The following is a 40,434-nucleotide window of genomic DNA, read 5'->3' on the forward strand; positions in this document are numbered from 1 at the left end:
AAGCGTGTGTAATAGACGAAACAAGCGTGTGTGATTCCCGAAAAAACGTGTGTAATAGCCGAAAAACGACTTAAAAGCGTGTGTGATAGCCGAAAAAGCTTGCAATTCGTGTTTAATTCCCGATAATTAACCCAAATTGTGTGTGATTCCCGACTTACTGTGTCTTTATTTTGGTGAGTCTGAGCCTCTCGCTGGAATGCTTAGGGCTGTTTTCGGGAATTACCCACGCCACTAACAAAACATGGAGTGTTGAAAATGGCATTGCCCCCTATGGCTAAAGATCAACTGAAAAGACTGAAGCACCCACAAAAGGATTTGTTTGTAATTGATGCTCTGGACGTAATCATCAAAGATGATATGCCCTCGATGGAATACCCTTTTTATTCATTATCAAAAAAGCCAGACAGGGAAGTAAGGCGATATGAATACAAAGACAGGTGGATAGAGTTTAGACCGAGTATAAAAGGGCTACCAACTATCTATGATAAAGACCTGATTATTTATGCCATAAGCAACATCATTGCTGCCCTCGATGAAGGGCAGGAACCACCTAAAGAGGTTGAGATTGATCCTTATGCGTTTTTTGTATTCACGCAACGCGGTACAGGTGGCCGTGATTATGATGCGCTAAGAGATAGCCTTGATCGTCTGGATGGAACACGCTTTAGAACCAACATCACAATGAATGGAACAATCATTGACCAGTGGCAGGGGTTGTTAGATAAATCAGCTCTTAAAACAAATGAGGCAACAGGAAAGCCCGAAGTTTTAAGAATCACACTGTCTGATATGGTTATAAATACAATCAAGTCGCGAGAAGTTCTAACTCTGAACCGCGATTACTTCAGGCTAAAAAAACCAATCGAAAGGCGTATCTATGAGTTAGCCAGAAAACACGTAGGCCAGCAAAACGGCTGGGGCGTGAGTCTGGAAACACTGCATATCAAGTCTGGCTCTCGCGCTGTCATCAGAGAGTTTCGCAGGGCAGTAAAACACCTATCTGAACACAATCACTTGCCCGATTATCACGTCTACTTTGAAAAAGAGACTGATAAGGTTTTTTTCTATCCGCGTGAAGAGTTTCAGAAAGCATACAAACCAAACGAACAGGAAGAGGCTGAAGGGGAAACATTACCGGCACTCGCATTCTGGGCTATTGAGAAAGGCAAAGCGGCTGCGCCTGATATGGATATATACGCATTAGAGGCCGACTGGCGCGCTCTCTGGAAAAAGACCGGCAAGAAGCCTTTTGAAAACCATAATGCCGCGTTTATTGGTTACTGCAAATCCGCATATAAGAAAGCGAACAGCTGAACAAGAGTCTATCCACAAATTCACAGGCAACGAGCAGCCCTACCTTGCAAGCGAACTGGCCTGTTCATCTGTGGCTAACTCAATTACTCATGTGAGTATATGAGTACACAAGCGGAAGCAAAAAACATATTGATATATTTTGCATATCAATTTATGATTTATTGCAAATCAATAAACAGGGTATGTTAAATGGATTTCAACGCATTAATGGATGAATGCGCGCCCAATGTTTCACCTGTCACAATGGCCGCGATTGTTAAACAAGAGTCGAACTTTAACCCGTTTGCGGTTGGCGTGAATGGTGATTATGTTTTGGAGCGACAACCCCAGACCAAAGAAGAAGCATTAGAAGTGGTCGCATGGTTGGAGCAGCAAGGGCAAACAAATTTAGACCTTGGGCTAGGCCAGATCAGTAGAGCGAACAGAGCGGCCTACCAGCTATCAAACGCTGACAGCTTTGATGCTTGTCTAAACATTCAAATCGCCGCCGACATTCTCACTCAAAACTATACCCGCGCTGTTAATTCTGGCCTCAATGGTCAGGAAGCTTTAACAGCGGCCATATCCAGTTATAACACCGGCTCTCAGACTGCCGGTTTTGAAAATGGTTATGTGCAGAAAGTCATTAATAATGTCTCGCCTGAGACAGTTACCGTCCCAGCTCTAAAGAACAGCGCGCAGGCCGTGAACGTACCGGCCAAGAAAAGCGAAAGCAAAGAGCTGGACGCGAAGAAATTCCCCCCTCAGTCGGTATATTCCTCGCTGGTATCAGCTGGCGAAGAATCCATATACAAATCGGATTTATCCGATGTCGGCGTATTTGTATATGGGGGAGCGGGGGATAACGGCCTAGTCAGGAATGACGAAGGGCAATATCACACAAATATTTTACGGGACTAAAATTATTTGCCATGCAATTTAATAAAATATGAATATACAAAAACTATTAAAAGGTGGTAGCATTTTAGAAAATATTGCAAAATGTGATCGATTGACTGAAACAGCGTTTATCGAATACGCAGAAAACAAGGCTATCGAGACTTTAACGATTTTACAGACCAATGAAGGGGGATATGTTTTAGCAGTAACGCTCACATGGAAAGACGGGCTTAGCGTGTTAGAAACCACGCGAAACACGGTCAGGGAATGGGTTGATTTTGACAGACTGGCTAAGCACATTTCAGAGAAGTACCCGCGCTTAACTGATATTCAAGTCATCTTGAATAAAGAGTTTGTCATCAATCAACACATGAAACTAAAGGGAGTTAAGGCGGTGTGTTTTGACTCTGAGTATTTACAACCAGAAAAGCAATAGGAGTTAGTTTTGAAAGGACTAAAAGGAATGTTAAAAATCAAAGAAACATGGAAATTAGGGATTATGGCTTTTGTGCTGTTGTTGCCTGAAGCGGCAATGGCTGAACCTTGGGATGATGCAGCCGATCAAGTGCTGGCTATCTTCACAGGGGGCTTAACCAGAACCCTAGCCGTTATCGCGATCATCGTGTCCGGTATCTTGGCAATGTTCGGCAAGATGCAGTGGTCGTGGGTTATTAATATCGTTATCGGTATTGTCTTGATCTTCGGTGGTGCTGCCATTGTTGATTACATTATCGCAGCTGCATCGTAATGGCTGAAGATAACGAAATCATTACAGTAGACCCGTTGTTTGTGGGGCTTACACGCCCCACAACGCTTTATGGTGTGCCTTATTTTGCTGCCATTTTTGAGTTCATGGTCACGGTGATTTTCTTTCTCATTCATGGCAACCCTTTAAGCCTGCTGATCATCATCCCTGTGCATGGGGTTTTGTATTTAATCAGTGCAGCCGATAGCAACATTTTTAGTGCTATCGCGTTATGGGCTAACACTAGCTCACGCTGTCAAAACCGTATGCACTGGTCTGGTGTGTCATTTTCACCCTTGAGGCTTAAAGGCAAAATTAAATAACGGAAAAGGATTAGCAGGATGCAATCAGCACTAAAAAAGGAAAGAGAACTATCCGAGTTCATACCGTACACGTCCCACGTTACGGAAAACATCATAAAGACTGAGAATGATGATTATATCCTGACGCTCAGACTTCAAGGCGCAGCCCATGAAAGCGCCGACATTAGCCAGCTCAATAGCTGGCATGAGCAGTTAAACGGTTTCCTGAGAAATATTGCATCTGAGAATATTGCGATTTGGTCGCATATTGTCAGGCGGCAATACGACCGTTACCCAGCGGGTAATTTTTCTAATGAGTTTGCAGACAAGCTCAATGAAAAATACAAGGAAGCCATGCTTTCTAAAAAGCTGTTTATCAATGAGCTATATATCTCACTTGTTTACAGACAGTCACCTAACAAAGCCTTTTCACTTGTTTCCAAGTTTGTACCCAAAACAAAAAAGACACTGATTGAAGAGCAAGAAGACGCGATACATGAGCTGGAAGAAGCTTGTGAAACAGCGATTACAGCCCTGAACAGATATGAACCTGAACGGCTGGGATTTTATTCCTACAATGACCGGCTGTTTTCAGAGCCGTTGCAGCTGTACGCATTCTTGATAGATGGTGAATGGCATAGATTCCCTGTACCAAAAACCAGCATCAAAGAGGTTTTAGCCACAAGTCGGCCTTTCTTTGGTAAGGCTGGCTCTATTGCTATTAAAACCCCGTCAAGCTCACACCATGCGGCTGTACTGGCGATTCAAGAATATTCCTCAATGACTTACGGCGGGATTCTGGATGATCTGCTTAACGTGCCTTTCCCGTTAGTAGTCAGCCAGTCTTTCACGTTTATTGGTAAGCAAGCGGCTGTCGGTCGCATGACCAGACAGAAAGACAGAATGATCGCGGCGGGTGATGTGGCCGTGTCTCAGATTGCAGACATCGAGCAGGCGCTTGATGACTTGGTATCTAATCGCTTTGTGATGGGTACGCACCATCTGACAATCACAATCCGGTCAGAAGACGCTAAAGAGCTGTCTAAGGCCATTTCTACAACCGGCGCAATCTTATCTGATGTCGGGATGAAATGGGCGCGTGAAGACGTGTCAGCGTTTGCAGCGTACTACGCTCAACTCCCAGCGAACTTTAAATATCGCCCTCGCTTGTCAGATATTTCAAGCCGCAACTTTGCGGCGTTCAGCTGCTTTCACAACTTCCCGACTGGCCGTATCACCGGCAACCAGTGGGGCAATGCTGTAATGATGTTCAGAACGACATCAAACAGCCCGTATTTTTTTAACTTCCATCAAACGGAAGTCATAGACAACAAGATTGATAAAAACCACCGTGACTTAGCGAATACGCTCATTATTGGTAAGTCTGGCGGCGGTAAAACTGTGCTTGAAATGATGATGCTGGCGCAGGCAACCAAGTTTGATGAGCCGGACGATCCGGCTACATTCATTTTGTTTGATAAAGACTTTGGCGCGTCTATTGGTATTCGTGCAATGGGCGGTAAATATTTTCCATTGAAAAGCAAAGTGCCAACGGGACTTGCGCCTTTGAAAATGGAAAACACGCCTGACAATGTGGCGTTTCTGGATCAGCTGATCAAGAAACTAACCTATCGTGATGACTCGCCATTTACACCCGTTCAAGAGAATGAAATACACGAAGCCTTAAACGGCGTGATGTCTCTCCCTAAAGAGCATCGTTCATTGTCTGCATTGCTTCAGTTTCTTGATCCGACCGACAGCAACGGCATCGGGGCAAGGCTCAAGAAATGGTGTAAAGGCGGGGCTAATGGCTGGGTATTTGATAACGACGAAGATACGTTTGAACTAACAGGATCAAATATCTTTGGGTTTGACGTTACCGGCTTTATTGAGAACAAAGAGATAAAAACACCTATCACGATGTATCTATTCCATAAGGTTGAAAAGCTGATTGACGGAAGACGCTTGATTGTCTTTTTAGACGAGTTCTGGAAGCTGCTTGCTGATCCGTATTTTGAGGATTTTGTTGAAAACAAACTAAAAACCATCCGTAAGCAGAACGGTTTTTTAGTTCCGATAACTCAAACGCCTGATGAAATGATCAAATCAAGAATTAGCGCATCCCTGATCCAGCAAACAGCAACTAAGATTTTTCTACCTAATCCTGAAGCTTCACGATCTGCCTATGTGGACGGAATGAAGCTGACGAATCGGGAATATGAGCTAATTAAAAACTTTAGCGAAAAATCGAGATTGTGCCTGATTAAACAGGGGCAAAACTCGGTTGTCGCTGAGCTGAACCTGAAAGGGTTCGATGATGAGCTTGCCGTACTTTCTGGCAATACGGCAACGTCGGCACTAGCTGAAAGGATCGTTGAAGAGCTAGGCCATGATCCGGCTGTCTGGTTGCCAGAATTTCATAAACAAAGGAAGGGTGAAAACCATGTTGACTAAAGGACGAAAATTCATTGCTGCATCTTTTGTGGCCGCAACTCTCTCATTACCACTGCCAAGCATGGCCGGTGGTATTCCTGTTATTGACGTGGCCGCGATTGCTGAAGCGGTCAAGACGCTTATTCAGCTGGAAAAGCAGTTTAGTGAATTACAGGAACAAACCGGACTGACTGAAGAGCAATTACGCTCAATGACTGGCTCAAGAAGTATGGCCGACCTCGTAAACGATCCTGAAAGTCGTTTTTATATTCCAGCGGAATATCAAGACGTTTTAAAACTGACCGCCGGTATCAATGGCGGTGACTATGACGGTCTTCAGAATCGCATTGAAGAGCTGTTAGAAGCCGCTACGCTGCTTGATATAGAAGACTCGCCTTATGACCCTGATTCAGTCGAAGGGCAAGCGTATGTGGCCGACCAGAACCAGATAGCTTTAAACAGTGCGTTAGCTGAAGCGGCCTATAACGAAGCTAACAGCAGGACAGAGAAAATCCAGATTTTACTTGATAAGGTCAATGACGCTGAAGACCCTAAAGACATTGCCGATCTGAATGCGCGCATTGCAGCTGAACAGCTCATGCTTACAAACGAGCAAAACAAACTGCTTGCCCTGCAACAAAACCAAGCCGCCTATTGGGAGCGCCAAAACCAGCGCAGAAAGGAAGGAAGCATCAAAGCAATAGGGCAGCAAGAATACACAACTATTGATTGGTAGTTTCAGTAAGAAGGAAAGATAAATGAAAATAAAAATTTTAATCCTACTTTCAGCCACCTTACTAGGCGGCTGCTTTGACGAAGACAAATCACCCACCATCGAACCTGAAACAATGGCTGACTGTATAGCTATTGAAAATCCTAATGATCGTGATATCTGCAAAATGAAGATGGATGAAAAAACCAAAAAGCAGGCAGAAGATGACGCTAAAAGCATGGAGTCTGTAGGCGATCAGGAATTTAAAACGATTGAATGGTAAGAGTCATTAAATAGGGATTTAAAATGGCACAGGGAATTTTCAAACCAACGTTCGACAAAATAGACACAACGTTAGCGACATATATCAATGACGTAGCTACCAATGTAATTGCTGCAATTACTCCGGTAGTCACTACGCTTTTATTGATTTATGTGACCCTGTGGGGGTGGTCTGTTATTACCGGCAAAACGGGTGAACTCGTTACGGACGGGTTCAACCGGATAATTAAGATCACCATCATTGTCGCGATAGCGATTAATCTGGGTTATTACAATAGCTTTGTTGTGAGTTTCTTATCTAACCTACCTGACAGACTTGCAGAACTAGCCTCTATTACAGTTACTACAGATAGCGGCAGTTACCTAGATGGTGTGTTTTCACAAATCTGGGATTTAGGGTGGAAAATCCTCACAAAAGCGAAAGCAGAGGGCAACTATGTTATGGCCGACATACCATTAACACTTGCCGCCTTAGCTGTCTGGCTTTTTGGTTTCGCTCTTACCGTAGTAGGCGCATTCCTACTTGTACTTTCAAAAATGGCACTATCAGTCCTACTTGGTGTAGGACCGATATTCGTTTTGATGTTGTTGTTTGAGCCTACAAAACGCTTCTTTGAATCGTGGCTAGGGCAGTGCTTTAACTTCATTCTTATTGTGATGCTGGTCGGGGGCATACTGCGCCTTATCGTCTCAATACTAACGGAGTACCTGACGAAGTATGAAGCGGCATCAGCAGGCGGCGCTACTGTTGATATAAGCGGCGCATTGCCAGCGGTTGTGTTATCCGCTATAGCAATACTAATTATGAGGCAGGTAATGCCTATTGCTTCAGCTCTTGGCGGCGGTATCGCGCTCAACACAATGAACTTTGGCCGTAGTATTCCCGACAAGTTTAATCAGTGGGATCAGGCGCGTATGCAGAAAAGAGCCTACAACGATAAAGCTGTTACCAGCGGCCAACAGATTAGAGAGTCTTGGAAAACAGCAAAAAAAGTCACAGCAAAAATGAGACGCGGTAACAACGTTTCAAAATCATAAATATTAATTAACAAAATCTAGCATTCTGCAAAACATTATGTATAATAATGAATAGCAGATAACAGGGAGTTTTTATGCGTAAATTATCCATTTTGGTTTTAATCTTGGCCGTGTCTGGCTGCTCATTAACCCCACCTAAACCGCCTATGTGTGAGGGTGAGTTTCATCCCGTAAACGTGCCTGAAGGTGCAAACCATGAGTGAGGCCAAGGATAAAAAGGCTGCTCAAGAGTATTTGAATCAGGCCAATTTCTGGGAGCTGGATAAAACCAGCTCTTTGAATCGCTCTAACAAAGTCGCATGGTCACTGGCTGTTTTTGGCCTCGGCCTTGCGGCTGTTTGTGCATGGTCTGTAGGCCAATTAGCCCCGCTTAAAACCGTCGAACCCTATGTTATTAGGGTGAACGAAACAAGCGGCTCTGTGGACATCGTTACCGCATTAAAGAACGGTAAAACGACTTATGAAATGGCATTAAATAAATATTTTATTGCCAAGTACATAAGAGCAAGGGAAGGGTACTCACGCCAGCTGGCCGAAGAGTTTTATTACACGGTTGGCCTGCTGTCTGGGAAGGATGAAAAGAAGCGGTATTTTAACTGGTTCAATCCGAAAAACTCTGACTCGCCTTTGAATATTTATGATGAATCTGAAAAGGTCATGATCGATATTCAAAGCATTTCACCGATAGGCGATAAAGACAACAATATCGCGCTGGTTCGGTATATCAAAAAAGTGGAACACGGCAACACACCACCGACCAAAACACATTGGGCGGCAACGGTGCGTTATAGCTATACCACTGCACCAACGAATGAACGGGATCGCGAAATTAACCCGCTTGGTTTTCAAGTTGTGGAGTACAGAAACGATCCTGATACGGTTGGTGAAATCTCAACCCCTACGATTACCTATAAAGCGGACAAGGAAAGCATGACGCCAGCCAGTAACGGCGGCATCTTCCCTCAAACAAGGACGAACACGGATGAATAAACTACTTTCAGCAATCACTTTATCAATGCTCATTTGTGGCACTGTTTCAGCAGAAACCACGCCTGAATATGGCAAATATGATCCCCGCGTCAGGGTGATTGAATACAACAAAGCGGACGTTACCAAGCTGACAACGTTCTTTGGTGTATCTACTCATATTGCCTTTGGTGCTGATGAAAAAATCATTGATATAGCCCTTGGTGATCCGACCGCATGGGAGATCATTCCAAGGGTTAGCAATCTGTATATTCGGCCACTGGCTGACAATCCAGAAACTAACCTGACAATCATCACTGATAAGCATAGCTATCAGTTTGCTTTGTTTACGGCCAACAGATCGGAAACAGACAAAACAGCTTGGCAAGACCCAAACCTGATCTATTCGCTGAGCTTTTCTTATGGTGATGAAGAAGCTGAAGCCCTGAGACTTCAGCGAGAAAAGGAAGCACTGCAAGCCAAGCTTGATGATGCTGAAACCATTCTAAAAACCCAAAGCGATGTTGAAGAAAATATTGATTATTGGGTGGCTGGTTCAGAGCAAATATCCCCGACACGCGCAAAGGATGACGGGCGCTTTATTTACCTGACTTTCAGTAATAACAGGGATATTCCGGCCATTTATGAGGTTGATGAGTTCGGCGAAGAGTCGTTAATCAATACCAGCGTGGACGGTAACACGGTCGTTATTCATCGAATGGTTAAACAACTGAGATTGCGTAAAGGCAATTATGTTGCCTGCCTTATCAATCGTTCATTTGATCTGGACGGTGGCAAGGACAATACAACCGGCACTATCTCAACGGACGTAGAAAGAACTATCAAGGGAGCTGAGTAAATGGCTACGGACAATCAAAACACACAAGACGCGCTGGAAAATGATATTCCAGAAATGCAAAAAACCCGCTCATCAAACAGCACTGCTTACATGATTGGAGCAATCGTTATTGTCACTATAGGCATCGTGTCCCTGCTGTTTATTATGCTGGGTAGTGGCAAGGCCAGTGATGACAAGGCTGAAGAGTCAGCAAAAACGGAAGTCGTTAAAAACGATCTTCCGGCTTTGGTCGTTGAACAGAGAAGACCTGAGCCACAAGCCGCACCAGCGAAACAAGAGCCGGTAAAAGTGGCTGAACCTGAGCCAATCAAAAAACCGACTTACGTTAAACCTGTTCCAGCTGTAAAGCCTCAACCTGAAGCCAAGAAAGAAAAAGTGATTACTTGGTATGACCGCAAAAGGGACGCAGGCAGTTTACAGGCTGAAGCAACCAACATTAAGGACGCTTACAAGCCAGAACAGAGTGCAGCTGATGAAACGGACGGGTTTTTACTTAACAGAGGTGAAAAAGCCCCTCAGACCGATTTAAGCAGACAATTAGTTGAGACTGGTACGCCTATGGCAATCGCTAAAATGCTGCCAGACCGAAACTATGTTATCGCCCAAGGCACTAGCCTTGATTGTGCGCTTGAAACGGCTTTAGATAGCTCTCTGAGTGGTTTAACAACCTGTATTTTGTCGCGGGACGTATATTCAGATAATGGCCGCGTTTTGTTGCTCGATAGAGGCACAAAGCTAACCGGCGAATATACAGGGGGAATGAAAAACGGCCAGAAACGGCTTTTTGTTCTCTGGACAAGAGCGAAAACACCAAACGGCGTGATTGTCTCGCTTAATTCTCCGTCAGCTGATCCACTTGGCCGCTCCGGTGCGTCTGGCTGGGTTGATACGCATTTTGCTGAACGTTTCGGCACTGCGATTTTTCTTAGCATCCTGAGTGATGCTGCACAGGTTTACAGTGCTAATCAAAACTCAGGTGATGGGGTCATTATTGGCAACAGCGCGGAAACTGGCTCTGATGTCGCTGAAGACATTCTGAAATATCAGGCCGACATTCCACCGACACTGATTAAAAACCAAGGTGAAACAATCAAAGTCATGGTAGCGCGTGATTTGAATTTTGCCGATGTTTACGGTCTGAAAATGAGTCAGCAGTAATCATGGCTGAACAACTGGAACACCACGCCTTAGACCATCAATTATTGATTCTGAAGCCCTTTCTTGAAAAAGAAGGGGTGACAGAAATCTTTATTAACAAACCTGAACAGCTCGTCTATCTCGATGCTGGATCAGACCTTGATCCTAAATATGTGGATATGCCAGAGCTAACGCTGGCATATCTCAAGCATTTAGCAAAATTAATTGCGGTCTATAACGGCAAAACTATCAGTGATGAAAAGCCGATTTTAACGGCCTCTTTGCCTACCGGCGAAAGGGTGCAAATTATTTACCCCCCAGCGGTTGAAAGCGGCACTATTTCATTCACTATTCGTATTCCTTGCCCTGTCAATAAATCACTGGATGAGCTGGACGCTGAAGGGGCGTTTAATGAGTGCAAAACCATTAACAACGACCTTCAGGACTTTGAACATGACTTGCTCAAGTACAAAGCAAACGGCCAGATTAAGCAGTTTTTGGAGTTGGCGATAACCTCACGCAGAAATATCGTTATTGCTGGTCAAACGGGAAGCGGTAAAACGACGATTGCTAAAAGCATGATCGAGTGCATTCCGCGCTATGAACGTTTGATAACTCTGGAAAGTGAAAGTGAAATTGATCTGAGCAACTTCCCTAATAAGGTGCATCTTTTTTACTCTCGCGCCCAGAACAGCAAAACCCATATTTCGCCAAAAGAATGTTTGGCCGCGTGTCTGCGTATGAATCCCTCACGCATTCTCATGGCTGAGATTTTGGGTGATGAGTCGTGGGATTACATTAAATCCATCAATACGGGTCATGCTGGCTCTATTACCACCATGCACGCAAACGGCGCTTATGAGGCGTTTGAGCAGTTTGTATCACTGGTTAAAGACAGTCCGAAGGGTGCGCACTTGGACGCGGAATATATCAAGCGCAGGCTCATCGGGACGATTGACATAGTGCTGTTTTATTCACATAGAAAGCTGCAATCCATTTACTACGACCCAGACAAAAAACATGAATATATGGACTAAAATTGCATTGGTTTTTTTGTGCCTGCTGCTGGGCGTTTTTGCGTGGGTATATTTAACGGGCGGTATCTTACTAGCCTTTCTCGGCCAAGACTTTAACCAAGCCTCACCATTAACCGCGTATGAGTATTGGTATCACTATAGCAACGAACCATACGTTACAGACCGGCTAGGCTGGTCTGCTTCTATTTCAGCACTCTTGCTGATCCTTCCAGCAATCGCACTAATGATACCGGCATCGAGAAGCCTTTACGGTGATGCGAGATTTGCAAAATCATCAGAAGTAAAAAAGTCAGGCTTGCTTGATGGTGAAGGTGTGATTGTCGGTAAGTTCAACGATAAATACTTGCAGTTAAAAGGACAGCTTCACGTCATTTTGTCTGCACCTACGCGATCCGGTAAAGGTGTCGGCGTGGTAATCCCTAACTTGTTGGCTTGGAAAAGCTCAGTTGTTGTTTTAGACATCAAACAAGAGAATTGGGACATTACCAGCGGCTTTAGACAGAAACACGGCCAAAAGTGTTTTTTGTTTAACCCATTAGCCACTGACTACCGGACGCACAAATATAACCCGCTAAGTTATATCAGCTCTAATCCTGATTTTCGTATCAATGATATTCAGAAAATCGGGAATATGTTGTTTCCTGACAAGCCTAATACTGATGTGATTTGGACTGCTACGCCTCGTAGTTTTTTTCTTGGTGTCGTGCTGTTTCTGATTGAAACAGGGGGCAAGCTAACACTTGGTCAGGTACTAAGAGAAACACTAAACGGCGGTGATGGATCGAAGTATTTCAAACAGGCCATTATTGACCGCGCTGAGAATGACCGGCCTTTGTCTGGTGAATGTGTCAGGGCGTTAAATACTTATATCAGTATCGCCTCAGAAAACACTCGTGCCGGTGTTATTACGGGCTTTCGTTCACAGCTTGAATTGTGGATGAATCCGATTGTTGATGCAGCCACAAACGGCAATGACTTTGATTTAACGCGCCTGCGTAAAGATAAGATTTCTATTTATGTTGGGGTAACGCCTGACAATCTGGAACGTGTAGCGCCGCTGCTCAATTTGTTTTTTCAGCAGTTGATTGATCTGAATACGCGAGAACTGCCCTCACAAGATAAAGAGATCAAGCATGACTGTTTATTGCTAATGGATGAATTTACGGCCATTGGTAAAGTCGGCGTTTTATCTAAGGGCATTAGTTATATCGCGGGTTATGGACTGCGAATGATGCCAATTATTCAAAGCCCGTCCCAGCTGGTAGACGTTTACGGGCGGGAAGCTGCTGACACATTCACGGTAAACCATGCGTTAAATATCGTATTCCCACCAAAAGCCACGGAAACGCAAGCGGCGCGTGATATTTCAGAATGGCTCGGTTATGAGACAGTCAAGGGCGTTTCGACTTCAAAAACGAAAAGCATTTTTGAAAGACGTAGCCCGTCTGAAAATATCAGTGACCAACGAAGAGCATTATTACTGCCTCAAGAGATCACCAGTCTTGGTGCTGATAAAGCGATTGTGGCATTGGAAAATACCCCGCCAATTATGGCGAAAAAGATACGTTACTTTAACGATCCCATTTTTGTGAACCGGCTTAAATCGGTTTCAAAAACACTAGGCGCGTTGTCATTTAGTCAGGCTAAGAAAGAGCTTATTAAAGTGATCCAGTCTGGCGAATTGGCCGCACCAGTGCCAACACTGAAACTCAGCGGTAACAGTGCTGATTCAGTGATTGATATTTCTCACTTCAAGGAAGATTTAACGGACACGGTAGAACGCGATATTACTGCCGAAGATATACCCGCTTTAGCCAGCAAGACGCTGGCTGACTTTTCAATCACATTTCCAACATTAGACATACCACAAGGATCAAATATGACGGAACAAGAAATATTGGAAATTGCCGACAGACTAAGTGAAGAAGTCGGCTTTTTAACAGGAAGTAAAAACACGGATAACAAGGATGTAGCACATGGCTGAAATGAATTTAAAACTGGTAAACGTGGTTGATACTTCAGGCCGTTCCGATACGTCTATTGGTGTGGCCGTTATGGATGAAAAAGGCCGTTTTGGTTTTGTTAATGGTCGAGATGAGCAACCTTACTTACCCTCTGGGGGGGAACGTGTACTTGAGCTTAAATCTGTCACTGACAGCTTAGAGTTTAAAGATCACGAATGGGGAAGCCATATCCGCATTAAAGAAACCGTCCGTTCAAGACAAGCTAGAGAATCGGCTGAAGCTGAAGAAGAAAACGGCATTGAACAGGTCAAGGAAGCCAGCAAAAGCACTGACAAGAGTGAGGCGTTTGTTACTAAGTCTGAAGGGATTGAAAAAGATCAAATCTTTGAACCGGCAGCGGGTGAGGCAAAAAGCCTAATCCCTGAAGCTGTTCAGAAAAAATTCATTCAAGACGGTAACAAGTTTTATTTCAAAGGCTCACCTGACAAACTGGCTTTTCGTGATACTGGCACGTCCTTAAAAACCAAAGTAGACGGTGAGGCAGTCGTAGACAGCATGATTACGATTGCCAAAAATCGCGGCTGGTCTGAAATTAAAGTGACCGGCACTGAGTCTTTCAAAAAAGACGTATGGCAAGAAGCAACGAAACAAGGCATTGCTGTAAGAGGCTACACGCCAACTAAAACCGAAGTGGCCGCAATGGAACGACAAGGGTTTGATATACCGAAGCAAGGCCAATCTCATGCGCCTGAAGCGGAAATTAAATCCGACAAAGAAAAAGCAGCTGACGCACTTAAAAACCTAAGTGCCAGTGAAGCAGTAAAGAAACACCCAGAGCTTGCGCCTTATGTTGCTGCCGTATCAGCGATTGAAAAGAAGCTGGCAACGGAAAAACTAAGCGAGAGCAACAAAAAAGCGATCATGGATCGTGTACGTCAAAACGCGGTCAACAGCTACAACGAAGGTATTACACCGAAGATGCAGCTGAAAGAGAGACAGCCGCGCAGAGAAGTTACGGCTCAAGCGGAGTTGTCACGATGAAAAAGACCGTTATTTTTTCAATCTGCTTGCTGGCTTCTGCCTGCTCTCACTCGCCGGTACCGGAATCTAAAACCGATACCGGCGCGGTGTCAAAAACGGTCAGAATAAGCCCTGACTATATTGCAACCGGCCATAGTGCCGGTTTGCGGGTTTTTAAATATGGCAAGCGCACACTGATTGAGGCGCAAGGCTCAACAGGTAAAGCGTGGGGCTTAACAGGCGATACAATTACTTTTGAAAAGGTGGGTAATTATCTGGTCAGTGAAAATTTACTGAATGATTTTTATATCAGACATAACGGCCAGACCGTACACATTGAGCTTGTCAGACCTGCGCCGGTTATCGCAGAACCTACGCCACTACCTGAACCCGTCAAGGTTGAGGTTGTAGAAGTCAAATCATTCCCAGAACTGGAAGCGTACAGCCGCGACCAGTTAAGCCAGTATCAAAAGATGCTGGATGATTTGGCCGCGATAAAAAGCACCACCGGCGCGGATTTGTTTCATGCTCAAGTCAAACAAAATGCAATCAGAGAAAAGCTTGAACAGCACAGCCCTGTTACGTTCATTTCCTTTGGATTTGCAAAGACCTTATTTGAGCCTGACACAGCCTTAGACAAGGTTTTATTTCCCGCCGCCCTCGATGCAAGCGAAATTCATTTAAGAGGCCGTACTGACTCTGTAAGAGCCAGTAAAGCCGATATTTGGATAGCTGAACAAAGAGCTAACAACGTGAAGGCATACCTTGTTAAAAACGGCGTTGATCCTAAAATCATCAAAGTCAGTCACCTGCCTGAAGGTGATTTTTTGTTACCGCCTCAAGCGGAAACAAGCAAGGCCGTAAATCGTCGGGTAGAAATCGAAGTAAAACCGTAACAAAATGTTATATTTTGCTGGTCAAAATACATAATAACGTGTTATAATTGAGCCACTTACACACTAACAAGGAGTGTTAGAAATGAAAATTTTACTCAACGTATTAAAATTCATTGTGTTTCATCTGGTCAGACTTGGCCGGAATGTGGCTCACTTCTTTTTCAGAGCCTTTGCGACCATTTCATTGATTTTGGCCGCATTAACCTTTTTTGATACGTTCTTGCCTTATGGCTTTGGTACGTGGACAGGCTGGGCGCTGGTTGCAACCAGTTTTGTGTTTAGCCTGTTGCCCGACCTCTACGACAAACTACTTATTAGCTTGATACCGGAAGGGGAAACCATCCGTATATAAAAAAGCCCGCTTATTGCGGGCTTTCTTTTATGGTTTGTAACCTACCTCACTAAGCATAGGTTGAAAAGTAATCAGGACGATATACGCGCTCACCATTTTCTAGCGTGTATTCCTTTTTCTTTGGCTGGATGCTTTGATTAACCTTAATTCTCACACCACCCGAAACACGACGGACAATAGACTCACCAATTTCAACGCTTGGTTCAGGCCAGCATTTGCCTGTCATGGCTTTTGAGTCGTAATCGCGTACAGAACCAATCTCGATAACTTTAACGCTCTGAGAGCCAACCAGCTCAAGCACCTTGTAATAAGTCACGTTGGTTTGTTCCCAGCCCCATGAGTCATAAAGCACGTCCCCAACTTCTAACGCTCTAGCCTGCACTTCTTTTTTCTGAGTATCCGGAACTGAGTGTGTAAATCCCTTTTCAGTCTAGCGTAACATAAAGCCTATAAAACGGAATTGCATGTGTAATGCATGGCATCGTACAATCCTTTCTATAAACCGGAACCGAGTGTGTAGCCTCCATGTGCTAGCTCACCCGGCACCCATCAGTATTGGATTTCAGGACGGATCTGGAGCGTAGCGTCAGGCTCTGTGATTGCCTAGAAGCACGATAAATAAGGAACGCACGATGCCATCAGTTTTATCCCAGATCCTTGCCAGCTTCCGCGAGAAAGCACTGTCCGAACGTGACAAGGGCACTGACTTCGAGCACCTGTCATTGGTGTACCTGCGCAACGAGCCCTACTACCGTGACCTGTACCGAGAGGTCATGACGTACGGCGACTGGGCAGAGCAGAACGGCCTGACCAAAAAAGACACTGGTATCGACCTGGTGGGTGTGACTCATCAGGATGAAATACACGCAATCCAATGCAAGAACTACGCAGCGGACTACAAAATCACTAAGGCTGACATTGACAGCTTTTTTACCGCTTCGGGTAAAACGATATTCTCGAACCGGATCATCATCACCACCGCTAAGAACTGGACACAGAATGCCAGCGATGCCTTAGAGGGCCAGCACCCACCTGTCAGCACAATCACGCTGGCCGATCTGGAAAACAGTCTGATCGACTGGTCGCAGTTCCAAGTCCAGAAAGTCCCTGTTTTGCGTCCAAAGAAAACATTACGCGAGCACCAAGAAAACGCTCTGAAAGCCACCAAAGCCGGTTTGCAGGCTGCGGATCGCGGCAAGCTCATCATGGCATGTGGAACAGGTAAAACTTTCACATCCCTGAAGATTGCAGAAACGATGGCTGGTAAGGGTAAAACCGTACTTTTTCTTGTGCCTAGCCTTTCCTTGTTGTCACAAACATTGACTGAATGGACGCAAGAGAGTGAAACACCGCTACACAGTTTTGCCGTGTGTTCAGACTCAGATGTGGGTAAGACGCGCAATCTTGATGATGACAGCATTCAAGCTACCGTCAGCGACTTACAGTATCCAGCAACAACGAATCCAAAGAGCTTGGCGGGTGCATTTGCGGCACGTCACGATGCCGAGCACATGAGTGTTATCTACGCCACCTATCACTCTATTGCCGTGATACATGATGCTCAAAAACTCTACGGGCTGCCTGAAATAGACCTAATTGTTTGCGATGAGGCCCACCGAACAACCGGAGCCACCTTTGATGGTGATGAAGAATCTGCTTTCGTGAGAGTTCACGATAACGATTACATTCGTGCTCAAAAACGGCTGTATATGACAGCAACACCGCGTATCTATGGCGAAAAAGCTAAAGAAGCATCAGGTGTTGAATTGTTCTCAATGGACAATCAGCAGCACTACGGCAAAGAACTGTACGTTATCAACTTTTCTGAAGCGGTGTCTCGTGGATTGCTAGTGGATTACAAAGTTGTTGTTCTTGCTGTTGAAGAAGGCCATATCAACCGTCGCATGCAAGAAATGCTTAAGAGTGATGACAACGAGCTGAAGGTGGACGATGCCGCCAAAATCATTGGTTGCTGGAAAGCGTTATCCAAGCAAGGGCTTACTATTGATGGTGATAGCCAACCCATGCAGCGTGCTGTTGCTTTCTGTCAGGTTATTGAAAAAGAGTACAAAGGAAAGAATCACAAGGTTAGCTCTAAGTTGATTTCTGAGATGTTTGGCGCTGTTGTTGATGAGTACCAGCGCCTAGAAATTGAAGAACTGAGAGCGGAAGATCCAGATGCTGAAATCGACACAGCTTTAACGCTCACCTGTGAAGCTGAGCATGTTGATGGCAGCATGAATGCTAGCGAAAAAGAAGCGAAGCTTGAGTGGCTCAAAGAAGACACGCCAGAAAACACTTGCCGCATTCTTTCTAACGTGCGCTGTTTATCCGAAGGGGTCGATGTTCCATCTCTCGATGCCGTACTGTTTCTGACACCGCGTAGCTCTCAGGTTGACGTTGTGCAGTCCGTTGGCCGTGTAATGCGTCTTTCACCAGGTAAAAAACAGGGTTACGTAATTCTCCCTGTGGTCATTCCTGCTGGTGTTGAGCCATCCCAAGCGCTTGATGACAATAAGACCTACAAGGTCGTTTGGCAGGTTTTGAACGCACTGCGCTCCCATGATGACCGCTTTGACGCAATGATTAATAAGCTTGAGTTCAACGGTAAAGACTCAAGAAAAATGGAAGTTATTTCTGTTGCAGACAAAGTGCAAAGGCGCTCAAAAGCAGCGACTGGTAAAGGCAAGTCTGCTGGTAAAGCCAAGGGTGGCTCTGCGATTGGTTCAGGATCGAATGCTCCAGTACCTGAACAGGCAAGCCTGCAATTTGAAGTCGGTGAGATCGAGCGCGCTCTGTACGCCCAGGTAGTCAAAAAGTGCGGCAACCGCCACCACTGGGAAGACTGGGCCAACGACATTGCCAAGATCGCCAATACGCACATTGACCGTATTCAAGCTATTTTAGAAAACAAAGACAACACCGCTGAGATTGCTGCTTTTGAAGCGTTTGCACAAGAGCTACGCGATGACTTAAATAATGCAGTTACTGATGTCGAAATAATTGAGATGCTGGCCCAGCACCTTATTACCAAACCAGTATTTGATGCTTTGTTCGAGGGATATAATTTCACAGAGCACAACCCAATGTCTGTTGCGATGCAGGCCGTTACCGAACAGCTTGAAGCGCACAATATCGACAAAGAAGCCGACACCCTTCGTTCGTTCTACGAGTCGGTGAAGATGCGAGCAGCCGGCATTGAAAGTGCCGAGGGCAAGCAGCGCATTATTGTTGAGCTGTACGACAAGTTCTTCAAAAACGCTTTCCCACGGATGACCGATCGCCTGGGTATTGTCTACACCCCCGTCGAGGTGGTGGATTTCATCATTCACAGCATTGAAGACGTGCTCAAGGCTGAGTTTGGCAAGAGCATGGCCGATGAGAACGTGCATCTACTCGACGGCTTTACTGGCACTGGGACGTTCCCGGTACGGCTGCTACAAAGCGGCATCATTCCCAAAAATAAGCTTGAGCACAAATACAAGCATGAGATTCACGCCAACGAGCTGGTGTTGCTGGCCTATTACATTGCAGCTATCAATATCGAGGCCACCTACCACGGCATCATGAATGACAACGTGACCGGCCTGGAAGAAAGCGATCAGATTTTTGAGGTTCCCTACGAGCCGTTCACCGGCATTTGCCTCACCGATACATTCCAGATGTACGAAAGTGAGGACATGGTTGATGCACTGCTAGTTGAAAACAGTTCACGCCGTAAGCGCCAGAAAGAATTGGATATTCGAGTCATTATGGGAAACCCGCCATACTCAATTGGCCAAGCTAGCGAGAATGATAACAACGCCAACGTCAGCTACCCCAAGCTGGATGAGCGCATTCGCAGTACCTATGCGGCTCGTTCAACAGCAACCTTGGCTAAGGGGCTGTACGACAGCTATATCCGGGCGATCCGCTGGGCATCAGACCGCATTGGTGATGCAGGCGTAATTGGCTTTGTGACCAATGGTGGCTTCTTGGAGGCAAACACGGCAGATGGCCTGCGTAAGTGTCTTGCCGAAGAGTTTTCCAGTATCCACGTGTTTCATTTGCGAGGTAACGCCCGCACCTCTGGGGAGCTTCGGCGCAAAGAAAAAGACAACGTTTTTGGAATGGGAACCCGAACACCAATTGTCGTTTCAATTCTAGTGAAAAATCCTGAAGCGACAGAGCATGGTCGCATCCTTTTTCACGATATTGGTGACTACCTGAACCGGACTGAAAAGCTGGAAATGATTGCTGACTATGCCAGCCTAAACGGTATCCCTTCATGGCAGTTGATCACCCCTGACCAGCATGGTGACTGGCTTAATCAGCGTGATGACAGTTTCAATGAGCATATTGTTTTGGGAGACAAGAAATCTGACGAGCCGAAGCTGTTTGAAAACTTTTCCTTGGGAGTGGTCTCAAATCGTGATGCGTGGGTTTACAACTTTTGTAAGCAGAGCATGACCGCAAATATGAGCGGGATGATTGAGTTTTACGGTAGCGAGCTGGACAGGTTTAACGCTGAGTACCAGAGTCTGAGCAACCAAGAGCGAAGCCGTTTGGTGGATGGCTTCATTAATACAGATCCGACAAAAATTAGCTGGACTCACAACATTAAGCAGGACTTTGCAAGAAATAAGTCGCTCGGCTATGAGCATTCATCGCTAACCACGTCTTTGTACCGTCCATTTACAAAGCAATGGATGTACTACAACCGCGCTTTTAACGAAAGGGTTTACCAGATGCCTCGAATCTTCCCGCTAGGCAGTGGGGTGGAAAACTTGGTTATTCAATTTAATGCTAATTATAGTGGAACAGGATTGCCTGTCTTAATTGCAAACTCGCTACCTGATCTGCACTGTAACGGAGATTCTCAATGCTTTCCGCTCTACCTTTACGACGAGCAAGCGCAAGAGAAAGCTGAGGATGCAAACGGTGACTTGTTTGGCGATAACAAGCAGCAAGAGCCTGGTCTGAAGCGTCGCGATGCCATCACGGATGAAGGGCTCGCTCATTTCCAAGAGGCATACCCTAGTGAACAGATCATCAAAGAGGACCTGTTCTACTACGTCTACGGCATCCTGCACAGCGAGGACTACCGCACGAGATTTGCCGACAACCTGAGTAAAGAGCTTCCGCGCATACCGAAGGTTAAAAAAGCAGCGGATTTCTGGGCTTTCTCAAAGGCTGGCCGTGACTTGGCCGAGCTGCACCTGAATTACGAAACTGTGGACAAATACCCAGTGACCATTCAAGCCAAGGGCAACCTTGTGGACGAGGACTATCGCGTCACCAAGATGAAGTTTGGCAAGAAGCGCTGTGAGGAAACCGGTAAGAACATCGACGACCGCAGCACCGTCATCTACAACGGCAAGATCACCATGACCGGCATCCCAGGTGAAGCATGGGATTACGTTGTGAACGGTAAAGCCGCCCTTGCTTGGGTAATGGAGCGTCAGGCTGTCACGACGCACAAGGCAAGCGGCATCGTCAATGACGCCAACGACTGGGCCATCGAGACCATGGGTAATGCCAAGTATCCCCTGGAGCTGTTTCAGCGGGTTGTCACGGTGAGCCTGGAGACCCAGAAGATCGTGAGTAGCCTCCCGGAACTGGACATGGTGTAGGGCTGATGAGCCAGCTCGACCTGCTAAATCTTGGCAGTCTCAAGGCTGCCCGCTTGATTGACGAGTGCGATCACTACGTTATCGAGGTGGACGGGCAAGGAATGCCCGGCTGCTGCCCTCATTGCCTGTCTGAGAGCCCTTACCGTCACGGCTCACAGCAACAGCACTACATCGACATACCCATGCACGGCAAGCCCGTCCTCCTGCGTGTAGAGAGGGCGCGCTTCCGCTGCAAAGTGTGCGGCAAGACGTTTTTTTCTCATCTGCCGGACATTGACGCGAAAAGGAAAACGTCTGTTCGCTTTATCAAATACATCGAACAGGAATCAATGAAGAAAACCTTTGCCTTGCTGTCACGCGAGGCAGGGATTGATGAAAAAACGATCAAGCACATTTTCGAGGATTATGTTGAGCGGCTGGGTAAAACAGTCCGGTTTGAAACGCCCGAGTTTTTAGGGATTGATGAGCTGAAAATCATTGGTGAGTACCGCTGTATGATCACCAACGTAGGTGAGCTTTCTATCTACGACTTATTGCCCAATCGACGCAAAGCCGACCTCACGACCTACTTCAAGACACTCCCTGATAAACACAAGGTCAAGGTGGTGACGATGGACATGTGGCGTACCTACAAGGATGTCGTTAATACGCAACTCCCTGGCCGGGATATTGTGGTAGACCGCTGGCACGTTGTACGCATGGGCAATGATGCCCTAGAGACGGTACGCAAGAAGATCAGGAAAGACCTGAATACCCGGCAGCGACTCAAGCTGAAAGATGATCGTTTTATTTTGCTAGAACGCGAGGGAAGGCTTAGCACTGATGAGCATGACAAGATGCTTGAGTGGTTTGAGCTGCACCCGGAGCTGGAGCTGGCCTACCGGATGAAGGAGAGCTTTCATGAGATATATAACTGTGGTGACAAAGAAGATGCTCAGGCATTTGCACGAGCCTGGCTAGACTCCCTACCACCGGAAATGGAGTATGCTTTTGGTGCGGCCAGAACGGCGCTGACGAACTGGTGGGGTGAGATCTTTAACTTCTATGACCACCGGGTCACCAACGCCTATACCGAATCTACCAACCGGCTAGCGAAGGACATGAATAGGATGGGACGAGGATACAGCTTTGAAGTGATGCGGGCCCGACTCATCTATGAGAAGCAAGCCCGTAAGCCGACAACGAAAGTGCGCGGCAGAAAGCCAAAGTCCTTCCTGCCAGAAAAAGTCATGTATCGCTTCAGCATGGCAGACGAGAACGTCAAGGCCATCGAGTACGGCCCACATATTCCAACCCTGTGCGACCTACTGGAAAAGGGCTGCTTTTCCTAACCGCTCAACAAAATCCTAGAGTCAGGCGGTGGGGGCTAAAACAAGGTTTCCACACCTGGTTCCGGATACCCTTTTTTCTTTGCCTCTGCTGATACTGAACGTTTTTGCATCCAATCAGATACAAACTGAGATCGCGCTTCTTCAGTTTTAAAGCTGTAATAAAATGCTGACTTTTTGGCGCGGCCTTTATAACCGCGAGCCAGAATAGAACCACGTAATTCAAACAAATAAACAACACTGCTCAAATCGTCTGCAATCCAACATTCAAAACCGTTGTTGATGTTGTCGCGGTGTTCTTGAACTCGGTCAAAGGCCGGTGTTCTTTTCTTCTTGGTTTCTGTTTTAAAGCTTTTCACAATCTGCTTTTGAGGAAGTTCCCTGCCAGCGGCATTGCTTGTAATCGTTTCTTGAGTGTTACGGCTAGGGTTGTTTGCTTGGTTGTTTGTCATGTCTTTATCTCCACTGATTAAAAGTTAAAACCTGCTTTCTCGTCGTTCCGGCATTCAAATCAGTGAAGGTTTTTTAGAAATACAACGGCCTCGCCGGAAGCCGCAGCTAAGGGAGCTATGCGAATCTGAACGGGTGAGGAAGGCCGAAGGTTTACCGTTGGATTTATCAAAAATTGGAACTTGAATGAGCCGGTAGCTAACGACGAAAAGTAGGGATTAACTCAGTGGTGATGGACAAACAGCTAAGGAACTGGCCGGAAGACTCACACAAAATAAACGCTACTGCAGGAGCATTAGCGGTGCAGTAGTGTGTGTTTTTCAGTCCCAAAAATAGACCAAGTTAGCCACTGCAAAACCTGGTCTTTTTTTGGAATTTATATTTAAGTAAATCAATCTGTTACGAAGCCGGTTTTTTGGAGTAGTTACAGTTTGATCTCATTTCAGAGAGCCAAAACAGTTTGTTGTTAGCGGTATCAACGGCAATCTGTTTTGGTAAAGCAATCAGGCGGATCGTGTTTATTGATCGGCCTTAGTGCGTTCAGATCATTTATCAATCTGTTACGAGTCCGGCTTTTTGGATTGGTAACAGTTTGATCTCGCTTCACTCAGTCAAAACAGTTTGTTATTAGCTGTATCAATGGCAATCTGTTTTGATTAAATCACTTAGGCTGATCGCGCCTTACTGATCGGCCTTAGTGATTTCGGATTTTGAGGGCTGACCATGACGGCCAGCCCCCCCCCGCTAATCAATACATTTCTTCTAATGCTTTCAGGCTTTCCAGCAGGTGACGCGCTGAATAAATCGCATTGCCGGTGACTTTGCGAACCCATGCACCCTGATAGCGTGACCATTTAAAAGCGGCTCTTTTCACTAACTGGCGGGTTTCATCGTTAGGCTTACCGCCTGCAAAATTAATAATGATTTGGCCGTTATTGATCGACATAGAAAAGTCGTCATTTTCAAAATCAATCGGCGCGCTGTTGTGTAGTCGCTCTAACTCTTCAAGGCGTTCACGGGTGCGGCGGATCTCTGCGTTATTGTTTGACAGTGAGTAAGAAGCAAAACCGATACGGCCTGCAAAATCTGGTTTGATGATTTCCCGCGCTTGCTTTTCAGTTAAAAGCCCGTCTTTTACGATCTGATCGGCTTTCTCATCATCACTTAGCTTTTTGCTTCTGATGATCTTATTAACGGCTTTCATGGTGTCCTGTGATTTCTCAAGGCTGCTTAATTTTTCTTTTAGTTTTGTGATTGCTTCGGGGTCGTTTGATGAAATGCCACCTGTGCCAACATTCGCGGCGCGGCTTTCTAACGAATCGGCATATTCTCCCAGCTTGAAAGATTTCCCCATTAAAGACCATGATTTATCTAGCGCGTTTCTGTGGGCGCGTTCTGAGTGATGACCAACTAAAATTGGCTGCCCCATTGGGATATGCTCCACAAGGGCATGACTGCGTTTATAGGCTGCGTCCGACTCTTTGCGTTTGTTTTCTGCACGTTCTTGTAATCTATCGCGCTTCGCCTCTAATCGGTCTTGATAATCAGCCATAACAAAAGGTGAGTTTTCTACGCTCTCAGCGTGGCTAGGCTCTACCGCTGGCGCTTCTTCTTGCTCTTCGGCTGGTGCTGGCTCGTTGTCAGCTTCTACGGCTTCAGCTGGCGCTTGATCTTCGTTGCTTGGCTCTTTGCTGTCGGCCTTTTCTACTTGGCTTTCATTGAACAGGTAGCACAGCGGCCAGAACTCTTGCGGGTCTGAGTGTAATTCTTCGCCTTCTTCAGTTTCTAACTTCTTGGTGATCTGCTTTGGTGTACCCCAGATCGGAAAACCAGAAACGCCTTTTTTGACTTTATAACCGGCTTCTTTCCAGTCTTTAAAGGTTTTAAATTCTTTGCATTCTGTCTCGGCCTGATACATACCCGTAATGATGAAATTTAAAGTTGTTGCAGCTGCCTTTAATTGATCCGCTACTGTTTCAGCGTTTGCGATCATGCCTTCACGGATCGCCTTTGCTTCTTGGCTTCTTGCTCTCAACTCTTGGCGCGCTTGTATTGATTTTTCTGATTTGCTGTAGGTTTTTTTGCTTTTAACCATCTGCTTTTGTGGAAGCTCCGCGCCGCAGGCTTTGTTTTTTTGTTGGCTGCTTTGGTTGGCTTTTTGTTGATTGGTATTCATAGCTGTTTTTCTCCACTTGTTTGTTTTAAAGACCTGCTTCCGCGGTCGCTCCGTGTTCAGTCAAGTGAAGGGTGAAAAGCGCATACAACAACAATCCCGCAAGCCGCAGCTAAAGGAGTGAAGCGAGTTTGAACGGGTGAGGAATTGGCCGAAGGCTTTATTGTTTTAGGCGATTGAGAACTGCACTCTGATACACGAACAGAGCGACGCAGCAGGGATTTAAGCAAGTGGTGAAAGGAAGACCAAAAGCAACAAGACCAAAGCGGCCAACTGTTTTAATGAAGCCATTAAAACTATCTAATTAAGGCAACATTCCTTAAAATATTGACATTGCAAAAATAAAAATATTGCAATACTATTGAAGCTCATAATTTATGTTTGATACGGAGATCAACTTATGAAAAAAGCCTCGTTCTTTTTGGCTTTGGCACTTTCTGCCATGTTTTTTATCCCCTCTATTTCTCATGCAGCATCACAAGACGAATGCGCTATTTGGATTTGTCTCCCCGGTGGGTTTCCCAGCGGTTGCGGTGCTGCAAAATCGGCCTTTGAAGACCGTATAGATGATGAGAAATCACCTTTACCACCTTTCAGCTCGTGCGCCGTGGACTATGACAGCAAAATGTCATACAAGCAGGGCGTTTCCGTTTATGAACCGGCTAAAAGCTGCACAGGCTGGCAAGCTTGGGTAACTAACTGCACACCTCAACCGGCTAGATGGGTGAAAGATGGTACTTGCAGCTCAATGATGTGCCAGCGACGAAACTACATTGATGTGTTTGTCGATGGGGAAGCTGCCGGTGAGACTTTCTATTATTGATTGCCACGGCTTCAGCTTCATTCAGGCTATAGGGGTTTCCCTGTAGCCTTTTTTTTCTAAAGGGATTTTCTATGTTGATTTTGACTAGGCGCGTTGGTGAAAGCCTCATTATTGGCAATGACACGGTTGTTGGCGTTTTAGGTGTAAAAGGCAATCAAGTCAGGGTGGGCGTACACGCCCCAAATGACGTGCGGATCGTTAGAGAAGAGCTGTTATCTGATGAAGAGAAGGAACAGCTCAAATACCTGCTAGATAAAGCCTCTGCAAGCATGGCCGGTTAAGGGTGATTTATGTTTACAACACGAACAGCGAAAATCACACATAAAACCGAAAAAGGCGTTTTGATAGATGGGCTGGGGACGATTGATAGCAACCCAGACCGGACGTGTATTGAGTTTGAAACACTCAACTGCACAAAGACAGAATTTCTTGATTGGTTTTTATTGCTGGATGAGTCAGAGGGGTTATGCTCTGACGGGGTTTGCCTCATTGATTTAGGCAATACCTCATTGAGCCTCAGCACTGGTAGCGTGATCTCTGTCAGCTACCCAGAAATGATAGAGGCATGGCTTGAAATGAAAACCGTTGCAGCAAAGCGAGAGATAGCAGAACTCGCTTTGTTTAATAAGCTGTTTTATTCAATGAACGATATTGCAGAACATGGCAATTTTGAACTGGATGCTGATGTTGTCGTTAATCCAGATCAGGACTGAAACAAAATACCCCATAGTGTTGCATTGTGGATAAATAATTAATGGGTTTACGTGGAAAAAAGGCCGGTACCGGCTTTTTTTTGGTAGAGTGATGCAACAAAACACTAGGGTTATGTTGCACAAAATAAATTATGACAAAACTATCAAGTAGCGGTAATGAAATGCGACTTTATTCTACGGAAGGCGAACGCCTTTATTTGAATAAAGCAGAACGCGCTCGTTTTCTGGAAGCCTCAAAAGATGAGAATAGAGAAGATCGGCTCTTTTGTGAAATATTGCATTTCACCGGAGCCAGACCCAGCGAAGTGCTGGAACTGACACCGGATCGAATATCTATGTCTGAACAGTCGATCACCTTCAGGACATTAAAAAAACGAAAACAAGATCGTTACGGCAATCAGAAATTGCCTGAATATCGATCTGTGCCGGTGCCGAGTTCATTATTAGACAATATTGATCTGGTATTTGATTTAAGAAGGGTGCAGCGTATAGGTAAAGAATCGCATTTACCCTTATTCACCAAGCACCGCGCCTCAATGTGGCGTATGGTCAAAAAGGTGATGAATAGAGCAGGGATCAAAGGTAAACAGGCCACCAGTAAAGGTTTGCGTCATGGCTTTGGTATTGCCATGTTATCGGGTGAAAAGCCGTTACCGCTTCATATTCTTGCTCAGTTAATGGGTCATAGTGATACAGAAACCACCGAGATTTATACGCAGGCGGTCGGGGAAGAAAAAAGACACTTAGTAATGCAGGCGTGGGATTAAATGATGTTGATATTAACTCGTAACACAAACGAATCGTTAATGATAAATGATGATGTAAAAGTCACTGTATTAGCTGTAAACGATTATCAAGTGAAGTTTGGTATTGATGCGCCGGATAATATTTCAGTACATCGAGAAGAAGTCTATAAACGTATTCAAGAAGAAGGTAAAAATAATTAATATTTTATATTATTGCGTATTGCGCAATATGCATATATATGGGATAATTACCCCATGATTAAGAGCTTTAAACATAAAGGTTTAAAAAAATTCTTCCTGACAGGTAGTGTTGCAGGCATCCAGCCAAACCACGCTGCAAGGCTGCGAGATATGCTTGCATTTCTCGATACAGCTGATTGTATAGACGATATGGACTTGCCAGGTTATCACCTGCACCCGTTAAAAGGGGATAGAGCAGGGGAGCATTCAATAACGGTTTCCGGTAATTGGCGAATTGTTTTTGAGTTTATCAACGGTGACGCTCACCTAGTTAATTATGAGGATTATCACTAATGACTTTACAACAATTTAACCCGCCTCACGTTGGCGAATTAATTCAACGCACATACATTGATCCCTTCGATAAAGTATCTGCAAATAAGATTGCTGAAGCTTTGAAGGTCAACCCTAGTACATTTCATCGGTTGTTAAATGGTAAGTCTGACTTATCACCTGAAATGGCCGTAAGACTTTCTATTGTGTTAGGTCGTAGTGCAAAAAGTTGGATGCGGCTACAAGAAAACTATGATTTGTGGCTGGCCAGTCAAAAAGTAGACACAAAACAGCTCAAGAGATTTGATTTTGAAGAATTGGCTGAAGCCATCTAAAAAAATAGGGATTCGATACACGAGGATATCGAAATGACAAACAACATATCTTATGAATGGTGTGCAGAGTTCGTTGATGAATATGACGATATTCAAGAGACTGATTCATCAACAAATAAAGCGGATATATGGCCGCCGAAATTTGAAGTTGAGAACTGTAAAGCAAGGTTAAGTTGTGCTCGGATTCTTGGTGATGATGTTAATGGTATTCAGGAGCGAGGCTATGCTTACGCTGGTGACGAAACATTCAGCACCGGACAAAAGGTGCCACCGCAGATAAAGAAACAACTACAAGCTGCAAAAAAAATCAAGGAGAGTATTTAATGTTATCAAGTTTAGATCTAGCAGCAAAAACAATGCTCTTTTGTGCTGTGACAATGATTTTCGCTTTTGCGTTGAGTTTTTTGGCCGAACCTTTTCAGCAAGAAATAGGCTTTGCTCAGTCTATATTGGGCTATAACCGTGATTTCTTTGTAACTGGGCGCTGGTATTTCATTGCAATAGCAATATTGCAATTAATAATTAGTTGGTTTGCTTTGTTGCTGCTGCGACAAAAAGAGGCCACGGCAAAATTACAAAAACGCTATCAAGCTAAAGCGCAACAAAACTAAGGATAGAGGAAAATCTATGTCAACTGAAAACATGAACTATTTGCAAACAGTCGTTTTTAATGCGCTACAAAAAAGCACTAATATTGCTGATCAAGCGGAGGGTTACGCAAGAAACGTCAATCAATACATTGATTTATTAAATCTTGATCCTGAAAACAGAAAGCTAGTTGCAAATGAATTAGGGGCGACTGATGAACAGTTCTCAGGCTTTTTAACGATAGTTAAGGCTATTTGGAACGGTGGGAAATGTGATGCTGAGTTTACTCAGGTTGGCGATTATATGAGTGAAGAAACAAGAGCGTTTCTTGACCGTTATGAAATCGTTGATTAATTACGCGACCTAACAAGGGAGTGTGTGGAAATGGCTAATAATGCGAAAGACATCAGGATCACGGAGCTGCACGAACAAGCCTTAGACCTGTTCGCAGGAATGGAAAGGATCATTGATGAGCTGAAGGGGCTGGGTGAACATTCATTAAACGGCAATAACGCACTATTAAACGTGCGTGAGCAACTTTCCCAGCTTTCAGAAAGGTAGGGTCTAGCTATGTCAGACAATACACTCTCTAAGCTGCTTGGCGTAAATATCGAGATCGACAAGTCGCAATGGGTTCGGGTGCATTTCTGCTATACATTTATGGATGCAGAAACCGAAAAGCGCAGCCAGACTTACCGATCTAAATCAGTAGCCAAACGTGAGATCACAAAATGGCTAAATAAGGCCGGACATAATTTCTGCAAGGCATATCACTATGACTCGCAAGAGTGGTATCGCCACGAAACCTATACAGCCTATAGAAAGCTTTAATCATGGCCGTAATTAGCTCAGAAATGCGCCTGTATTCGCCTGAAGGTGAACGGTTGTACTTATCAGCTGAAGAGCGTCAACGCTTCTTGGATTCAGCTAGAGAAGAAGACCGCGAAGATCGGCTTTTTTGTCACGTTCTGCACTACACAGGGGCGCGGCCAAGTGAAGTGCTTGAACTGACACCAGACAGAATATCGATCAGCGAAAAAACGCTGACATTCAAGACACTGAAGAAGCGAAAAACCGACACAAACGGGAAATCTAAACTACCTCAGTTTAGGACAATCCCTGTGCCTGATGAGCTGATTGATAATCTGGATTTGGTCTTTGATATTCGTCGCATTGAGCGACAAGGCAAAAACAGCCATTTGCCAATCTGGACGATGCACCGCGCTACGGCGTGGCGCATGGTCAAGCGGGTTATGAAACGGGCGGGAATCAACGGGAAACAGGCCACAAGCAAAGGTTTAAGGCATGGCTTTGGTATTGCCATGCTGTCCGGTGAAAAGCCCTTACCGCTTAATATACTGCGGGATTTAATGGGGCATACCAGCACCACCACAACTGAAATTTATTTGCAGGCCGTGGGCGCTGAAAAACGAAAACTGGTTATGCAGGCGTGGAACTAGATAGGCCAGTAAATATGAAATCGTTCATTGCAATACTTTTTATCTGTCTCTTGCCGCTCATTCTTGTTTGGCCGTTATTCAAAGCTGAGTCGAAAAAAAGAAACCGTGATAAAAAACTTAATTCTTTAGCCAGCGATCTTACCTCTAAACCATCAGAAACAGACTATTTGCAGGCCAGCCAGAAAAACACTGACAGGCTGAACAAGGCAATTAATGAGATCGAGAAATCAAAAAGGAATTAAGGCGAAAATGGATGATAGAAAGATTATCAAGTTTGGCTCTCATATCACAAAGAAAGATATTACATGGCTTGATAATGGCTTACTGGAAGTATCTAAACAAATCAACGGCCAAAACTTCAGTGTTACACACACAGACATTAATGAGGCAATCAGAATCCTTAAAGAGCTGATTGACGCCAATGTGTATAAGCAGCAAAAGGAGTGTTAATTATGCACACAGATCAAGTTTTAGCAGACACAACTATTTCGATATCGGAATTGAAGAAAAACCCTATGGCCGTGATTGAACGGGGCAAGGGTTTTCCTGTCGCTGTACTGAAGAATAATGTCCCTGTGTTCTACGCAGTACCAGCGGCAGCATATGAAGCGTTAATAGATAAGCTGGATGATATGGAACTAGCTCAAATTGTCGGTGAACGTGAAGATCAACCGTCACAAGTCGTTGCACTGGATGAGCTATAAGCAAGGCTCACTAAGCACATATAACCGCCCCACGTTTGGGATTAAATATATTGATAGTGATACTATATGGTAGTATCATTTCACTATGAACAGTAAACAAACGAAAACGCTTAATAGCCTGTTTGAAAATCCGGTAAAGAAATCTATCAAGTGGCCGGACGTTGAAAAGCTGTTACTGGCTTTAGGTGGCTCTGTTAAACAAGGTGATGGTTCAAGAATCCGTATCACCCTTGGGGGTTCATCCCTCAACATACATACGCCCCACCCTAAAAATGAATTAAAGCCTTACCAAGTGAGAGCTATTCGGACTCTACTAAGTAATGAAGGTGTAATGAAATGAAATACAAAGGATATGAAGCTGTTATTAGATACAGTGATGAAGATGAAACCTTTATCGGTGAAGTGGTCAACACTCGCGATATTTTAGTATTTGACGGTAACGATATTGCCGAAATAACTGACTCATTCCACGCTATTGTAGATGAGTATTTACAAGATTGTGAGGATGAAGGGAAAACGCCTGAAAAGCCATTTTCAGGACAGTTTGTTATGCGAGTTAAACCAGAACTGCATAGAGAATTATTCATTAAAGCAAAAGAATCAGGCAAAAGCCTGAACGCTTTTGTTAGTGAGCAGTTAGATCGGATTGCTCATACAGCATAAGGTTTTAGACGTTATGCAAAACGCCATTACCAACACAACAAAACAGCATTACATCACGTCGATTGCTGCCCTTAATATCCCGTCACTGGATGGTACGGGAGACTGGCATTTTTCGGACTGTTTTATTCAGCATGGGGACTTTTTACCCCAGCAACATTTAGCCGAAATCGACACGATATCGACCCGTCACCTACTCGGTGACTATGGCATTTTTGAATGCTCAGACATTCTTAAAAAATATGGTGCTTCACCATTGCCAGACCAAGCCGAAATCTATGCAGCAAACCACTATCGCGCCGTTGTAGATATGATCTTTGATCTGGTCAAGAACGGCCAAAGCATCACGGACACGGTGATTTTAGATGACTGGTTTCCCGAAGACTCGGAAAAGCAGACCGTCTACCAGCTGCTAGATAAACTCAAAGCGGATTTGACTGATCAACAATGGATGATGATTGACGAATGGAAGCAACAAACAGAAGAGCAGACTTAACACCGCTTGAGCAGAAACACACGGACTTGATGCAGCGTTTAGCCGGTTCGCTGGCTGATACTCCATCAGTTTTAAAAGGCGGTACAGCCTTAATGCTCAGTTACGGGCTGGATCGATTTTCAGAAGACCTCGACTTTGACAGCACCAAAGCATTGAACCTTGAAAAGCGGATCAATGATGCAGCTGACAAAGAAGGGATCAAGATTGAGTCAATAAGGCTCAAAAAAGACACGGACACAACAAAGCGTTATGTCGTTTTATATGAAAGTGAACATGGCGCTGGCCGGTTGAAAATTGAAACGTCATTAAGAGCTGATGTTATCCCTGAAGACCAGACAACAACGGTCAACGGGATCAAGACTTACAAAGTTGAAAATCTGGTATCACAAAAACTGGAAGCCCTTGAAGGTAGAAGCAAGGTCAGGGATTTATACGACATTAATTTTTTAGCGGATAAATACCCCGAAGCATTTACCAAAGCTCAGGCTGAAAAACTCAGTTCACTAACCCACGACCCAGATTATCTATCAAGCCGATTTAAGGCCGACCATAGCGGCGATAACATTCTTAAATCGCAGTCGCTTGATAGCTTGGTTTTAAGCACTCAATACAATGCTGAGAGCTTGCAGGAGCGCGCCAGCAACCGCGTAGCCGCTCAAGACTTTTTGAAAATGGATCAGGGTGACTTTATTAAAAAGCATCCTGATTTAGCCCCTCACGTTGCCGCTGTGTCAGCGATTGAAAAGAAGCTGGCAAGTGAACCCATGACAGACAAGCAAAGGCAAACAGCCATGCAGCGAGTCAGGGAAAATGCGGCTAATAGTATTCAGGAAGGTGTCAAACCTGACATCAAACTGAAGACGCAAACCCAAAATCTGAAAAATGATTTATCCCGTTAAAAAAAGGAGCAGTACACATGGATGATTTTTATTTTGGCAAAGTCAGCGACAACGGCAAAGCTGGCGAATATTCTCTGAGCCTGAACAGACTCAATAACCTTGCTGGTCTGGGCGTAGAAAAGCAGAGCTTTACAGCACAATTAAACAGGCTGCTAACTAAAGCAGACTGTCATGTAATCGTGAATGATGGGACATCATACCCAGACTTTCATACCCTGATTAATCATATCGAGAGTGAAGCTATCAGCATGATTGAGCTGGAAGCAAGAACCGATATTAACGAGAGCGTGAACGCAACACTGGCCTGCAATATTTATCTGGCTGAAGGTGTGTTACACGTCCGGCCTCACTGGTGCGGATATAAAGAAATCAGGGCTGATGAAATCATTGATACCCTGCTTGTTCCGCTGTTCTTGCTGAACCTGAACAGCAAAACGGTTATCAATGACGGTGAAAAGCAAAAACTGGCAACTGATCCGGCTGAAGCGGTTCACCAGATATTCGCCTTGTCTAAATATCCCAGACAATCCAGACAAACAACGTATGTCACTGATGTAAGCTTTGCTCAGTCCGTCGCTGAGAATGGCTATTTTGGCGAGTCTGCTTTTCGTGAGTATGAAAAGCTCAGAACAGAAAACAGAAATAAAAGCTGGGCTTCATAATCATGCTGAAGGAAATCTTATTAGTCGTCGCAATCATCGACGGTGACACTATCAAGGTACTGGATCACAATCACGACCAGTTGAAAGTCAGACTGGCAAGCATTGATGCACCGGAAAGAAAACAGCCGTTTGGCCGTAAATCAGCAATGATGCTGGCTGATATGATCGGCAATGAAAAAGTGGCGCTGGACTGCCCCAGCCAAGACCGATACAACCGCTGGATATGCACCATTCATTATGAGGGTGTCGATATCAATAAACAGATGGTTGAAATGGGCGGCGCGTGGGTTTATCGGCGTTATTATTCTGGCACTGAATACATAACAGCCGAAGACCAAGCCAAAGCCTCAAAACGCGGCCTGTGGGGTTTGAGTGAATACGAAATAACCCCGCCTTGGGAGTGGCGAAGACAGCATTAAGAGTAAATGAGTATATGTGCATTAGCACATATACTCATCTTTCCGGCGCTTTATCGACCGTGGCCGTTCTCTTGGCCTGTACTGCCTCTTGAGTGATTCGCCGTTTAATCTCATCATTCTGAGTCAGTATTTCTTTAGGCATCCCAGCTAAAAATTTTCTTACGTCCTGAGCCAGTTTCTTATCTTCTTTCTGGCCGGTTTTATCCAGCTCATCACTGAGCTTTTTATAAAGCTGCCTGACTTCATTTTGTCGGCGCTCAATCGCCTTGTTCCAAGGCTTATCAGGTACGCGCTCCCCTTTCGCTTCTAGTGCAAGCTCGGTTGCCGCCTCTTTGATTTGTGATCGGGTTACGTTGGCCGTTCTTTTATTCCGGTTGGGCTGCTTGTTGTTATTGATCTGCCAGACAGCGCCTTTCGTCGCTTTCTTCACGACCCCCCTAGCCTGTCTACGGGTAGCCAATGCAGCAACGCCCAGCGTTCTAAGTTCTTCAGCAAAACCTTCACGCCATGCTTGAATATCATTTTTTTTAGGGTCTAGTTTTTTATTGTTGAAGCCCAGCATTTTGACTGCTAAGTGAACATGCGGGTGTGGCTGATCTGTATGCAACGCGAATAAATACTCATGGTTTTCACTGAATGCTTTCTTGGCAAAGTTACGCGCTGCATCCCTGACTTTTTCAGGGTCAGTCCCCGCAGGCATTGATAACATTAAGTGCATCACGTCCCGACTGGTCTTTGATGATTTTTCTTTTGGGAATGATTCAATATCTTTTATCCAATCAGAATAGGCAGACTCTAGGTTTTCACGACCTTTAAATAGCTCGCCTTTGTCATTTTCTAAAACCTCTTCACCCTCTCTGGCGATATATTCAATATGTGAGGCAATATGCCCTGTGCCTTTACTAAAGCCAGTAATTTTCGCCATAACTTCCGGCGTTTTTTTGGTGATAGCCTGCAAAGTAAGACGGGCATTTTTAGGCTTATCGTGATAGACAAACTTCCCTTTTTTGGGCTTAACTTTGCCCTCTAATATCTGAGATATAGTTTCCTCGATGATCGCCACTATTTAACCTGCCAAACGCTGTTACTTTCCGAAACGATTTTATAAATAGCTTTCTTCTGTTTTTCGATACCCGCCTGAAGCTCAACAATGTGATCGTAATTCACTCTGTCCCTGACTTTCAGATCAACAGCCTGATTCATGGCCTTTGCTATCTGGTTCAGATTGCGGCCAATAGAGGCCAATTCTCGGTTGGCCGCTCTGAGTTCGACAATCTGCTGTTCTGTCATGATCGGCTGGTGCGTCAAATTGGCTGCAATCAGATTTCTTACCCAGACAGTAAATTTCATACCGTAATGATCTGCCCTTTTCACTGCCTCTTTGACTAAAAAATTTGAGACATAAATTGTCTTCTTCGTGACTTCAAGATCATCATCATTTTGAGGGCTGACATCAGAGAATTTAGGTTTTCTTTTTTCCTCACTTCTCAGCAAGTACACGCTGATGATGTGCTGCAAAAAAGCTGATCTTGATCCAAACCTTGATGATGTCAAAGCCCGTTCAAAACGCTCTATTTCCTTTTCGTCTTTCAATTCCGTTTTCAAAATCATTTCGCACTTCCTAAGAGAGAGGGGGCAGGCTGCGGTTTACCGGCATTGTACCAGCTATGGTACAAAATGCGGTATAAAACCCTATCCTGCCCTCCCCCTCTCTCTTCTATCTTTTAAAATTTCAAAATCTCGGCTTCCCCTTGGGGTTTCCTCTTCCCCGCGTAATTGCTGCGCAATTACTTTATATTACGCTTAGAATACTTGTATTCTACTCCTTTTTTGCTTATTTCTAGTGAGACTGGTTATAATCGGCCACGATGGACAAGACGAATATTTCACAACAATTAGCCAAAGCATCAGGCGCTAACTCTCGCTCGATTAGAGCAAGAATTAGTGACGTTTTGGATGATATTGAAAAGGCGATTTCATCAGGCGTAGCGCATGATGAAATAGTCGCAATTTTGAATAAAAACGGCTTTGACTTGTCTATCAAATCATTCAGAAACGCGCTGTATCTGGCGCGAAAAAAAGCCGCTGGTCAGCCAGCGATTAGACAGCCTGCACCAGTTCGGCCAACAGCTGAAAAACAGGTTTCACCACAAAAGGACTCTAGCAAGGAAGCTGATGAAATTGATCTAAAAGCTCTGGGTAAGCTTGGTTCTAAAACGAAAAGGAATAGGTTATGAATGTTTGTGTTTTGAATATTTCCGGCAACGTTGGCAAGACAACGACAGCCGTTCACATGCTCCGGCCACGGATTAAAAATGCGTCGATTTTCTCAGTCGAAAATCTGAACTCAGGGATTGAAGATTTCGGCATCGAGGAAGCCGAAACGATTAAAGGTAAGCGGTTCGGCGATCTGTCTGACAATATCCTTTTGTCTGAGGCGGCGATTGTCGATGTCGGCGCGTCAAACGTCGAAGATTTTTTAAATCTGATGAAGCAATACCAAGGCTCACATGATGACTATGATTATTTTGTGATCCCGACAATCAGCCAAGAAAAGCAGCTGAAAGACACCATCACGACAATTAAAATTTTGTCTGGGCTGGGTGTGCCAGCTGAAAAAATTCGTGTCCTGTTCAACAACGTTGAACTGGACGATGCAAACGAATTAGACGGGTTTAACGCCCTTTTTGGCTATCACAGTGTTTCACCTACGTTCACCATTAATGCTGATGCTACGGTGCTTTCTAATGAGGTTTTTGACGGTCTGAAACAGGCCAATAAAACATTAGATGAGATCGCAAACGATAAGACCGATTATAAAGCGAAGGTGCGCGCCAAAGGCGCGACTGCTGAAGATAAAGAAGAAGCATTGAAAATGCTTGCCTTGCAGCGGTTGGCAACCGCTGCAAGCGCGAATTTAGATGATGCCTTTACTGCCCTATTTGCTTAACCGTCATGGCCGAAAATAAGAAGCTATCGACTGCAAAAGAGGCGTTATTAGCTGAGTTATTTGGCGATATCGGCGAGGCAATCACCAAGCTTGATGAAGTGCTGGAAAAAAGCGCCTTGGTGGAACGGGAATTATCCGTTTCCACCAAGGCGTTAATTTTAGCGAGTCAGAAATATAAAGACGCTATCAACGGCTTTACTGATGAGGCAAAAAAGGACATTTCCAGCCATATTGAGCGTGAAACAGCTCAACATACCGCGCCGGTATTAAAACGGCTTACAGAGCAAAACAATAAGGAATTAAGCGATAGAGTAAACAACCTGAAGTGGATCAGCCTATTCAATACAGGTCTGATCGTGGTTGGTTTTGCTCTGGCCGTTTATTTTGGCCTGTCCTAGTCGCAGTTACCCACAAATTAACAGGCAAGTTCGCTTGCGATATAGGGCTGCTCGTTGCCTGTGAATATATGGATAACTGCTCCATCAACTGCCCTGCCCTTTCCACCAGATCAAAAAGGCCGTTACCCACAGATTAACAGCGCGGTTCGTTTGCCATAGAGGGGCTACTCGCGCACTATTAATATGTGGATAACGGCCACTTTCCCTTGTTCAAAAGATAATGAGTGATTGAGTAAATAATCATATACTCAATCACTCATTTGAGTTTAACCGGCTAACGCTTCCCGCGTTGCCGCCCCAGCTGCTCCAAATTCAAAATCCTGAATAATGAAGTTGTACCCGTATTGATCAACCCCGTCTTTTTGCCAGCGGTTGTTTTCAATTCGATAAGTAACGATCAGCTGGTCGCCTTTTCGTACATTATTTGCAATGACTTCGCCACGCTTACCAAAGGCTGTGAAAGGAATTGAAACGGTTCTTTCATCCTTCCCTTCCCCTGCATATTCATTTGTCATCAGGGTTAAGCGTGTTACTGAGTTTTCCTGTCCGTTTGTTTCTGGGTCTGCTGCTACTCGTCCCGCGAAAATATTGCTTTGCATGGTTACTGCTCCTTAGTGTGATTTGTCCATTTAATGAGTAAATGAGTTTATGAGTTGTTACTTACATACTCATTCATAAAGTTAATAAAAACTTCGGTCATATCCTTATGGCCGTTGTTGATGCAGGCGATCTTAAATTCCGTTTTCAATCGCTTTGGTGCTTCAAAGTTCACACGCTCTTTTTCCACTGGCGGCGCGTTCTCTTCTAATACTTCCGTTGCGGCGGTCTTCCGGTTTCTGGCCGGTTGCTTAATGGCAGTTTTAGACTCGCCGCGCTCTGGTTTCTTAATTGCCATCTTTGAAAAACTCCTCTATTTCATTCACTAAACTGTCAATTTCTTCCTTGGCTTCTTTGCTGATCTCTAATGCAGTTTGACCTTGAGCCATTGCATTAGGGTATGCCGCCTTTTTATGAATAACCTGATCGAATGTATCAAAAGGCATATCATCCAGTGCAGCGCCAATCTCGGTGCTTAATTTCGTGCCCTTTTCGGCCACTGAGATAAGAAAGCCAGCAACAGGCCAACCGCCTGTTATTTCCTGCCGGTCTGTAATCATGTCTACCGTGTCTCTGGTAGCCCAAACGTCAACAGGTGACGGGCGAACTGGTAACACAACCAGATCAGATGCTTTGATAGTGCCGATAATGTTTTTATTTACCTTGGCCGCACCATCAATCACAACATAGTCATAATTCGCTTTGAGCTTGCCAATCTCTTTATCAATACTGGCGTTAGGCAAACCAATCACGGTGAAATAGTCACCCTCTGCCACTTCAGACCAGTCTAACGCGCTGGCCTGTGGGTCTGAGTCAACCAATAAGACATTAAAGCCTTTCAGCTGTAATGCTCTGGAAACATGAACTGATAATGTTGATTTACCAACACCACCTTTTGAATTTACAAACGATATAACCGGCATATTTTGAACTCCTTTTTAGGTGAGTATATGAGTAATTGCGCACATACTCAAATAAGTATCAGGCTTGGTGCAGCTCATCCAGATCAATATATTCATCATTGTTCTGTAAGTAATCCTGAACATTTTGACATTGTTCAACAGAGTCATAATGACCATAGGTGTATTCAGTTTCTTCAACGGTAAACACTAAAGCCCACTGGTTGATTTGATGAATGAAGTGAAAATTGAATTGAAAAAAAAGTAACTCTGAAGACCACATAAAAAATCCTTTTTCTGTTTCCTTAACTGTTACGGATAATTATACTCATTTACTCATAATGAGTAAATACACATTTACACATTTAATCATTGAAAATTCAGATCATTAACCTGACATCAATCTAGTGAAGTAGGGTAGGGCGGTAACTGGTGAACTGCTCCGCTTATCGTGTGTATCTGAGTAATTGTGTAAATACTCATTATCAAATCAATAACAGCAAAACGCCCTCGTTTTTGCTGTTCTCTACAATATCGAGCGGTTCACCTGCGAGATATGCGCCCCAGCTCCAAGCCTTAAAAAAGTTCACTGAATTAGCTGATAAAAAGCTTGCCCTCAAATCTCAAAATGACATCACCCTGAAGACGTAGGGCATCACGGCCTGAAAGCTGTACTGGCTGTTTTACGATCATGGCCGTTGAGAAAGGTTTATAGGCTGTTGGCCTTCGGCCAACTCATTATCAAGGCTACCGCGTAGCGGTAGGGGGAAGGTTAGGGTCAAATCATCGTGCCGTTAGGCACTCATTATCTAGGCTGCAAGCGTAGCGCAGCAGGGCGTAAGGCTAGGGTCGCCATAGGCGACACTCAGCGAAGCTGACTTTTCCACAGCTTTGGTTAGTGTAATAACAGAGTTATAAAGAGTTATAGTAGTGTTACAACAGTGTTAAGGAAAAAAAACCGCCTCTAAGTCCATGAAAATAAAAACGAATTTTAAAGGGTGCGTGTGTGATTCCCGAAACAAGCGTGTGTAATAGACGAAACAAGCGTGTGTGATTCCCGAAAAAACGTGTGT

Annotated in this window: 54 protein-coding genes; 45 read left to right on the forward strand and 9 right to left on the reverse strand. The window is 44.7% G+C overall.

Features of this window, described 5'->3' with window-relative positions:
* The first annotated feature begins 270 nt into the window (after positions 1-270).
* The 18 genes from QQL60_RS12530 to QQL60_RS12615 all read left to right on the forward strand — a co-directional run bounded on the left by QQL60_RS12530 (position 271) and on the right by QQL60_RS12615 (position 15,936).
* Positions 271-1,314, forward strand: a complete 1,044-nt coding sequence (locus QQL60_RS12530) for a replication initiator protein A (RefSeq protein ID WP_284723504.1) — start codon at positions 271-273, stop codon at positions 1,312-1,314.
* Between the two features lie 189 nt (positions 1,315-1,503).
* Entirely contained in the window at positions 1,504-2,214 is a 711-nt protein-coding gene (locus tag QQL60_RS12535) for a lytic transglycosylase domain-containing protein (protein ID WP_284723505.1), read from the forward strand.
* Between the two features lie 28 nt (positions 2,215-2,242).
* A complete protein-coding gene (locus QQL60_RS12540) occupies positions 2,243-2,629 on the forward strand; it encodes a hypothetical protein (protein WP_104935291.1) in 387 nt (128 codons plus the stop codon).
* Positions 2,630-2,656: 27 nt separating this feature from the next.
* Positions 2,657-2,941 (forward strand): TrbC/VirB2 family protein, encoded by a 285-nt coding sequence (locus tag QQL60_RS12545; RefSeq protein ID WP_104935292.1) that lies wholly within the window; start codon positions 2,657-2,659, stop codon positions 2,939-2,941.
* Complete coding sequence (locus QQL60_RS12550) at positions 2,941-3,261, forward strand: VirB3 family type IV secretion system protein (protein ID WP_284723506.1); 321 nt, start codon at positions 2,941-2,943, stop codon at positions 3,259-3,261. Before QQL60_RS12545 ends, QQL60_RS12550 begins: the two co-directional genes overlap by 1 nt.
* Positions 3,262-3,279: 18 nt before the next feature.
* Complete coding sequence (locus tag QQL60_RS12555) at positions 3,280-5,694, forward strand: VirB4 family type IV secretion/conjugal transfer ATPase (protein ID WP_284723507.1); 2,415 nt, start codon at positions 3,280-3,282, stop codon at positions 5,692-5,694.
* A complete protein-coding gene (gene virB5 / locus QQL60_RS12560) occupies positions 5,684-6,409 on the forward strand; it encodes a P-type DNA transfer protein VirB5 (protein ID WP_169697899.1) in 726 nt (241 codons plus the stop codon). The genes QQL60_RS12555 and virB5 overlap by 11 nt, the downstream gene beginning before the upstream one ends.
* Before the next feature lie 22 nt (positions 6,410-6,431).
* Positions 6,432-6,668, forward strand: a complete 237-nt coding sequence (locus QQL60_RS12565) for a hypothetical protein (protein ID WP_104935296.1) — start codon at positions 6,432-6,434, stop codon at positions 6,666-6,668.
* Between the two features lie 23 nt (positions 6,669-6,691).
* Positions 6,692-7,705, forward strand: a complete 1,014-nt coding sequence (locus QQL60_RS12570; protein WP_104935297.1) for a TrbL/VirB6 family protein — start codon at positions 6,692-6,694, stop codon at positions 7,703-7,705.
* Positions 7,706-7,779: 74 nt separating this feature from the next.
* A complete protein-coding gene (locus tag QQL60_RS12575) occupies positions 7,780-7,908 on the forward strand; it encodes a hypothetical protein (protein WP_284723508.1) in 129 nt (42 codons plus the stop codon).
* Entirely contained in the window at positions 7,901-8,695 is a 795-nt protein-coding gene (locus tag QQL60_RS12580; RefSeq protein ID WP_104935298.1) for a VirB8 family type IV secretion system protein, read from the forward strand. Before QQL60_RS12575 ends, QQL60_RS12580 begins: the two co-directional genes overlap by 8 nt.
* Positions 8,688-9,530, forward strand: coding sequence for a P-type conjugative transfer protein VirB9 (gene virB9, locus QQL60_RS12585; RefSeq protein ID WP_104935299.1), 843 nt, complete (start codon positions 8,688-8,690; stop codon positions 9,528-9,530). The genes QQL60_RS12580 and virB9 overlap by 8 nt, the downstream gene beginning before the upstream one ends.
* Complete coding sequence (gene virB10 / locus QQL60_RS12590) at positions 9,531-10,688, forward strand: type IV secretion system protein VirB10 (protein WP_284723509.1); 1,158 nt, start codon at positions 9,531-9,533, stop codon at positions 10,686-10,688. It abuts the gene before it with no gap.
* Between the two features lie 2 nt (positions 10,689-10,690).
* A complete protein-coding gene (virB11, locus tag QQL60_RS12595) occupies positions 10,691-11,704 on the forward strand; it encodes a P-type DNA transfer ATPase VirB11 (RefSeq protein WP_104935301.1) in 1,014 nt (337 codons plus the stop codon).
* Positions 11,688-13,688 (forward strand): type IV secretory system conjugative DNA transfer family protein, encoded by a 2,001-nt coding sequence (locus tag QQL60_RS12600; RefSeq protein ID WP_284723510.1) that lies wholly within the window; start codon positions 11,688-11,690, stop codon positions 13,686-13,688. Before virB11 ends, QQL60_RS12600 begins: the two co-directional genes overlap by 17 nt.
* On the forward strand, positions 13,681-14,709 hold the full coding sequence (locus QQL60_RS12605; RefSeq protein WP_284723511.1) for an LPD7 domain-containing protein: 1,029 nt from the start codon (positions 13,681-13,683) through the stop codon (positions 14,707-14,709). Before QQL60_RS12600 ends, QQL60_RS12605 begins: the two co-directional genes overlap by 8 nt.
* On the forward strand, positions 14,706-15,584 hold the full coding sequence (locus tag QQL60_RS12610; RefSeq protein ID WP_284723512.1) for an OmpA family protein: 879 nt from the start codon (positions 14,706-14,708) through the stop codon (positions 15,582-15,584). Before QQL60_RS12605 ends, QQL60_RS12610 begins: the two co-directional genes overlap by 4 nt.
* A gap of 82 nt (positions 15,585-15,666) precedes the next feature.
* Entirely contained in the window at positions 15,667-15,936 is a 270-nt protein-coding gene (locus tag QQL60_RS12615) for a hypothetical protein (RefSeq protein WP_284723513.1), read from the forward strand.
* A 49-nt stretch (positions 15,937-15,985) separates the two neighbouring features.
* On the opposite strand, the gene QQL60_RS12620 is transcribed toward QQL60_RS12615, so the two are convergent.
* Positions 15,986-16,318, reverse strand: a complete 333-nt coding sequence (locus QQL60_RS12620; protein ID WP_284723514.1) for a hypothetical protein — start codon at positions 16,316-16,318, stop codon at positions 15,986-15,988.
* A 250-nt stretch (positions 16,319-16,568) separates the two neighbouring features.
* Here QQL60_RS12620 and QQL60_RS12625 point away from each other — a divergent pair, with 250 nt between their 5' ends.
* Together QQL60_RS12625 and QQL60_RS12630 are read left to right on the forward strand one after the other, a co-directional pair.
* Entirely contained in the window at positions 16,569-21,548 is a 4,980-nt protein-coding gene (locus QQL60_RS12625; protein WP_284723515.1) for a DEAD/DEAH box helicase, read from the forward strand.
* Between the two features lie 5 nt (positions 21,549-21,553).
* Complete coding sequence (locus tag QQL60_RS12630) at positions 21,554-22,879, forward strand: ISL3 family transposase (RefSeq protein ID WP_284723516.1); 1,326 nt, start codon at positions 21,554-21,556, stop codon at positions 22,877-22,879.
* 35 nt (positions 22,880-22,914) lie between these two features.
* Here QQL60_RS12630 and QQL60_RS12635 read toward each other — a convergent pair whose 3' ends face one another.
* Positions 22,915-23,328, reverse strand: a complete 414-nt coding sequence (locus tag QQL60_RS12635; RefSeq protein WP_284723517.1) for a hypothetical protein — start codon at positions 23,326-23,328, stop codon at positions 22,915-22,917.
* Positions 23,329-24,074: 746 nt separating this feature from the next.
* Positions 24,075-25,502: a DUF3560 domain-containing protein gene (locus QQL60_RS12640; RefSeq protein WP_284723518.1), complete on the reverse strand. Its 1,428-nt coding sequence runs from the start codon at positions 25,500-25,502 to the stop codon at positions 24,075-24,077.
* Between the two features lie 397 nt (positions 25,503-25,899).
* Between QQL60_RS12640 and QQL60_RS12645 the strand changes: the two genes are divergently transcribed.
* The 22 genes from QQL60_RS12645 to QQL60_RS12750 all read left to right on the forward strand — a co-directional run bounded on the left by QQL60_RS12645 (position 25,900) and on the right by QQL60_RS12750 (position 34,517).
* Positions 25,900-26,322, forward strand: coding sequence for a conjugal transfer protein TraL (locus QQL60_RS12645; protein WP_284723519.1), 423 nt, complete (start codon positions 25,900-25,902; stop codon positions 26,320-26,322).
* Between the two features lie 71 nt (positions 26,323-26,393).
* Entirely contained in the window at positions 26,394-26,603 is a 210-nt protein-coding gene (gene csrA / locus QQL60_RS12650; protein WP_284723520.1) for a carbon storage regulator CsrA, read from the forward strand.
* 9 nt (positions 26,604-26,612) lie between these two features.
* Positions 26,613-27,035 (forward strand): hypothetical protein, encoded by a 423-nt coding sequence (locus tag QQL60_RS12655; protein ID WP_284723521.1) that lies wholly within the window; start codon positions 26,613-26,615, stop codon positions 27,033-27,035.
* 131 nt (positions 27,036-27,166) lie between these two features.
* Positions 27,167-27,802 carry a tyrosine-type recombinase/integrase gene (locus QQL60_RS12660; RefSeq protein ID WP_284723522.1) on the forward strand — a complete coding sequence of 212 codons (636 nt, stop codon included), beginning with the start codon at positions 27,167-27,169 and terminating at the stop codon, positions 27,800-27,802.
* Positions 27,803-27,982, forward strand: a complete 180-nt coding sequence (gene csrA, locus QQL60_RS12665) for a carbon storage regulator CsrA (RefSeq protein WP_431356914.1) — start codon at positions 27,803-27,805, stop codon at positions 27,980-27,982.
* A 54-nt stretch (positions 27,983-28,036) separates the two neighbouring features.
* On the forward strand, positions 28,037-28,315 hold the full coding sequence (locus QQL60_RS12670; RefSeq protein ID WP_284723523.1) for a type II toxin-antitoxin system RelE/ParE family toxin: 279 nt from the start codon (positions 28,037-28,039) through the stop codon (positions 28,313-28,315).
* Entirely contained in the window at positions 28,315-28,629 is a 315-nt protein-coding gene (locus tag QQL60_RS12675) for a HigA family addiction module antitoxin (RefSeq protein ID WP_284723524.1), read from the forward strand. Before QQL60_RS12670 ends, QQL60_RS12675 begins: the two co-directional genes overlap by 1 nt.
* A 33-nt stretch (positions 28,630-28,662) precedes the next feature.
* Positions 28,663-28,953: a hypothetical protein gene (locus QQL60_RS12680; protein ID WP_284723525.1), complete on the forward strand. Its 291-nt coding sequence runs from the start codon at positions 28,663-28,665 to the stop codon at positions 28,951-28,953.
* A complete protein-coding gene (locus QQL60_RS12685; protein WP_284723526.1) occupies positions 28,953-29,240 on the forward strand; it encodes a hypothetical protein in 288 nt (95 codons plus the stop codon). Before QQL60_RS12680 ends, QQL60_RS12685 begins: the two co-directional genes overlap by 1 nt.
* Positions 29,241-29,256: 16 nt before the next feature.
* Complete coding sequence (locus QQL60_RS12690; protein WP_284723527.1) at positions 29,257-29,571, forward strand: hypothetical protein; 315 nt, start codon at positions 29,257-29,259, stop codon at positions 29,569-29,571.
* A gap of 30 nt (positions 29,572-29,601) precedes the next feature.
* On the forward strand, positions 29,602-29,778 hold the full coding sequence (locus QQL60_RS12695; RefSeq protein WP_284723528.1) for a hypothetical protein: 177 nt from the start codon (positions 29,602-29,604) through the stop codon (positions 29,776-29,778).
* Between the two features lie 9 nt (positions 29,779-29,787).
* Entirely contained in the window at positions 29,788-30,048 is a 261-nt protein-coding gene (locus tag QQL60_RS12700) for a hypothetical protein (RefSeq protein WP_284723529.1), read from the forward strand.
* A gap of 2 nt (positions 30,049-30,050) precedes the next feature.
* Positions 30,051-30,677: a tyrosine-type recombinase/integrase gene (locus QQL60_RS12705; RefSeq protein ID WP_284723530.1), complete on the forward strand. Its 627-nt coding sequence runs from the start codon at positions 30,051-30,053 to the stop codon at positions 30,675-30,677.
* 14 nt (positions 30,678-30,691) lie between these two features.
* Positions 30,692-30,919 (forward strand): hypothetical protein, encoded by a 228-nt coding sequence (locus QQL60_RS12710; protein WP_284723531.1) that lies wholly within the window; start codon positions 30,692-30,694, stop codon positions 30,917-30,919.
* A gap of 7 nt (positions 30,920-30,926) precedes the next feature.
* Entirely contained in the window at positions 30,927-31,127 is a 201-nt protein-coding gene (locus tag QQL60_RS12715; protein WP_284723532.1) for a hypothetical protein, read from the forward strand.
* A 2-nt stretch (positions 31,128-31,129) separates the two neighbouring features.
* The gene (locus QQL60_RS12720) at positions 31,130-31,381 is read left to right on the forward strand and encodes a type II toxin-antitoxin system Phd/YefM family antitoxin (protein WP_284723533.1); all 252 of its coding nucleotides are present in this window, start codon (positions 31,130-31,132) and stop codon (positions 31,379-31,381) included.
* Between the two features lie 85 nt (positions 31,382-31,466).
* Entirely contained in the window at positions 31,467-31,721 is a 255-nt protein-coding gene (locus QQL60_RS12725; RefSeq protein WP_284723534.1) for a type II toxin-antitoxin system HicA family toxin, read from the forward strand.
* Positions 31,718-32,044 carry a type II toxin-antitoxin system HicB family antitoxin gene (locus tag QQL60_RS12730; protein WP_284723535.1) on the forward strand — a complete coding sequence of 109 codons (327 nt, stop codon included), beginning with the start codon at positions 31,718-31,720 and terminating at the stop codon, positions 32,042-32,044. The genes QQL60_RS12725 and QQL60_RS12730 overlap by 4 nt, the downstream gene beginning before the upstream one ends.
* A 13-nt stretch (positions 32,045-32,057) precedes the next feature.
* Positions 32,058-32,537: a hypothetical protein gene (locus QQL60_RS12735; RefSeq protein ID WP_104935275.1), complete on the forward strand. Its 480-nt coding sequence runs from the start codon at positions 32,058-32,060 to the stop codon at positions 32,535-32,537.
* Positions 32,507-33,436, forward strand: coding sequence for a nucleotidyl transferase AbiEii/AbiGii toxin family protein (locus tag QQL60_RS12740; protein WP_284723536.1), 930 nt, complete (start codon positions 32,507-32,509; stop codon positions 33,434-33,436). Before QQL60_RS12735 ends, QQL60_RS12740 begins: the two co-directional genes overlap by 31 nt.
* 17 nt (positions 33,437-33,453) lie before the next feature.
* Entirely contained in the window at positions 33,454-34,098 is a 645-nt protein-coding gene (locus tag QQL60_RS12745; RefSeq protein ID WP_284723537.1) for a hypothetical protein, read from the forward strand.
* A gap of 2 nt (positions 34,099-34,100) precedes the next feature.
* Positions 34,101-34,517 carry a thermonuclease family protein gene (locus QQL60_RS12750; RefSeq protein WP_104935278.1) on the forward strand — a complete coding sequence of 139 codons (417 nt, stop codon included), beginning with the start codon at positions 34,101-34,103 and terminating at the stop codon, positions 34,515-34,517.
* 34 nt (positions 34,518-34,551) lie between these two features.
* On the opposite strand, the gene QQL60_RS12755 is transcribed toward QQL60_RS12750, so the two are convergent.
* Complete coding sequence (locus QQL60_RS12755) at positions 34,552-35,580, reverse strand: relaxase/mobilization nuclease domain-containing protein (RefSeq protein ID WP_104935279.1); 1,029 nt, start codon at positions 35,578-35,580, stop codon at positions 34,552-34,554.
* Complete coding sequence (mobC, locus tag QQL60_RS12760; protein WP_104935280.1) at positions 35,580-36,128, reverse strand: plasmid mobilization relaxosome protein MobC; 549 nt, start codon at positions 36,126-36,128, stop codon at positions 35,580-35,582. Before mobC ends, QQL60_RS12755 begins: the two co-directional genes overlap by 1 nt.
* Positions 36,129-36,385: 257 nt before the next feature.
* Here mobC and QQL60_RS12765 point away from each other — a divergent pair, with 257 nt between their 5' ends.
* The 3 genes from QQL60_RS12765 to QQL60_RS12775 are packed head-to-tail and all read left to right on the forward strand — an operon-like array spanning position 36,386 to position 37,865.
* Positions 36,386-36,754 carry a hypothetical protein gene (locus QQL60_RS12765; protein ID WP_489146127.1) on the forward strand — a complete coding sequence of 123 codons (369 nt, stop codon included), beginning with the start codon at positions 36,386-36,388 and terminating at the stop codon, positions 36,752-36,754.
* Entirely contained in the window at positions 36,751-37,467 is a 717-nt protein-coding gene (stbB, locus tag QQL60_RS12770) for a StbB family protein (protein ID WP_104935282.1), read from the forward strand. Before QQL60_RS12765 ends, stbB begins: the two co-directional genes overlap by 4 nt.
* A gap of 5 nt (positions 37,468-37,472) precedes the next feature.
* Positions 37,473-37,865 (forward strand): hypothetical protein, encoded by a 393-nt coding sequence (locus QQL60_RS12775; RefSeq protein WP_104935283.1) that lies wholly within the window; start codon positions 37,473-37,475, stop codon positions 37,863-37,865.
* 266 nt (positions 37,866-38,131) lie between these two features.
* On the opposite strand, the gene QQL60_RS12780 is transcribed toward QQL60_RS12775, so the two are convergent.
* From QQL60_RS12780 to QQL60_RS12795, 4 genes are read right to left on the reverse strand one after another with little or no spacing between them, the layout of a single operon-like run.
* Positions 38,132-38,464, reverse strand: a complete 333-nt coding sequence (locus QQL60_RS12780) for a single-stranded DNA-binding protein (RefSeq protein WP_104935284.1) — start codon at positions 38,462-38,464, stop codon at positions 38,132-38,134.
* Positions 38,465-38,511: 47 nt separating this feature from the next.
* The gene (locus QQL60_RS12785; protein ID WP_104935285.1) at positions 38,512-38,760 is read right to left on the reverse strand and encodes a hypothetical protein; all 249 of its coding nucleotides are present in this window, start codon (positions 38,758-38,760) and stop codon (positions 38,512-38,514) included.
* Positions 38,750-39,385, reverse strand: a complete 636-nt coding sequence (gene parA, locus QQL60_RS12790) for a ParA family partition ATPase (RefSeq protein WP_104935286.1) — start codon at positions 39,383-39,385, stop codon at positions 38,750-38,752. The genes QQL60_RS12785 and parA overlap by 11 nt, the downstream gene beginning before the upstream one ends.
* 58 nt (positions 39,386-39,443) lie before the next feature.
* Positions 39,444-39,644, reverse strand: coding sequence for a hypothetical protein (locus tag QQL60_RS12795; protein WP_104935287.1), 201 nt, complete (start codon positions 39,642-39,644; stop codon positions 39,444-39,446).
* Between the last annotated feature and the right edge of the window lie 790 nt (positions 39,645-40,434).

Source organism: Methylophaga thalassica, assembly GCF_030159795.1.
Classification (GTDB): Bacteria; Pseudomonadota; Gammaproteobacteria; order Nitrosococcales; family Methylophagaceae; genus Methylophaga; species Methylophaga thalassica.

Coding starts and splice junctions, on each gene's coding strand:
- QQL60_RS12530 (WP_284723504.1), top strand. CDS start 271: ATGGCTAAAGATCAACTGAAAAGACTGAAGCACCCACAAAAGGATTTG.
- QQL60_RS12535 (WP_284723505.1), top strand. CDS start 1,504: ATGGATTTCAACGCATTAATGGATGAATGCGCGCCCAATGTTTCACCT.
- QQL60_RS12540 (WP_104935291.1), top strand. CDS start 2,243: ATGAATATACAAAAACTATTAAAAGGTGGTAGCATTTTAGAAAATATT.
- QQL60_RS12545 (WP_104935292.1), top strand. CDS start 2,657: ATGTTAAAAATCAAAGAAACATGGAAATTAGGGATTATGGCTTTTGTG.
- QQL60_RS12550 (WP_284723506.1), top strand. CDS start 2,941: ATGGCTGAAGATAACGAAATCATTACAGTAGACCCGTTGTTTGTGGGG.
- QQL60_RS12555 (WP_284723507.1), top strand. CDS start 3,280: ATGCAATCAGCACTAAAAAAGGAAAGAGAACTATCCGAGTTCATACCG.
- virB5 (WP_169697899.1), top strand. CDS start 5,684: ATGTTGACTAAAGGACGAAAATTCATTGCTGCATCTTTTGTGGCCGCA.
- QQL60_RS12565 (WP_104935296.1), top strand. CDS start 6,432: ATGAAAATAAAAATTTTAATCCTACTTTCAGCCACCTTACTAGGCGGC.
- QQL60_RS12570 (WP_104935297.1), top strand. CDS start 6,692: ATGGCACAGGGAATTTTCAAACCAACGTTCGACAAAATAGACACAACG.
- QQL60_RS12575 (WP_284723508.1), top strand. CDS start 7,780: ATGCGTAAATTATCCATTTTGGTTTTAATCTTGGCCGTGTCTGGCTGC.
- QQL60_RS12580 (WP_104935298.1), top strand. CDS start 7,901: ATGAGTGAGGCCAAGGATAAAAAGGCTGCTCAAGAGTATTTGAATCAG.
- virB9 (WP_104935299.1), top strand. CDS start 8,688: ATGAATAAACTACTTTCAGCAATCACTTTATCAATGCTCATTTGTGGC.
- virB10 (WP_284723509.1), top strand. CDS start 9,531: ATGGCTACGGACAATCAAAACACACAAGACGCGCTGGAAAATGATATT.
- virB11 (WP_104935301.1), top strand. CDS start 10,691: ATGGCTGAACAACTGGAACACCACGCCTTAGACCATCAATTATTGATT.
- QQL60_RS12600 (WP_284723510.1), top strand. CDS start 11,688: ATGAATATATGGACTAAAATTGCATTGGTTTTTTTGTGCCTGCTGCTG.
- QQL60_RS12605 (WP_284723511.1), top strand. CDS start 13,681: ATGGCTGAAATGAATTTAAAACTGGTAAACGTGGTTGATACTTCAGGC.
- QQL60_RS12610 (WP_284723512.1), top strand. CDS start 14,706: ATGAAAAAGACCGTTATTTTTTCAATCTGCTTGCTGGCTTCTGCCTGC.
- QQL60_RS12615 (WP_284723513.1), top strand. CDS start 15,667: ATGAAAATTTTACTCAACGTATTAAAATTCATTGTGTTTCATCTGGTC.
- QQL60_RS12625 (WP_284723515.1), top strand. CDS start 16,569: ATGCCATCAGTTTTATCCCAGATCCTTGCCAGCTTCCGCGAGAAAGCA.
- QQL60_RS12630 (WP_284723516.1), top strand. CDS start 21,554: ATGAGCCAGCTCGACCTGCTAAATCTTGGCAGTCTCAAGGCTGCCCGC.
- QQL60_RS12635 (WP_284723517.1), bottom strand. CDS start 23,328: ATGACAAACAACCAAGCAAACAACCCTAGCCGTAACACTCAAGAAACG.
- QQL60_RS12640 (WP_284723518.1), bottom strand. CDS start 25,502: ATGAATACCAATCAACAAAAAGCCAACCAAAGCAGCCAACAAAAAAAC.
- QQL60_RS12645 (WP_284723519.1), top strand. CDS start 25,900: ATGAAAAAAGCCTCGTTCTTTTTGGCTTTGGCACTTTCTGCCATGTTT.
- csrA (WP_284723520.1), top strand. CDS start 26,394: ATGTTGATTTTGACTAGGCGCGTTGGTGAAAGCCTCATTATTGGCAAT.
- QQL60_RS12655 (WP_284723521.1), top strand. CDS start 26,613: ATGTTTACAACACGAACAGCGAAAATCACACATAAAACCGAAAAAGGC.
- QQL60_RS12660 (WP_284723522.1), top strand. CDS start 27,167: ATGACAAAACTATCAAGTAGCGGTAATGAAATGCGACTTTATTCTACG.
- csrA (WP_431356914.1), top strand. CDS start 27,803: ATGATGTTGATATTAACTCGTAACACAAACGAATCGTTAATGATAAAT.
- QQL60_RS12670 (WP_284723523.1), top strand. CDS start 28,037: ATGATTAAGAGCTTTAAACATAAAGGTTTAAAAAAATTCTTCCTGACA.
- QQL60_RS12675 (WP_284723524.1), top strand. CDS start 28,315: ATGACTTTACAACAATTTAACCCGCCTCACGTTGGCGAATTAATTCAA.
- QQL60_RS12680 (WP_284723525.1), top strand. CDS start 28,663: ATGACAAACAACATATCTTATGAATGGTGTGCAGAGTTCGTTGATGAA.
- QQL60_RS12685 (WP_284723526.1), top strand. CDS start 28,953: ATGTTATCAAGTTTAGATCTAGCAGCAAAAACAATGCTCTTTTGTGCT.
- QQL60_RS12690 (WP_284723527.1), top strand. CDS start 29,257: ATGTCAACTGAAAACATGAACTATTTGCAAACAGTCGTTTTTAATGCG.
- QQL60_RS12695 (WP_284723528.1), top strand. CDS start 29,602: ATGGCTAATAATGCGAAAGACATCAGGATCACGGAGCTGCACGAACAA.
- QQL60_RS12700 (WP_284723529.1), top strand. CDS start 29,788: ATGTCAGACAATACACTCTCTAAGCTGCTTGGCGTAAATATCGAGATC.
- QQL60_RS12705 (WP_284723530.1), top strand. CDS start 30,051: ATGGCCGTAATTAGCTCAGAAATGCGCCTGTATTCGCCTGAAGGTGAA.
- QQL60_RS12710 (WP_284723531.1), top strand. CDS start 30,692: ATGAAATCGTTCATTGCAATACTTTTTATCTGTCTCTTGCCGCTCATT.
- QQL60_RS12715 (WP_284723532.1), top strand. CDS start 30,927: ATGGATGATAGAAAGATTATCAAGTTTGGCTCTCATATCACAAAGAAA.
- QQL60_RS12720 (WP_284723533.1), top strand. CDS start 31,130: ATGCACACAGATCAAGTTTTAGCAGACACAACTATTTCGATATCGGAA.
- QQL60_RS12725 (WP_284723534.1), top strand. CDS start 31,467: ATGAACAGTAAACAAACGAAAACGCTTAATAGCCTGTTTGAAAATCCG.
- QQL60_RS12730 (WP_284723535.1), top strand. CDS start 31,718: ATGAAATACAAAGGATATGAAGCTGTTATTAGATACAGTGATGAAGAT.
- QQL60_RS12735 (WP_104935275.1), top strand. CDS start 32,058: ATGCAAAACGCCATTACCAACACAACAAAACAGCATTACATCACGTCG.
- QQL60_RS12740 (WP_284723536.1), top strand. CDS start 32,507: ATGGAAGCAACAAACAGAAGAGCAGACTTAACACCGCTTGAGCAGAAA.
- QQL60_RS12745 (WP_284723537.1), top strand. CDS start 33,454: ATGGATGATTTTTATTTTGGCAAAGTCAGCGACAACGGCAAAGCTGGC.
- QQL60_RS12750 (WP_104935278.1), top strand. CDS start 34,101: ATGCTGAAGGAAATCTTATTAGTCGTCGCAATCATCGACGGTGACACT.
- mobC (WP_104935280.1), bottom strand. CDS start 36,128: ATGATTTTGAAAACGGAATTGAAAGACGAAAAGGAAATAGAGCGTTTT.
- QQL60_RS12765 (WP_489146127.1), top strand. CDS start 36,386: ATGGACAAGACGAATATTTCACAACAATTAGCCAAAGCATCAGGCGCT.
- stbB (WP_104935282.1), top strand. CDS start 36,751: ATGAATGTTTGTGTTTTGAATATTTCCGGCAACGTTGGCAAGACAACG.
- QQL60_RS12775 (WP_104935283.1), top strand. CDS start 37,473: ATGGCCGAAAATAAGAAGCTATCGACTGCAAAAGAGGCGTTATTAGCT.
- QQL60_RS12780 (WP_104935284.1), bottom strand. CDS start 38,464: ATGCAAAGCAATATTTTCGCGGGACGAGTAGCAGCAGACCCAGAAACA.
- QQL60_RS12785 (WP_104935285.1), bottom strand. CDS start 38,760: ATGGCAATTAAGAAACCAGAGCGCGGCGAGTCTAAAACTGCCATTAAG.
- parA (WP_104935286.1), bottom strand. CDS start 39,385: ATGCCGGTTATATCGTTTGTAAATTCAAAAGGTGGTGTTGGTAAATCA.
- QQL60_RS12795 (WP_104935287.1), bottom strand. CDS start 39,644: ATGTGGTCTTCAGAGTTACTTTTTTTTCAATTCAATTTTCACTTCATT.